Source organism: Mesorhizobium sp. P2_E6, from assembly GCF_056403835.1.
The window spans coordinates 393,678-451,348 of the sequence record NZ_JBFUEQ010000005.1 but is presented as its reverse complement, the minus strand read 5'-3'; the positions used below and the strand labels follow the sequence as shown (position 1 = coordinate 451,348).

Genomic DNA, 57,671 nt, shown 5'->3' with positions numbered 1-57,671 from the left:
GCCATGCTGGTTGAGGTCGCCGAAGGAGGACGCCTTCCAGCCGCCGAAGGTGTAGTAGGCGATCGGCACCGGGATCGGCACGTTGACGCCGACCATGCCGACCTGGACCCGCGAGGCGAAGTCGCGCGCCGCATCACCGTCACGGGTGAAGATGGCGACGCCATTGCCCATCTCGTGGTCGTTGGCGAGCTTGATCGCGCTCTCATAGGTCGGCGCCCGCACCACCGAGAGCACCGGTCCAAAGATCTCTTCCTTGTAGATGCGCATGTCCGCGGTGACGTTGTCGAACAGGCAGCCGCCCATGTAGTAGCCATCCTCGTAGCCCTGCATCGAGAAGCCGCGGCCGTCGACGACCAGCTTGGCGCCTTCCTTGACGCCGGTATCGACGTAGCCCTTGACGCGCTCGAGCGCCTGCGCTGTCACCAGCGGGCCGAAATCGGCCGAAGAGTCGGTCGAAGGTCCGACCTTCAGGCTTTCGACACGCGGAACGAGCTTTTCCATCAGCCGGTTGGCGGTGTCGTTGCCGACCGGGACAGCCACCGAGATCGCCATGCAGCGCTCGCCGGCCGAGCCGTAGCCGGCGCCGATCAGCGCGTCGACGGTCTGGTCCATGTCGGCATCGGGCATGATGATCATGTGGTTCTTGGCGCCACCGAAGCACTGCACGCGCTTGCCCGCGGCGGTGCCGCGCGAATAGATGTAGTGGGCGATCGGCGTCGAGCCGACAAAGCCGATGGCCTTGATGTCGGGATCGTCGAGGATGGCATCGACCACATCCTTGTCGCCATTGACGACGTTGAGGATGCCCGCCGGCAGGCCGGCTTCGATGAACAGTTCGGCGATGCGCATCGGCACGCCCGGGTCGCGCTCCGACGGCTTCAGGATGAAGGCATTGCCGCAGGCGATGGCCGGCGCGATCTTCCACAGCGGGATCATCGCCGGGAAGTTGAACGGCGTGATGCCGGCGACGACGCCGAGCGGCTGGCGCATCGAATAGACGTCGATGCCGGGGCCGGCGCCGTCAGTGAATTCGCCCTTCATCATATGCGGTGCGCCGATGCAGACCTCGACCACTTCGAGGCCGCGCTGGATGTCGCCCTTGGCGTCGGCGATCGTCTTGCCATGCTCGCGCGCCAGGATATCGGCCAGTTCGTCATAGTCGCGGGCGACGAGTTCGAGGAACTTCATCAGCACGCGCACGCGGCGCTGCGGGTTGGTTGCCGCCCATTTTGGCTGTGCCGCCTTGGCATTCTCGACCGCCGCGCGCAGTTCAGCCTGCGAAGCCAGCGCCACCGTGCCACGCACGGAACCGTCCATCGGCTGCATGACATCTTGCTTGCGGCCGCTGGTCCCGGCGACATGCTTGCCGCCGATGAAATGACCGTAGTCGATCATGATTTCTCTCCCTGGGTTTGTGATGGCGCATTGTCCGCCTTTGCCCGGCGGATGGCAACGCGAGCCAGAACGCAACCGTTGTGCATGAAATAGACAACGAAGGCCGACTGTGCATTAATTGCCGCAAATATCCGGCACTTCGATCGTTCCAAGGATTGAAAGATTGCATTTCTTCCCACCCCCCTCTGTCCTACCGGACATCTCCCCCGCAAGGGGGGAGATCGGATGTTGCTTTCGTCTTCGGAAACCTTCGACGCCGCAAAGATGCCGCCGGCGGAGCTGCCACTCTCCCCCCTTGCGGGGGAGATGTCCGGCAGGACAGAGGGGGGTGGGCGGGAACGCGGCGTTCACGATTAGATCGGACCATCCCCATGAACTGGGATGACGTCCGCATCTTCCTGGCCGTGGCGCGGGCCGGCCAGATCCTTGGCGCAGCCAGGCGGCTGGAGCTCAACCATGCCACCGTCTCGCGCCGCATCGCCGCACTCGAGGATGCGCTGCGGACGAAGCTGTTTCGCCGGCTGACCACCGGCAGCGAACTGACGCCGGCCGGCGAGCGCTTTCTCGACATTGCCGAGCGCATGGAAGGCGACATGATCGCCGCGCGTTCGACCGTCGCCGGCGAGGGCGACGACGTCTCCGGCACGGTCCGCATCGGCGCGCCGGACGGGTTTGGCGTCGCTTTCCTGGCCAAGCGTCTTGGCGCACTGACGGGCCTGCACCGCGAACTGACGATCCAGCTTGTGCCGGTGCCGCGCTCCTTCTCCCTGTCGCGACGCGAGGCGGACATCGCCATCACCGTCGAGCGGCCGACGGAGGGGCGGCTGGTGGCGGGAAAGCTGGTCGACTATTCGCTCGGCCTGTTTGCCTCGCGCGCCTATGCCGAGGCGCATGGCTTGCCCAAGACAGCCGCCGAGCTTGATCAGCACACGCTCATAGGCTACGTGCCGGACCTGATCGTCAGCCCGTCGCTCGACTATGCGGCCGAGTTCAGCCCGGACTGGCGCACCAGCTTCGCCATCTCCTCGGCGCTCGGCCAGGCCGAAGCGGTGCGCTCGGGCGCCGGCATCGGCATCCTGCACACTTTCGTCGCCCGATCGATGCCGGAACTGGTGTCCGTCGACGTGGTCGCACCCATCCGCCGCGCCTATTGGCTGGTCTATCACGAATCGGTCCGGCCGCTGCGCCGCGTCCAGATCGTCGCCAGCTTCATCACCAAGGCGGTGGAGCAGGAGAGAAGCCTGTTCGTTTAGACACGCCGCCTTTTCCTTGCCACAAAACCGGCCAGTGTGGCATCAGGCGCGCAGTCGCCGCCACGGGCAGATCGCCAGGTGGGAAATCTTTCAGAAAGCTGGCGCGGATAGACATGCGAGCCGTTCTTGCCATCCTGCCGCTGGTCTCCCTTTCCGCATGCGCCAATCCATGGACCAAAGTGCCGGAGGCCGACCTGCCCAAGCCGATCCGCTACGCCATGGCCCGCCCTTCGCCTTTCGTCTTCGGCAATTATTGCGGCCCCGGCACCCGCACCGGCGATCTGTCGGCGCGGCCGGTCGACCGCCTCGACGCAGCCTGCCGGATCCATGATGCCTGCTACATCGCCCGCCACAATCATTGCGACTGCGATGGTGCCCTTGTCGCCTCGGCGAAAACGATACGCGACGATAAGACAGCACCCCGCAAGATGCGCGGCAAGGCGGAGCTGCTGATCGCCACTTTCGCCATCCCCGTCTGCAAGGTGTTCCCGCAGGGCTTCATGCCGCCGCGCGACCCGGCACAACTGAGCGTCCTGAAGGCCGGGGCGACCGGGTGAATCGCCACGCAGCCATTATCGTGGCCCTGTCCGGGCTGGCGTTCGTTGTCCTTGCCGGCTGTGTCGGCTCGCCCGGCCGCAATGCCTGTGACCTGCTGCAGGGCCAAGAGGCCTGCGCTCGCCCCGCGCTATCGGCCAGCACACCCGGGCCGCAGGTCGCCGCCGCTCAATTTTTTGGAGACGCCGGCACAAGCGACTATGAAAAGCGGTTCCTGGCACTGCTCGCCGACCACCAGCTCGGCGCCATGGACCGGGCCAACGGCGCCGGCCCTTTCGGCCACGACCGCCATGAGATCCGCAACAGCGATTTCCAGGCGACCTACCGGACGCTGCAGCACCTGGCCGGACCGGTTGCCGAAACGCATCTGCCGCCGGCCGGCGGTGGCAGCGGCGATGGCCATTTCGACGGACGCTGGCGGGTGTCGCGGCAGACGCTCTACATCGACGCGGCGGCACGGCCTTCGCCGCCCAAGACATTCGATTTTTCCGGCCTGCAGGCGCGCAGCGTCGAGATCGTGCTGCGCCAGGCGGGCAAGCAACCGGCCGAGATCGACGGCTCATGCGATGGCGCGTTGGCGCTGCGCGACGGTGCCGGTTCGCGAACCATTGCCGCGGGCATGGCATTCCGCTTTCGCCTGTCTGGCGAGGACGACACGGTCAGCCTGTTCCCAAGTGACAGCCTGAACCGCTGCACCGCAAGAATCCGCTCCAGCCTTGTCCCGGCCGGCGCGCCCCTCACCATCCGGCGCGAAGAGACCGCCGACCCGGCGCTCGCCGCTTTCGACAGCCGCTACGAGCGTTGCCCGACGCCTGACCCCAAGGGCCTCGACCCGCTCAGCCGCGCCTTCTACGCCAGCCGCTGGCTGTCGCAGACCTGCGCCTTGCCGATCGGAGAGCCGCGCCTGCTGCGCAAGTCGCGCGACGGCTTCAACGCCAAGGTCGAGGCGCTGATGGGAACGCCGCTGCCCGACAGCGCCATCGACAGGGGCGACCCGGAGCTGCCGCTCGACTTCTCGAAGGCGCCAAGGCTGAAGCTGATCTATCTGTCCTCGCTCGAATTCAAGGCGGATTTTTCCGGCCGCATCATCGAACGGCTGATCCGCCACCATGCCGCGCTCGGCACCAAGGTGCGCATCATGGTCACAGACGTGCTGGAGCGCGACAAGGACGACGCGCTGCTGCACCGGCTGGCGGCCGAGTTCCCCAATGTCGAGTTGCAGGAGTACCGCTGGCGGGCCGATCGGGGCGCACCGATCGACGAGCAGATCTCACAATTTCACAAGACCCACCACATCAAGATGCTGGCGACGCTGGCTGAGGATCCCGGGCGCTCGCGCGTCATCATCGGCGGCCGCAACATCCATGACGGCTTCCTGTTCCACCAGCCGATCGATCTGTCCCGCTATCCGGATCTGGAGCAATATGGCAGGACCGACGGCTTTTCGTTGAACTACTATTCGAACTGGAGCGACTTCGACATCGAGTTCACCGACCGGACCACGGTCGAGGCGCTCGCCGCGCATCTCTCGACAGTGTGGCTTCGCGACGCCGACACCAACATCGCGCGGCCTTTCTCCATTCCGGTTCGGTCCGACGGCCACCGCCCGTCAGGCACGGCGCGGCACTTCATCTCCGTGCCCTACGCGGATGGCCATGCGCTGGAGGATTATTTCGTCGAGCTGGTCGACGCCGCCCAGCACCATATCCAGATCGTCAATCCCTATCTCAACCTGACGCCGAAACTTAACCACGCGTTCGACCGGGCGCTCGCCCGCGGCGTCAAGATCGACATTGTCGGCCGTATCGATCTCAAAGGCGACATTGGCGGCAGGTTCCTCACCGCGCTCAACAAGCTGTTCGTCGAGAAGTATGGCGACCGCATCGACATTCGCGAGTTCAAGGCGCCCGATGTCGTGCTGCATTCCAAGATCATGATGATCGATGAAAGGTTGGTCGCCATCTCCTCGGTCAATCTCAACAACCGCAGCTTCTTCCATGATTCGGAGAACGGCATGATGGTGCTGGACCCCGCCTTCTACACCAGGATGAAGGCGATCTATGACGACTATCTCGCCCACTCCAACCCGGTTCCCACCAACGTCACGATCCCGTGGGCCTATCGGCTGCTGTTCGACGAAGACTGGGTCAGGCAGGCGTTTTGACGAATTTGGGCGACGTCGCGGCGCCCTATCGCAGATAGCGTTCCTGTGCGAGATCTCGGACATCGATGTCCGGCACCCGGCTGGAGATGATATCGGACAGCACCTTGGCCGAGCCGCACGCCATGGTCCAGCCGAGCGTGCCGTGGCCGGTGTTGAGATAGAGGTTGGAAAGCTCGGTGCGGCCGATCAGCGGCGGACCATCCGGCGTCATCGGCCGCAGCCCACACCAGAACGTCGCGTCCCGCATCGCGCCGGCGCCCGGAAAGAGATCGCCGACCGAGTGTTCGAGCGTGCGCCGTCGTGATTCGTGCAGCCTGAGGTCGAAGCCGGAAATCTCGGCCGTGCCGCCGACCCGGATGCGATTCCCCAGCCGGGTGATCGCCACCTTGTAGGTCTCGTCCATCACCGTCGACACCGGCGCCACGGCGGCATCCTGGATCGGCACGGTGATCGAATAGCCCTTGACCGGATAGACCGGGATCGGCCGCTTCACCCGACGCATGAAATCCGCCGAATAGCTGCCCATGGCCATGACATAGGCGTCGGCGGTCAGCCAGCCCTTGCTGGTGCTGAGATTGGCGATGCGGTTGCGGCTGCGGATAACGCGCCAAACCGTCAGACCATATTCGAATTTGACCCCGCGAGCCACGCACAGCTCGGCCAGCCGGTCGGTGAACATCTTGCAGTCGCCGGTCTCGTCGCGCGGCAGCCTGAGGCCGCCGACGAACTTTTCGCGCACTCCGGCCAGGCCTGGCTCCGCCGCGGTGCAGCCGTCCTGGTCGAGGATCTCATAGGGCACGCCATACTTCTTCAGCACCTCGACATCGCCACCGGTGCCGTCGAGCTGCTTCTGCGTGCGAAATAACTGCAGCGTGCCCTGGGCACGCTCGTCATAGGCGATGCCGGTCGCCTCGCGCAGCGCCTTCAGCGTGTCGCGGCTGTATTCGGCCAGCGGCACCATGCGCGCCTTGTTGATCGCATAGCGCTCGGCCGTGCAATTGCGCAGCATCTTGAGCAGCCATGTCCACATATGCGGGTCGAAGGCCGGCCGCACGACCAGCGGGCCATGCTTCATCAGCAGCCACTTGATCGCCTTCAGCGGGATACCGGGCCCGGCCCAGGGCGAGGCATAGCCGGGCGAAATCTCGCCGGCATTGGCGAAGCTGGTTTCCAGCGCCGGGCCTTTCTGGCGATCGACCACCGTCACCTCGTGGCCGGCCTCGGCGAGATAGTACGCCGTGGTCACCCCGATGACGCCACCGCCCAGCACCATGATTTTCATCGTTCACTCCTTGCCGTGCCGCGTCCTTCCGGACGACCATAGACGCGGCCGCATTTTCCGATTTGCGCATGATCCTTTCCGAAAATCGATTCCGATTTTCGAGACCATGCACTGTTGCCCGTTCACGCCGCCGAGGGACCGGGGTCGTCGTCCTCTGTCTGCCGCATTCCAGCCGTCTCGCCAAGAGGCCGCCTGTCGGCCGCGGCGCTGTAGACCAGGGTGAGCCCATATGGTCGCCTCACCTCGGCCGGGGATTTCTCCTTGACTGCGCGTCGCGCAGCCTCGGGCTGGTAGAGCACCGCCTTGATCAGGATCGACTCGTTCCTGCCGTCGGCCTGTTCGATCATGGCCGTCTGGCCTTGGGCCATGCCAAGCATGCAAAGCCCGCGCCTCGTGGCGATCGACAGACTGGAGCCGACCGGTCCGCGCACTTCGTTTTGCACCAGGGTCCGCGTCTCGGCAGGGCCGACGTCGATGCAAAACACCACTCTGCTGTTCAGCGTCACGATATCGGGTTCGACCACATCGATCGAGACGAGATCGGCGTTTGCAAGCTTGTGTTCAAGCATATCCACCATCGGGTCCGCGAATGCCCGTCGACGCTCCAGCATGACTTCGAGGACGGCAAAGTCCTTGGTCGTCAAGCAACAGTTCGTGCCTGCCATCATCATCTCCACGATCAGGACCGCTGCGGGCCGGAGGCGGGCGTTTCGACGGCTTCGACGGTCACCGACAGTTCCCTGCCGCCACGGCTGCTCCAGCACACCGCCTGCCCGACGGTTGCGCCGATGAGCGCCGTCCCCATCGGCGTCAGCACCGAGATCCTGTTTTCAGTGATATCGGCATCGCCGGGGTAGACCAGCGTGATGCGCTGGGTGTCCCCGTTTTCGCCACGGATTGTCACTGTCGAGCCCATTTGCACCACGCCGGCAGGCATCGCCGCCGCTTCCGTGACGACGGCCCGGTCCATTTCCGAAAGCAGCTCTTCGGCCGTCTCAGGCGTGCGGTCGAGCGACGCTCTCGCCAGGCCTGTCAGCCTGTCATGGTCGGCATCGCTGACTGTGAGCTGGTTCTGTGGGTGCAGTCCTGTTGCATGTTGCATGGCAAACCTCTTGGATTGGCGCATCGAATAGATGCGCGCTTGCCGCCGTACTGACGGCAGCCTGATGAAAAGCCGGCAGCCGCGAGGGCTGTCAGGCTTGATGGCGGTGTTGGATGTATGGATGCCCCGGTTCGGACGGACGCCAAGAAGGCGGCCGCGCCGGGGCTACGATCCCGCGATCGGGCAGACCCTGAACAAGGTTCTGATAAGGGCGAGGTTGCTCATGCACCGACCCTTGCCGACAGGCGCATGCTTGTCAAGCGCGGCCAAACCGCTCAGCCGTCGACGTAACGCCGATGAAAGCGGTGGCCGAGGCTGGTCAGGATTTCGTAGCCGATGGTGCCGGCATGGCCGGCCGCGTCGTCGACGCTTTGCGAGGGGCCGAGCAGTTCGACGAGATCGCCCTCGCCCAGCCTGCCGGGTGGCAAAGCGGAAATGTCGAGAATGATCGAATCCATCGACACCCGCCCAAGGAAGGGCAGCCGCACGCCCTCGAACCAGGCCGCGGACGCCGCGCGGCGATGCCAGCCATCGGCATAGCCGAGCGAAATCGTCGCGGCCGTGAGCGGAGCCGTGGTGCGGAAGGTGTGGCCATAGCCGACACCAACTCCGGCCTCCAGCATGCGTGTCTGCACCACCTTGGCCTGCAGCCGCACCACCGGCAGCATCGGGTTTGGTCGGGCCGGTGTCGGATTGATGCCATAGAGCGCGGCACCCGGCCGGGCGAGATCATAGTGAAAGCGCTGCCCAAGAAAGATGCCGGATGAATTGGTGAACGAGGCCGGCGCCTCGGGCAACAGTGCGCGCAGCCGCTCGAACGCCAGTCGCTGCCGCTCGTTGGCCGGATGTTCCGGCTCGTCGGCGCAGGCCAGATGGCTCATCACAAAACGGACATCGATGCCGTCGAAGGCACCGGGATCGGCGGCAACGCGCTCGACATCCCTGGGCGCCATGCCGAGCCGCGACATGCCGCTGTCGACCTGGATCGCCGCCGGCAGCTTTCGGCCGGCGCGGCCGGCCGCCGCACGCCAGGCCGCCAGTTGTTCCGGACTGTTGACAACGGCTGCAAGGTCTGCCGCCACGGCGTCCGGCTCGGCACCGGGCGGAATGCCGTTCAGCACAAAAATAGCGGAACCCGGCCCGAGCGAGCGGCGCAAGGCGATGCCTTCGCCCAGAAGCGCGACGAAGAAGATATCGCAACCTTCGCCGGCGAGTGCCGCCGCCACCCGGCTCGCGCCGAGGCCGTAGCCGTCGGCCTTGACCACGCCGGCACAGCGCACGCTGCCCAGGTGCGCTTTCAACCGCCGGTAGTTTTCACGGATCGCGCCAAAGTCGATGGTCAAGATGGCGCCCGCCACCGCTTCGCCTGTGGCAGCGATGTCCTCGGGCAGCGACCTCTTGGGGGCGTCGTTCATGGCGACCCTTCTCGTGGCGGATAGTGCATGTCGCCCAAAAGTGGTCCCGGTTTCGGGAGAACGACATGCATAAAACAACGGCCTGAAGCGCATCGCTTGAATCCGTTCAAACGCGACGCGCTTTAGACATCAATAGGACCGCCAGGCCGGCGCGGCAACTGCGGTCGTTTCGTGTCGAGGCTATTGCGCCAGATGCCGGAACGCCGCCACTACTTCCTCGTAGACATGGCGCTTGAACGGCACGATCAGGTCGGGCAGGTCCTGCATCGGTCGCCATGCCCATTTGTCGAATTCGGCGGTGTGTCCGCCCGGCGGCGGATTGATCTGGATCTCACCGACATCGCCGTGAAAGCGGAAGGCGAACCATTTCTGCGTCTGGCCGCGATACCTGCCCTTGAAGGCGATGCCGACGAGGTGGTCCGGCAAATCGTAATTGATCCAGTCCGGCGCCTCGGCGAGCAGCGAGACGCCACGCATGCCGGTCTCTTCATAGAGCTCGCGCTCGGCCGCCTGCAACGGCTCTTCGCCCTTGTCGATGCCGCCCTGTGGCATCTGCCAGAGCTGTGTCGTGCCGGCGAATTCGCTGTCTGGTTCGGCAATGCGATGCCCGACCCAGACCAGGCCGTCGGCGTTGAGGATCATCAGCCCGACACAGGGACGATAAGGCAGCGTTTCGCGATCAACAGTCTTCTTAGCCATCTTGCCCTCGTTCCGGCCGTTGCTGGAAATTCGATGCTTGGGAGGATCGCTAGCCTTTTTGCGGATCGATGGCCACCGCCGAAATCGGCACGATCTCTATGCCGCGCTTCTTGGCCTCGGTGACCCAGGTCGACACCGTGTCGACCGTCAGGTCGAAGGCCGAGCCGATGCCGACGGCAAAGCCTTTGGCGCGCGCGGTGGCTTCCAGCCCGTCGAGTTTCTTCAGGATGGCGCCGCGATCCTGCACGGCATCGATCGCCGTGTCGCCGGAAACAAAGGGCACGCCGTCCTTCAACGCCAGGTCCGGCGCCAGGCTGCGTGCCGACGAGCCATCGTCGATATAGGCCAGGCCCCGCTTGCCGAGTTCGGCCATGAACGGCTCCATCACCGTAGCGTCAGCGGAAAAGCGCGCGCCCATGTAGTTCATGACGCCGGTGTAGTTTGTCGTCCGCGACAGCGCCCAGTGCAGGTTCTTCAAATTCTCATCCGCGCTCGCCGCCACCGTCAGCGTGTTGCGGCCGGGGTTGATATTCGGATAGTCGAACGGTTCGAGCGGCACCTGCATGACGATCTCGTGGCCGCCCTGCCGAGCCGCCTGCATCCAGCGGCCGATGCTGTTGCCTTGCGGGGCGAAGGCCAGCGTCACCTCCGCCGGCAGCTTGGCGATGGCCGCCTGGGTGCCTGTCTGCGAAACCGCAAGCCCGCCGATGACGATCGCCACCCGTGCACCACGCGCGCCCGACCACGGCCGCGCATAGACGTCGAACGGGCGCCGGCCATCGGCTGCCCGGACGGGCAATGGCCCGGTCTCGCTGGCTTCGATCAGCGCCTTGTCGGGAATATGGGCGATCTTCAGGTTCTGGCCCATGGTTGACGGGTCGCGAATGACGATCCCCGCCTTGGGCGGGCCGTCGCCCTCCTCCGTCTGCACATGGATGATCTGCGGCCCGTCGGTTTTGGCGGGCGCTGCCGGCTTGGCTGCGGCCACCGGGGCCAATGCGGTCGGCGCGGCAGCAGGCTCGGCCGCCGCCGTCACTTTCGGCGTCGAAACGGCGACCTCTTGCGGCTTGCGGAACGGCTTTTCCCTGAGCGCGATCGCACCGGAGACGCCTACCACCGCCAGAACGACCACGGTTGCCGCGATCGCGCCGGCGCTGACCTTGCCGGCCGCGCGCGGCGATCGGACGGTCTGTCCAAGCGGGCGTTCGATGTCCTTGCCTATGTCAGCCAAGCTGCATCCCCGGGCGCATGCCCCGAAGACGAAATCGCTTCGAAAAGACATGCGCGAATTCATCAATCCTGGCGCACCGCTGGCGCCCGCAACCCAGGGCCTCGCCTTGCCCCGAATCAAACTGCCGGAACCTTTCGGTCCCGGCAGCATCGCATTGCTTCCATCAGGCGGCCAGACCCGTCGGCCGCTACCCTTATTGGTTGAGAACGGCCTTTTCCGGATTGGGCGGGAAAGCCGGATCGGTCTTCTGGCCGCGCAGCAGCTGCTCGGCATAGATGAGCTGCAGGTCGTCCTTCGGATCCGGAGGCACATAGGCTGCCGAGCCTGAACCGGTCGAGCTCTCGTCGGCGCCCTTGATATGGCCCTTGAGGTCGGATTCGCCGCGCGTCAGGTCCCTGCCCTGCAGTTCCGGCGGCAGCGGCTGGTCGACCTTGATGTCGGGCGTGATGCCCTTGCCCTGGATCGACTTGCCGGACGGCGTGTAATAGAGCGCCGTCGTCAGCCGCAGCGCACCATTTTCGCCAAGCGGAATGATGGTCTGCACCGAACCCTTGCCGAAGGACTGCGTGCCGACCACCGTGACGCGGCGCAGGTCCTGCAACGCGCCGGCGACGATTTCCGACGCACTGGCCGAGCCACCATTGACCAGCACGATCATCGGCTTGCCGTTGATGTCGTCGACCTGCTTGGGCTTGGCGTCGAACCGGGTGACGTCCTTCGGATCGCGACCGCGCGTCGAGACGATCTCGCCGCGGTTGAGGAACGCATCGGAGACGCTCACTGCCTGGTCGAGCAGGCCGCCCGGATTGAGGCGCAGGTCGAGCACATAGCCCTTGAGCTTGTCGTTCGGCACCTGCTTCTTGATGGTGTCGATGGCGTTCTCGAGGTCGTCATAGGTCTTTTCGGTGAACGAGGTGATCTTCATGTAGCCGATGTCGTTTTCGACCCGGAACTTGACCGCCTTGACCTTGATGATGTCGCGCACGACCGTCAGTTCGATCGGCTTGTCGGCGCCCTGACGCAGGATGGTGAGCTTGATCGGCGTGTTTACCAGACCGCGCATCTTCTCGACCGCGTCATTGAGGGTCAGGCCGCGAACCTCCTCGCCGTCGATCTTCGCGATATAGTCGCCGGCAAGCACGCCTGCCTTGGCGGCCGGCGTGTCGTCGATCGGCGTGATCACCTTGACCAGGTCGTTTTCCATGGTGACCTCGATGCCGAGGCCGCCGAACTCACCCTTGGTCTGCACGCGCATGTCCTGCGCCTGCTCGGCGTTCATGTAGGAGGAGTGCGGGTCAAGCGAGGCAAGCATGCCGTTGATGGCGTTCTCGACCAGCGACTTGTCGTCGGGCGGCGTCACATATTGCGCCCGCACCCGCTCGAAGATATCGCCGAAGATGGCCAGTTGCTTGTAGGTCTCCGACCCTGCAGCGTTCGCCGCCGAGCCGGGTGTGCCATAAACAAGGCTCATGGCGGACGCGCCCATCAGCGCACCGGCAAACAGAAGCGACAGTTTCCGCATCATTTCACGTCCTTCCAGAAAAACGGTCCGCCCACCATGGGGCCGGATCGACGGGTTTTCCATCCTTGCGGAACTCGACATAGAGTTCCGGTGTGGCATTTACATTCTTCGAAACCGAGGTGCTCGCCACCCGGGCCTCTCCCATCGCGCCGACCGGCTCTCCTGCGAGCACTGATTGGCCAGTCGCGACGCTGATTCTGCTCATCCCCGCCAAAACGACATGATAACCGTCGCCTGCGTTCAGGATCAAGAGTTGACCATACGAGCGAAACGGCCCCGCATAAAGCACATTCCCATCCGCCGGCGCGGTGACGATGGCTCCCGATTGTGTCGCAACCATGTCGCCAAGCATCACCGCCCCGTTACCGTCCTCGGCACCGAATCGCCGTTTGATGCGGCCGGTCACCGGCAATGCGATCTGCCCCTGCAGTGCCGAAAAGGGTGCCGCCGCGGCAAGTCGATTGCCTTCCGGTACAGGCAGGGACGCCAATTCCGCTGGGGTCTCCGCCGGCGCTGACGTCTTGTCGCCGTCCGCCGTCTTCTGCTGGGCGGCCTTGGCCGCATCGGCCGCCTTGCGGCTCTTGTCGGCTTCGAGCGAGGCGATCAAGTCCTTCAGGCTTCCGGCCTTGGCCGCCAGCGCTTCCGACCGCTGCTTTTCCGCGGCCATTTGCGTTTGCGTGTCGGCTTCGAGCTTCTGCTTGGCCTCCAGCAGCATGCCGAGCCGCTTCTTTTCCGCTGTCTGGTCGCCAACCGCCGCCGTCAACCGCGCCCGCTCGGCCTCGATCGAAGCCGTCACGCGCGACTGCTCCTTGAGATCGGCCAGCAGGCTATCGGTCTGCTGGCGCAGTTCCGGCACCACGGCGCCGAGCAGGATGGCGCTACGCACCGACGACAGCGCGTCCTCGGGCTTGACCAGGATCGCCGGCGGCGGGTTGAGCCCCATGCGCTGCAGGGCGCCCAGCACTTCGGCCAGCACGTCGCGCCGTGCCGCAAGCGATGTGCGGATCTTCTGTTCCTGGCCCTTCAGTCCTTCCAGCTTGGCGCCGATATCCTCGATGTCCTGGCCGAGCTTCTGCTCGGTCATGGCCGACTGGATCAAAGCGGCGGTAATCGAGGCATGGTCCTTCTTGATCGTCGCGATGTCGGCGGCGAGCTTGGCCAGGCGCTCGGACGACAGCGTGATCTCCTTCGAGACCTGTTCGTATTCGGCGCGGCTCTGGTCCGGATCGGGGGCAAGGTCGAGCGTGTTCTCAGCCCGCACCGCATGCAACGACAGCACGAGCACCGCCGCCGCGATGCCGCAGCGCGCGCGCCATGAGGCCGTCCCTGATGATTTCCCGTCTTCAGACATTGAAGCCCGACTCTATGCGTGGCTTCGTTAACGAACAATCAACCATGTTCGAAAGCCCCCCTAAACCATGTGCGAGAGCCCCAATTGGCGCAGTTTGATGGCGCATTGGGGCGGAAATCCGTATGGTCGCGCCAAACCACTCGGTTACGAACGATGATAGGGATGGCCGGAAAGGATGGTCGCCGCCCGATACAGCTGCTCCCCCAGCATCACGCGGACCAGTTGGTGCGGCCAGGTCAGCAATCCGAACGACATCACCAATTCTGCTTGATCGCGGAGCGGCTGATCGTGCCCGTCGGCGCCGCCGATGGCGATGACCAGCGCCTTGCGGCCGCCATCACGCAGCTGGCCGATGCGCCCCGCAAAGTCTTCGGAGGAAAAATTCTTGCCGCGTTCGTCGAGCAAGATCAGTGCGGTGCCGGGCTGCAACTGCCCCTGCAGCTTCTGGCCTTCGTCGCGCCGGCGCTCGTTGGCGGTCTGCGCGCGCCCCTCGGCGATTTCGGCCACGCCGGCAAATTCTAACCCCACCGCCGGGCCGCTTTTGGCAAAGCGCTCGAAATAGCGGTCGGCGAGCTGCTTCTCGGGGCCGGCTTTCATCCGGCCCACGGCATGAACTGATACCTTCATCCTCGCCCCTATAAGCCGCCAATGCATGCCGTGACATGCATCAAAACAAAGGCGGCTTAGTGGATTGTCTCTTCCTCGAGGTCCGGCGCCTGCCACATCTTTTCGAGATTGTAGAATTCGCGGACTTCGGGACGGAAGACATGGACGATGATGTCGCCTGAATCGATCAGGACCCAGTCGGCGCCTGCCAGCCCCTCGACGCGCGCCGTGCCGAGACCGGCATCCTTGAGCGCCTTGAGCAGGTGATCGGCGACAGCCGAGACATGACGGTGCGATCGGCCCGACGCGACGACCATGTAGTCGCCGAGGCTCGATTTCCCCTGAATGTCGATTGAGACGATATTTTCGGCCTTGGAGTCTTCCAGACTGGCAAGGACTGTCTTGATGGCGCGGGACACGGCGTCGTTTACGCTGATCCCGGCCGGCGAAGGCATGATATCGGCCTTCTTCCGCAGTGCTGTTCTCAGTGTATTTCCTTTCGCAGCAAGAACAACCAAATCACCCCCAAAAGCAGGTGACACCGCTTAAATAGGCAGAGTTCCGTTGCAGTTTCAAGACGGCGCCCTGTCGCGCACGAACGTATTGTCGGTCCCGCGGTTCCACCGCATGCCGAAAAAGATCGGAACCCATGGCGCCTGCGTGGGTTATCGGGTCGCCCACCAACCGGATTTTCCCCATGCCTATCGACCCGCAGAACACCCTTCTCACTGTCCAGGCCGGCCTTGCGCAACTCAGCACGCTGATCGTTTCCTACGCCTTCTCGGCCATCGGCGCCGTCATCCTCCTGGTTGTCGGCTATGTCGTTGCCGGCCTTGCCGAGCGTTCCATCTCCTCTGGTCTCGGCCACATCCACGGTTTCGACGCAACGTTGCGGCATTTCTTCTCCAAGATCGTCCGCTATGCCATCCTGATCCTCGTCACGATTATGGTGCTCGGCCAGTTCGGCGTGCAGACAGCATCGATCATTGCCGCCATCGGCGCCATCGGTCTTGCCATCGGCCTGGCGCTGCAAGGCACGCTGCAGAATATCGCGGCCGGCATCATGCTCCTGGCGCTGCGGCCGTTCCGTATCGGCGAATCCGTCGAGGTCGGTTCGATTGCCGGCTCGATCGAGGAGATTGGCCTCTTCGCGACGAGGCTCAGGACCGCCGACGGCGTCTACATCCTGGCGCCCAATTCGACGCTGTGGAACCAGCCGGTGCGCAACTACACGCGCAACGGCGTCCGCCGCGGCGACATCACGCTCTCGATCGGCTCCTGGAACGACATCGACCGCGCCCAGAAGACGCTGCTTGCCATCGCCACCACCGAGCGCCGGGTCAAGCGCGAGCCGGCGCCGATCGCTTTCGTCGCGACATTGGGTGAAAGCACGGTCTCCATCGCCTTGCGCTACTGGACATCGGCCGCGGATTTCTTTGCCACCCAGGCCGATCTCACCAAGCGCGCCAAGCAGGAATTCGACGCGGAAGGCATATCGATCCCGCTCCCGCCACCCGAAGCGCCGGCGCCGGAAGCCCGCCGGCAATAAAGCATGATCCCGAAGGCGGCTTTCGGTTTTCGGAAAAGATCATGCTCTAGCCAATCAGTTGCCCCGGTTCCGGGGCTGCTCGTCCGGTCCGAAGGCGAGTTCGACCGGCAACGGCGCCTGCGCTGTCATCGGCGCGAAACTGCCGGTTTCGGCTGCGGGAACAGCCCGCGTCGTCACAACGCGCAAAAGCACGAACAGGCAGAAGGCGCAGGCGATGACGATCGCCACATAGATGAAGGCCTGCGTCCCGAAGACGGCCGACAGCGCGGTCACGATGCCGGGCACGATGAAGCCCGAAAGCGACCAGGCAAACAACAGCGAGCTGGACAGCGCCACCAGGTCGTCCTTGCCGGCGCGGTCGGCGGCATGCGCACTGGCCAGCGAATAGATCGATTCCGAGGCACCATCCCAGACGATGTAGATCACCACCAGAGCCGCCAGCGCGCCGCCATCGAACCCGAGCGCGAGCAGGCCGGCGACCATGGCGAGCGCGGCCGCGGCGATCAGCACATAGCGGCGGTCGGTTCGGTCGGAAATCCAGCCGAGCGGGATCTGCAGGATCAGGGTGCCGACCGGCATTGCCGAAAGCAGCAGGGCGACGTCGGCCTGGCTGTAGCCCTTGGCGGTGGCATGGATCGGCGCGAAGCCGGCGATCGACATCGACAGGCCGCCGACGGCAAGCATGCCGGCGACGCCGACAGGCGAAATCCGCCAGGCCCGGCCGAGCGCCACCGAGGCCGCTTGCGGTGGCGGCGGCTGGGCAAGCCTGGTCAACCCCACGGGCAGGATCGACAGTGCCGTGAAGACGATGCCGATCAGCGGCGCGTCCGCGGTTCTGATGTCGACAAAAGCCAGCGTCGCATAGCCGACGCCGAGCCCGGCGACATAGGCAACGTAGAAGAACGCCATCACGCGGCCACGGATGGCATTGGCAACGGCATCGTTCAGCCAGCTTTGCGCGACGATGAACAGGCCGCATATGGCAAAGCCGTAGAGCGCGCGGGCGGCGATCCAGAGCAACGGATGCGGGCCGGCGCCGACAGCGGCATTGGCCAGCGCGATCAGCGCCGACAGCACCATGAAGGCGCGAGCATGGCCGACCCTTCGCACCAGCGGTCCGGTCAGGATACAGCCGGCGAGGCCGCCTGCCGAAAGTCCGGTGATGATCAGGCCGGCCCAGGTCGGATCGAAGCCCTCGGCGCCAAGCCGGACCGGGATATAGGCAAACATCAGCCCATTGCCGACGGCGATCAGCGCCATCGACGCGATCACGCTGGCAATCGCGATCAGCGGCGTGGGTTCATCGCCTTGCCCGGCTTCGGCGCGGTGTTTCCTGGGGATCGACATGCCTGCTCAGGATTGCCCATGAAACGGGCAAAGGAAGCGATAAAAGCGACATCGCCGGGTGAGCGGGCTCAACCCCTGGCCAGCTTGCGGATCGCGCTCGACGACAGCGACGAGCGCGGGCCGTGGATGAAGGTCCAGGCCGGCGCCTTCATGCGGGCGAGCCTTGGCGCATCCCCTTCGTCGACGCGGGCATAGTCGAAGGTCTTGGCGACGACCGACGACAGAAACGACAGCGTCGCGCCCGGACGGTCGATGACGGCGATCGGGAAGGTCATGACGATCTCGCGCCAGCGCTGCCAGCGATGGAAATCGCGCAAGCTATCGGCGCCCATGATCCAGACGAAGTCGACGCCAGGATTGCGCGCCTTGACCAGCGCCAGCGCGTCGGCGGTGAAGCGAACGTGATGCGCCGCCTCGAACGCGGTGACCTTGATCTTCGGGTTCTTGGCGATCTGGTCCGAGAGCTGCAGCCGCTCGCCGAGCGGCGCCAGTTCACGCGTGCTCTTCAGCGGATTGCCAGGCGTCACCATCCACCACAACTGGTCGAGCGCCAGGCGTCTGAGCGCGATTTCGGCGACAAGGGCATGGCCGGCGTGAGGCGGATTGAACGAGCCGCCGAACAGGCCGATAGCGAGCCCCTTTTCGGCATGCGGCATCTTGAGGTAGCGGGAAGAAATAATGGGCTGGGGCAATGACAGCATGGCGCTAGTCGCCCCCCTCTGCCCTGCCGGGCATCTCCCCCTCAAGGGGGGATCCTGCGAGGCCGGCAATTGGCGAAATCATACGTGACAGCCAATCTCTCCCCTTGAGGGGGAGATGCCCGGCAGGACAGAAGGGGGTGGCTGGGCGCAAGGGCCTCAGGCTCTAACGACGAAAAGCTTCAAGGCCTCACCTGTCCCGACCCGCGCACGCGGTATTTGAAGGAGGTCAGTTGCTCGACGCCGACCGGCCCGCGCGCATGCATCTTGCCGGTGGCAATGCCGATCTCGGCGCCCATGCCGAACTCGCCGCCATCGGCGAACTGCGTCGAGGCGTTGTGCAGCAGGATCGCGGAATCGATCTCGTTGAAGAACTTTTCCACCGCCTGCGGGTCCTCGGCGACGATCGCCTCGGTGTGATGCGAGGAGAAGGTCTCGATGTGGTCGATCGCACCTGCGACGCCATCGACCAGCTTCACCGCGATGATGGCATCGAGATACTCGGTCACCCAGTCGAGATCAGTGGCCGGCCTGGCGTCGGAAAATGCCTTCAGCACCTCGGCATCGGCATGGATTTCGCAGCCGGCGACGCGCAGGGCGTCGAGGATCGGCACCAGATGCGTGGCGGCGGCAGCGCGGTCGACCAGCAGCGTCTCGGCAGCACCGCAGACGCCGGTGCGCCGCATCTTGGCGTTGACGGCGATCCGCACCGCCATGTCGAGCTTTGCCGAGCGGTCGATGTAGAGATGGCAGATACCTTCGAGATGGGCGAACACCGGCACCCGCGCCTCGGTCTGCACTCGCCCGACAAGGCTTTTTCCCCCGCGCGGAATGATGACGTCGAGCGTGCCGTCGAGCCCTTTGAGCATCTCGCCGACAGCGGCGCGATCGGTGGTCGGCACCAGCTGGATGGCGTCTTGCGGCAGGCTGGCTGCCTTCAGCCCCTCGACCAGGCAGGCATGGATGGCCGCCGACGAATTGAGCGAATCCGAGCCGCCGCGCAGGATCACTGGATTGCCGGCCTTGAGGCAAAGCGCGCCGGCATCCGCCGTGACGTTGGGCCGGCTCTCATAGATGACGCCGACGACGCCGAGCGGCGTGCGCACGCGTTCGATATTGAGGCCGTTCGGCCTGTCCCACGCGGCGATGACGTCACCGACCGGGTCGCGCAGTTCGGCGATTTCCCTGATACCGTCGGCCATGGCGCGGATGCGCGCCGGATTGAGCTTCAGCCGGTCCATGAACGAAGCGGAAAGCCCGGACTCCTCGCCATTCGAGACATCGATGGCGTTGGCGTCGAGAATATCCTGCTCGCCGGCGACGATCGCCTCGGCCATGGCGACAAGTGCAGCGTTCTTGGCGGCGGTGGCGGCGATGGCCAGCGGTCGGGCGGCAGCGCGGGCGCGGCGGCCGATATCGGCCATCAGCGCCACCGTGTCGTCCCCGGATTTTTCATGCAGCTTCAGCATGGCTCATCCTCCGCTCGATACTTCGTCACCGGCTCGTAGTTCGTCACTGGCCCGTATTTGGTCGCCAGCCCGTACTTGGTCGCCAGCCCGTACTTGGTCGCCAGGATGGCTCACCACGAGGTCGTCGCGGTGGATCATCGCCGAACGCGCCTCGTAGCCGAGCACGGTTTCGATCTCGGCCGTCTTCAGCCCTGCGATCCTTACGGCATCGGCGGCATCGTAGGCAACCAGCCCGCGCGCGATCTCGCGGCCCTCGGGCGACAGGATCGCCACGGTGTCGCCGCGCGAGAAATTGCCGCTGACCAGCTTGACGCCGGCCGGCAGCAGCGACTTGCCCGACAGCAGCGCGCCGATGGCACCGGCATCGACCGTCAACCGGCCAGCCGGTTCGAGTTGGCCGGCGATCCAGGTCTTGTAGCCCTTGACCGGATTGCTGCTCGGCCGGAAGAAGGTGGCGCGCTCGCCGCGTTCGATCGCCATCAGCGGCGACAATCGCGTGCCCGACGTGATGATCATGGCGGTGCCGGCGGCGGTGGCGATCTTGCCGGCATCGAGCTTTGTCCGCATGCCGCCGCGCGACAATTCGGACGCCGCGGCGCCCGCCATCGCCTCGATGTCGGGCGTTATGCGATCGACCACCGGAATGAACTTTGCACCGGGGTCCCGCGCCGGCGGCGCGGTGTAGAGCCCGTCGATATCGGAAAGCAGCACCAAAAGGTCGGCGCCCATCATGGTGGCGACGCGCGCGGCCAGCCGGTCATTGTCGCCATAGCGGATTTCGGAGGTCGCCACCGTGTCGTTCTCGTTGATGACCGGCACCGCCTTCATCTTGAGCAGCGTCGAGATCGTCGCCCGCGCATTGAGGTAGCGGCGGCGCTCCTCGGTGTCGCCGAGCGTCAGCAGGATCTGCCCTGATTTCAGGCTTCCCTTGCCGAGCGCATCCGACCAGGCGCCGGCCAGCGCGATCTGTCCGACGGCGGCTGCGGCCTGGCTCTCCTCGAGCTTCAAGGCCCGCTTGCCCAGTCCAAGGATGGTGCGGCCAAGCGCGATGGCGCCGGAGGAGACGACAAGGATTTCGGCACCACCTTGCGCAAGCACGGCAATGTCGTCGGCCAGCGAGGCCAGCCAGTCGCGCTTCAAGCCCGTCGCGCGGTCGACGAGCAGCGCCGAGCCGATCTTCACGGTGATGCGCCGGTATCTCTTCAGCGACTGCATGGTCCTACTTTTCCCAGCGCGTCTCGACCGGGGCCGAGATTTGCGCCCGCGCCTCGCCCACCACCGCCATCAGCGCCCGCAGCACCGCCTCGACGCCTTCGCCGGTGACAGCCGACAACAGCATCGGCGCCCGGCCGGCCGCACGCTTCAGCGAGGCGACCTTCTTCTTGCGCGCATCGGCGTCGAGCGTGTCGACCTGGGAAAGCGCGACGATCTCGACCTTGTCGGTCAGGCCGTTGCCATAGGCATCGAGTTCGGCACGCACGGTCTTGTAGGCCTTGCCCGGGCTTTCCTCCTGAGCCGAGACCAGGTGCAGCAGCACGCGCGTGCGCTCGACATGGCCAAGGAAGCGGTCGCCGATGCCGACGCCCTCATGCGCGCCTTCGATCAGGCCGGGAATGTCGGCGATGACGAATTCGCGCGCATCGATGCGGGCAACGCCAAGACCGGGATGCAGCGTCGTAAAGGGATAGTCGGCGATCTTCGGCTTGGCCCCGGTGACGGCGGCGAGAAATGTCGACTTGCCGGCATTGGGCAGCCCGACCAGCCCGGCATCGGCGATCAGCTTCAGCCGCAGCCAGATGTTGAGCTCCTCGCCCGGAAGGCCGGGATTGGCGCGGCGCGGCGCCTGGTTGGTCGAGGTCTTGAAATGCTGGTTGCCAAAGCCGCCATTGCCACCCTTGGCGAGCAGAAAGCGCTGGCCGACCACGGTCAGGTCGCAGATCAGCGTCTCGTTGTCTTCCTCGAACACCTGCGTTCCGGCCGGCACTTTCAGCGTGACATCGGCGCCCTTGGCGCCGGTCATGTTGCGGCCCATGCCATGGACGCCGGTCTTGGCCTTGAAATGCTGCTGATAGCGATAATCGATCAGCGTGTTCAGTCCGTTGACCGCCTCCAGCCAGACATCACCGCCACGGCCGCCATCGCCGCCGTCCGGTCCGCCGAATTCGATGAATTTTTCGCGCCGGAACGACACCGAGCCGGCGCCGCCGTCACCGGAGCGTATGTAGACTTTGGCTTGATCGAGAAATTTCATGGGCTGTGCAGTTTCTGCTAGTGGCTTTGCGGCATTGCTCTAAATCTAGCGCCTTGCTCTAAACCAAGGCGCGGCGAAGGGCGAGGCCGTTTTATGACAATGGCCGCTTGGGACCGGCTGGAGAGATGTCGGAATGAAGCTTGTAACCTACAACGTCCAGTACGGCATCGGTCTCGATGGGCAGTACGATGTCGGTCGCATCACTGACGCCGTGCGCGGCGCCGACGTGATCGCCCTGCAGGAGGTCACCCGCAACAATCCCCGGAATGGCGGCCGCGACATGGTCGCCGAGATCGGCGAGGCGCTGCCCGACTATTTCGCCGTCTATGGCAGCAATTTCGAGGCCAACATCGGCTCGCGCATCGACAACGGCCGCGCCATCACCACGACCTTCCAACTCGGCAATATGGTGCTGTCGAAAACGCCCATTCATCTTTCGCGCAACCTGCTTTTGCCGCGCAGCCGCAGCTTCGAGATGATGAATTTCCAGCGCGGCGCGCTGGAAGCGCTGATCGAGACGCCGTTGGGTTTCATCCGCTTCTATTCCATCCATCTCGATCACCGCAGCCCCGTCGAACGCGCCCGCCAGATTCAGTTCCTGCGCCGACGCCTGCTGAACTATGCGCTCGAAGGCGGCGCGCTATCCGGCGTCGCCGAGATCGGCCTGCCGGAATTGCCGCATCCCGAAGCCTTCGTCGGCATGGGCGATTTCAACATGCTGGCGGGCTCACCCGAATATGTCGAACTCGCCGGCAGGCCGGACCATGAATTCGGCATGCCGCTGACCGCCGACTTTGCCGTCGATGCCGCAATGCGCCTCAATGTCACCGGCGACGAGCTGGTCAGCTGGGTCGACCCCAAACAGCCCGCGAACGCCAGCCGCCATAAGCGCATCGACTACGTCTTCACCAGCGCTTCTCTGGCCAAATCGCTGAAGCGTCTGTGGGTCGACCGGCAGGCCGTCGGTTCGGACCACCTGCCGGTATGGGTCGAACTGGGCTGACTTTTTCAAACCTATGATTTCTATGCGACGCGAGACGCGTCGAGATTCAGGTCAGGCCGAGTCGAGAATGGTGGCTTCCGAGAACCGGAGCGGAGCGTACTTAAAGTACGTGAGCACCGGAAGCGCAGGAAACCGCCATTCGCAGGCCGGCCTCACCTGAATATCGACGCATCTCAAAAATGCACCCAGTTCCTGAGGCTCGTCCAGGTCTTCCTGTCGAGCCGGTAGCGCTCGACCGGCACCTGGCCGGCGACGATCGAGTTCAACATGCCCTGGCCGGCATACTGGAAGCCGCACTTGTGGATGACGCGGCGCGAGGCCGGATTGATGACCCGCGTCGAGGCATGCAGCACCTGGATCGACGTCTTCTGGAAGGCGAGGTCGACCAGCGCGTGGGCCGCTTCGGTCGCATAGCCCTTCTTCCAGTGAGGCTCGCCGATCCAGTAGCCGAGTTCCAGCCCGCGATCGGTGGTGTTGAGACCGGCGCAGCCGACGAAGGTGTCGGTGCCGGCCAGCGTCAAGGCATAGGCGATGCCGGCGCGGCGCGACTTGGTCATGGCAAGGAAGGCGCGTCCCTCGGCCTCACCATAGGGGTGCGGCATCCGGGCCAGCATTTCGGCGACATGACGGTTGTCGGCAAGTTCGACCAGTTGCGGGATGTCGCCTTCGCGGGGCGCCCGCATCACCAGCCGCTCGGTGACCAGGACCGGGCAGTCTATCGCGTAACTTTCGTCTTCGGTGTCTTCCGCTTCGGCAACCATGTGAAAGTCCTCCAGGCCAAGAAAAAGGGGAGATGGAAACCCATCTCCCCTGATCCTTTTCCTGGCTTTGCCAGACACCGGTTCCCGAGATGGGCGCCGGTGTTCTAGTGCGGAACCGGCTACTCCGCGGCTTTGGCAATCGGGTTGACCGATACGTAGGTTCGGCCGTTGGCTTTTTTGTTGAACGTCACGGCGCCGGTTTCGAGCGCGAAAAGGGTATGGTCCGTGCCCATGCCGACATTGACGCCGGGATGCCAGGTCGTGCCGCGTTGACGAATGATGATGTTGCCCGGGATGACGGCTTCGCCGCCGAACTTCTTCACGCCCAGACGCTTGGAATGCGAGTCGCGACCGTTGCGCGACGAGCCGCCAGCTTTCTTGTGTGCCATCTAACTAACTCCGTTGCGCCGCAAGGCGCCTAAAAGGCCTTATGAACGCGTTCGCGTTCCGTTTCAAGTCCGATTCCGGCGACCCAGTCGCCAGAAAATTACTTCGCCGCCAATTCCTTGGCCTGCTCGCGCCAGTCCTTGATCTGGTCGGCGCTGAAGGGCATGTGCTCGTCGATCTTGGCGACATCCTTGTCGGTCAGCTTGGCGAGCTGGGCGAAGGTGATGATGCCCTGCTCGCCGAGGTCCTTGGCAGCGACCGGGCCGATGCCCTTGATCACGGTCAGGTCGTCCGGTTCGCCCTTCGGCGCCTTGAACAGCGGCGCTGCCGCGGTCTCGGCTGCCTTGGCCTTGGGCTCCTTCTTCGGCGCGGCTTCCGCCTTCGCTTCGGTGGCGGCCTCTGCCTTGGCTTCCTTCTTCGGCGCCTTGACGGCTGCCGTCTTCGTCGGCTTGGCGCCACCCAGCAGGATCTCCGAGATCCGCACGGTGGTCAAAAGCTGGCGATGGCCGATCTTGCGGCGCGAATTCTGCCGGCGACGCTTCTTGAAAGCGATGACGGTGCGGTTCTTGCCCTGCTCGACGACTTCGGCGGTGACCACCGCGCCATCGACGAACGGCGCGCCGAACGTGACATTCTCGCCCTCGCCATGCGCGAGAACGTGGCCGATTTCGACGATATCGCCGACACTGGCTTCGACTTTTTCGATCTTCAGGAGATCGTTGGCGGCAACGCGATACTGCTTGCCACCCGTTTTAATGACTGCGAACATTTTTTGCCTTTCGCTGTTCGGTCGGCCTTGATGAACCGCCTCTGGCGGTCCGGCCGTCTTTTTGTCAGTCTGCGGGTTCAAAAAACAAGCGGCGCGGAAGAACCCTCCACGCCGATTGCGCGCTGTCCCTAACCGAAGGTTGGGTGCAAGTCAAGGCGAAGCCGTTGCCGGGACGGTTATTAGCTCGGCAAGCATCTGGCCATGTCGACACGACCGCACGGCGTTGCCGTCGTCGGCACGCGAGGATCTGTCGGGCGGCCGGAAATCCGCGTGGGCTTGACCGCAGGTACCAATGCAAATCCGCCGCTTGTCCAGGAAGCCAAATAACTCGCGGATTGGCCTTGTAACCTGCCCGTTCAGCCGTTATCTAGTGCGCCGCGCCGGCAACGGCCGACCATGACCGCGGAGAGGTGGCAGAGTGGTCGAATGCACCGCACTCGAAATGCGGCATGGGTGCAAGCCCATCGGGGGTTCGAATCCCTCCCTCTCCGCCAGCAATGTCCTAAGTCTCTGGTTTATCTACGCTTTTAGGCACTTACTTTAGGCAGTTCTCCGACCTGGTACAGAAACCTGGACCAGAATGGAGGATGGCGTGCCACGATCCACGCTGCGTGTCGTGAGACGAGCACATACGTACTATTTCCGGATGGCCGTACCCCATCACTTGACGCATCGGCTGCGAGTGCATGAGATCAAGGTCTCGCTGCGGACAGCCGACCCTCTTGTAGCAAGATTGCGGGGGACCCACTTAAGCAGTGCACTGGATACGTTTCTGCTTAGGCTGCCCCATATGCCTGACCTGACCTCGGAAGACATTCACGGTCTCATCAAGGGCTACTTTAAGTCCGCTCTTAGCCAGTCAATCGAGCTCGCCCATATTCTCCCGAGGGATCATCAATACGATCAGGCCGGCGAAGTTGGCTACCTGATAAAGCGTATGCAGGAGTTGGAAGCCCAGTTGGCCCTTTGGTCATGGCCGATGTCGGTCCAGTCAGAGGCTCACGCGCTTCTAGCCACCATCCTCCCGGAAAAGCTTGCACCCGCGTCAGAGAGGTTCCAGCAGCTCTGCCAGGGCATTTTGCGAGCGGACCACGAAACCGCTCGCATTCTCGCTGCGATGCTGGCTGGCAAATATTATGAGGCCGCGCCCAAGGACCCCATGTTCGCCGGGATCTTCGTAAACGATCCACCGCCCGTTGCGGGGGAAGAGACGACGGCACCTCCCGAACAAACGCTCGCGTCCATTGCCGCGTCATTCCATGCTCATAAGGCAAAGCACGATTGGGTGAAGAAGACGGCAGCCGACGCCAGCCGGGTGCTGTCGCTTGCGAAGTCGATTATCGGCGAGGGTAAGCTAGTCAAAAAGCTTGATATTGAGGACGTGAAGGCGATGCGTGACGCCCTTGCCTCCCTTCCGCCCAATTACGTGAAGTTGGCCGCCAATAAGGGCATCAGTCCTAAAGACGCCATCGCGGCCAATAAAGGCGGGCCGTCGCTGTCGCTCAAGACTCAAGATAAGTACTTCACCATGTTCCGACAGTTCTTGATCTGGGCCCACCAAGAAGGCTATCTCGACAAGATCCCGGGTCAGGGAGTGAAAATTGCGGGGGCGGCTAAGGTCGATGCTGGCGAGGGGCGGAAGCCATATTCAAACGACCAGTTGCAGGCGATATTCGCGTCCTCCCTCTTCACCGGACATCAATCCGAGAAGACACGTCACAAACCCGGTTCGCTGCTGATCCGCGACGGAAAATTCTGGGTGCCCCTAATAGCCCTCTACAGTGGCCTGCGAATGGGGGAGATCATCCAGTTACTGATCTCCGACATTAAGGCGTCGCAGGACGAAATCGCCTATTTTGATGTGTCGAAGGGCGAGGACAAGTCGGTAAAAACACAGTCCAGCGTGCGCCGAGTGCCCATACATCAGGTCCTTATCGACCTCGGCCTTCTTGACCAATCCAAAGGATCGGGGCGGCTTTTCCCGGACATAGAGAAGGGAAAGGACGGCTACTACAGCCATAACTTCTCCAAATGGTGGGGTCGTTACGCGCGACAGATCGGGGTGAACACCAAGGATACTGCGTTCCATTCATTTCGTCATAACTTCAAGGACGCGCTGCAAGCGTCAGAAACCCCTGAGTACGTTTCAAAGGCATTGATGGGGCATGCCAACAACGATGTTCATGCAGGCTACGGAACTGGGCCGACGTTGTCGGTGATGAAGAAGGCGATTGATCGGATCGGCTATCCGTCCCAGCCGTCGCCGGCGAAGCAAGACCCGAATTTGTAGCCAAACGCTCTATTTTGTCATGTCTTTTCGCCAGACGCTGACGACGGCATCGCGGCTGTCAGTTGGTTGTGACCACACTGCACCGACAAGATAGGAATGAATGTTGGCGATGTCCCGGCCCCAAACTTGCTCTTCAGCTTCGTCGTTCTGCGGATAGCAGATATCCCAGACAGGATCGTGAAACGGCTCAAGCCGGTAGCGAGCACGCAACCTCTGGAGGTCGAAGACAAACACAGCACCATCTTGCTCGTCATCATCGCGTTCGAGCAAGGCCCAGTACGCGGCCACGCGAGGGTCTCTTGTGAATGATACGGCGCGATATCCAGTACGGCTACAGAGAAGCATGTCGTCCATGAGGACCCTGCGCGGGAACCTCGTACCGTGAAAGATAACTTCCATCCGTCGAGAGACGTTCCGCAATTGTTGTGCAAGGACAGCTACCCGAGGGTCGGCGCACTCACAAAAGGCCATTGTCTCCCCCGTCTGGTAGAAAGTCTTGGTCAAGGTCGTCGATGTGCCAGTTGCCGATCCCGTTGGTGAGTTCATCGAAAATGAATCGGTTCACGCACCAATGGACCTCAGCCATGACATAGTCCCAACTCTCGGGGGATTTATCCCACGCCGGATTCCCAGCGAACCAAGGCCTTGCGTAATCCACCGCAACTGCCACGAGGTCATGTTTTTCATCCGCGATGCTGTTGCCGAGCCGAGAAAGCAGGCGCGTGCGGAAACGATCAAACCGCTGAAGGGCGGGACGGGTATAGAGGGTACCGTCTTTTCGACGGCTTACGCGATTGCCGAGGAAGAAAACGTGGTCGTTGATGTGCCTAATCTCGTGTTCATGAAGCTCAAGGGGTCCGGCAGGTAGGCTCTTAAGCCGATGGGCTAGGGCCTGAATTGACGCCTTTGCTTCCGACTTTACACGCGCACCAATTAGGATGTTGTCGAGGTGGGTACCGTAAACAACATCCCGTTTCACCGTCGAACGACGGAGTTCCCGTCCCAGGACCATACGCGCGAATTGCGGTGCGCAGACGTCGCCCTGTACTAATCCCTGCCGGACCATATTGAGCTTCGACCCAATGCTATCCATGGAGTATGGATAGCCTTGAGGCAGATCAGCATCGTCGCCTTTAAGTATGGCCTGCTCGGAAAGCTCAATGCCATACTTTGGATCGATGAACCTGATCGGGGTTTCTGGCGGGAGAAACGCAAGACTTTGGATCATCCACTTCGAGAGTGGAAGTCCCGCCAGATGACCGGGTCGCAGGGACGGAAAGTAATCGCGAACATCGAGGCTGGCCCACCACTGATAGCCGTTTTCGATTTCCGCATGAAGTGCTTTGAACAATGCCCGTTCCCCGCCCGCGCCTTTGACGGTACTGTCGTTGGGGCTGTCGCCGACGGTCGCTGACAGGACATCGCGCAAGATGAGCTGTTGCGCCCTGCGACGGCGTCCCGACATCCCGATGGGCCGCCATTCTCCCTTCTTGCCTTCCTTGGGGCGCGGCATGATGGTGAGCGGCTCGTGAAACGCTTTGCTCATTGACAGTTCGGTAGCCCATGTTTCCATCTGGGCAAACGGGATCGACTGGTTACTGCCTTCTAGGGCCCGCAGAGTGGCGATTAAGCGACCTGAGAAGCCTTCGAATATTCTCTCCTTTGCGGCAGTGACTTTCGACCTAGCTTCGGTAGCGGTGGCTTGTTGCAGCGAGCGCAGGTGCCGCGAATAGACCCGGACCGCCGACTGCAACGCTTTCAACTCCGCCTCCGTGAACCCGGTCTCTTTCTTTTCCCCCTTGCCTTTCGTATTCGTGGCAATCTGATGCCGCACTGCCTTACGGCAATGCCTCCGGATCAGCTCAATTGCCGGATGGAATTTTGCAGTCGACATATCATTCGCCACTTTGTGAAGTTAACTTCATTTCTGCGGCAGACACCTGAGACGTCGAGTAGCGACGCCTCCCAGCGAGCCAAGCGTCGAGGTCGCTCATGTTATAAAGCACGATGCGATGGCCAGCCTTCATGTAAACGGGTCCGTTCCCCTGCATGCGCAGCTTTGCGAGCATGGAACACGAAACGCCGAGATAGCCGGCTGCTACCTTGCACCGAACGAATGTTGTAGGCGAATGCATGGGATTTATCCGGGTCCTTGATGAAAGCACGGGGACGGTAAGACTGTTTGACCGGCCCATGCAAGCATCGAGCGTCGACCTGGGCGCAAAGTAAGACCGGCTGTAGACGGCAGCGTTTCAGCGAAGGAGACCTAGTGCGCTGATCTACTAAGAGAAATTGTTCACCCGGCACAAATTTGATCGTGACCGAAACCACGCGCGAGACGCTCCATAAGTCAACTAACAGGCGGATTTAACGCCGTAGCGAGGACGCAAATGCATCAGAGCGACCGGATGAAGGAGGCACTTAGGTTATCGGCAACGGAGCCCGATCACTCAATCGAACTTGCCCGGTGTCTCGCCGAATTGAAGGGTGCCAAGCTACTGCCTGAGTTTATCGCTGCATCGGGATCGAGTCGTCGGAAATCCTATTACTTGGCGCAGATTGGAAGGGAATTGGAGAAGTTGGCGGGGATTCCCGATGACCGACTGACCGCGATAGGGTGGACGAAACTCCAGATCGTCCTCCGGCATATTGACGACAGGAATGCCTTGGACCTGGTCGAACTCGCGGAGAAGCACAATGCGCATGAACTGAAGCGGATGCTTCCGAAGGACCCTTTGACGGAGCATTCAAGATGCGTGGTTTTGTATTTCAGCCCCGATCAATATGCCGATTTCGAAAAAGCCATCCTTGCGAACGGCGGCAGGCGTAGCCGTCGGGGACTAAGCCACAAAGAAGAAGCGATCATCGCTGTAATCGGCAGATTGAATTCGAGCCACTCAATATGAGGCCCGGAAATAGGGACATTCCGTTGTCCCGGGGACACAAATAGGGACAACCGACCTCGAATGGATCCTAGGGGGTGCAGAGAACTGGATAACGTCACAATTTCAATAGCTTAATTGATCTGCCGAAAAACGCTCCGATGGAGACACTTTCTTGTCTCTGTCCTGTCTTCCACAGTGGAAGCAATTTTACACGTAGAGTAGCGTGGGCTAGGCTGCGAAGAAAATCTCCGGGGGGAGGGGCGGCAGTGGCGATAGAACTTGTTCCATGTCCGGCCTGCGATAAACCTCTTTCACCCAAGGCAGTGTCCTGTCCAAACTGCGGCCATCCGCTGTTGGCAGCTAGGGACGACGAGCGTTTTTCAATGCAAATTGAAAATGAGTTGGCTCGCCAGTTCGCAACAGAGATCGGACCCCTTGCCCGCAGCGGCGACAAGCCTTCATTTTTCTTATCGTTCAGTTGGCCGGCACTAGCCAAAATTTCCCTGCTGGTGCTGTGCTTTGTAGCCATTTTTCTTGCCGCAGCCGCCGCGCCGCGCCTATTGATCATTTGGTGGCAACACGGAGCCATAAGCAGTCGAACTCGTGAAATAGCTAAGTCGGACGGGGTTCCAACGCCGCCTTCAAAACCCGTGCAGGAAATGTCGGCACCGGGAATTGATGCCGCTGATCCCGAACCCACTCGACCGGCGGTGCCTCCCCGAAAGGTATCGACGACGAAAATTGAGCCTTCCGCTCCCGGACAGACGCCGGTCGCAAGGCAAGAGAAATCAGATGCCAATCCTCCCAGCACGAAAGCTTCTTCGACGGCTGGTTGGCAATGGGCACGGTGGGGTATGACGATAGACGACGTCCTTAGTGCATCACCTCAGGCCCTGCGCACAGCCACTCCTACCGAAGTTGCTGACCTGAAGTTCTCTGATGGTAGTGCCACCCCCGGTCTCACGGGGCCTTATCAGACGGAGGATTACAGGTTCCGGGCCTGGTTTTACTTCGACAAGGCAGGGAAGCTGAGTTGTGTCCGGCTCAACCTACTCGATGCGGGCCGATCCAACGCGCTTTACCATGAACTGCTCTCGACGCACGGTCCCGGGAGGGACAACGGAGCGGGGCTTATTTTTTCAAGGGAGTGGTTTGAAGAGAATTACATATCGTATACGGGCAGTATCGGAGACATCGTTCCAAGCGTAGTCTACTGTTCTCGGAAGTCGCCCTCCGATCTGTGACTACCAAAATAAATTCTTAGCCAGACCGCGCGATTAAACTGCGCTAGATGAAGCCCTTCTCGCGTAACATCGCCGCGATCTCATGCTGCCCGGCCTTATGCTTGGCCTGCAACCGTTCGTCCTCAACAGGATCGTCACAGATGGGCTGCACATTCGAGAGAGCGGGGAGAGGTTCCGAGCTGCCGTCTGCGTATATGCGCACGTGCTCGGCACCCCACATCATCTTATGCTCGCCATGGTAGTCGAGAAACTCGCCTCTTTCGTCCTCATCGAAACGGTATTGGATCCACCAACTCTGAAACGCGATCTTACCTGCCCGCCGTTCCTCAAGGTCCCGCCAAGGTAGCTTGATTGACCATTGTGAAAACCGCTCTGCAAAGAGCTTCGCCATGAGGTTTCCACTCTCTTCAGCGCGAGTTGCTTCCCCCTCGGGCCCGTCCCACAGGACGCGGGCCATCCCACGGCCTAACTCACGCGCATCGTCAACGGCCATTCTCCAGATCGGGCCAGGCCTACCGAATAAAGTGAACCTGTGCCCGCACCACTCGGCACGCTGAGGGGTCTGTTGGAAATCCTGACAACCAGTCGCGTGTCTGAAGAATTCAATCGGGTCGTTGCTGTGTGCGAAGACAAGTTCGGGCCTGATCGCCTCGAACAGGAATTGGAATATGGCCGTCCGCCTGTCGCCTGGGGCCAACTCGGAAGCTCTCTTGGTAGGTATTGAGCAGATATTGGTCTCAAGGCTCCAATTCGCCGGAAGCTGCTCAACGATGGCCTCGATCCGGGGACGCGCACCACTAAGTTTCCGGACGCGTCGATAGTCACGCATGAAATCGTGTTTGTCGAACCCGGTTTCGTCAGACCAATATTGCCAGAAGTCGCGACCTACGGTGGTAGCAGGGTTAAACCCCACCACGAAAAATCGACAGTCCAAAGGATTTCCATCACAAACGAACGGCCTGGACGTATCCCCGCTTATGAGCGGCTGAAGCCGTTCCCGAAACTCAATTAATTCCTGCATCGCTCCTCCCGATCTTTCGCGACTATAGGCTCTCTCGGCACAATTACTCTTCCCTGCTTACGCTCAAGTGCTAATCTAATAGTGGGTCAGATGTCACCTGCCTCCCCTTGAACCCAAGGAGGAAGGCAATGAACGGTTCCGATATCCTCGCCAGCCTACGCGCTGATCTGGCGCAACAAGTACAACACTACACTCCCCCTATTTCCGCCCCCCTGAATGCCTCACCCTGGCTGGCGATGGCCTTGCTGCAGAAGGCGATCCGGCGAGGGCATCGGCGATTCGCATTGCAAGCTGCCGCAACGCTGCTCCAGCAGTCCCCGGATAAATTGTGGCGACGGGTCGGTTCGATAGTGTTCGAGGATATCGGGGTCGCGGACCTCGAAACTATCAGCCTCGTGACAGCATCACTTGCTGGCAAGACGTTCCGGACAAAAATCGGCGGGGATTGGAAGATCGCGAGCTACCTCGTCGAGCGCATGTGTCTTGCACCGAAATGCCGCGCTGCTGACGATCTCCTCATGGTCGCTGAGCGTCACCCTGCATACGAGCATTGCAGGCTCGGCCTCACCTACAACACGCTGCCCGAACTGCTGCGGATCGCGGACAGCAGCGCCCCGCTGCCGAAGCGTGCCTTGGCACTTTGGTACGCCGTGGGGACTGACCGTTGCCCGTCGCCACATCTGCGGACAAGAAAGGGCGATCCACAGACGGTCTTCGATGCGATGTGCGAGACCTCTTATCCACATACTCTGATCGAGGTCGCGCGGGAGGGGTTCCGCCGCACCGGCCAAGTCCTCTGCCCGCTCGTCCTCTTGATCTCGACGCTGAAGGCGAGCGACCCAATGGCGGTCGAAGACGACGACTTTCCGCCGGCGACGATGTGTGGCCCCGTACCGAGTTGGGCATTGGATCGATATTCGCGGGAAGGACGATATGCGCTGCAAAGGTTGCTCGGTCGCGATTGTCAGACGGCCCGCTGGGTCCGTAGGCACATTCCATCGTCGCAGCAGGTCAACTTCCTCGGGGATATCCTGTTTGCAGTCGAAGGCGAGCGTTTGCGGAACCACTATCGGTGGCCCGTGGGGGACGAACTGCGGCGATCCTGGGAAATCGAATGCCAAGGGCCACACTGCTCCAACGCCAGCGAAATCATCTCAATGCTTCGCGCCGACATCTCGATCCTGAACGAGGAGCGCCAACATGTTTTATAGCCGTCTAACTCGTGATAATCCCCTCTTATCACGATCTAAAACTGACGAACCTGATCTGATGGAAAGCCAACAAGTGGGGGAGGTCAAAGGCGCAGATGGAAGTGAAATTAACTTCACAACCGTCCTGTCGGATAAAGTGTCCGCTTACGTCGAGCAGGGATTGGCAGAGAACACCAAGCGCGCCTATGCAGCCGATCTGGCACATTTCGAGAGCTGGGGCGGCAGCATCCCAGCAACCGACACTGTGGTTGCCAGCTACCTGGCAGAACACGCCGAAACGTTGGCCCTGGCCACACTTTGTCGGCGTCTGGCAACTCTATCGAAGGCTCACACTGCGAAGGGTCTCGCCAGCCCAACATCGTCCGAACTCGTCAAAGCGACGATCAAGGGGATTAAACGCAGTCTGGGAACCGTCCAAGCTGAAGCAAAGCCTCTCCTGCGTGATGACTTGTTCGCCGTGTTGGAGCGTACAGGCAATGACGTAAAAAGCGTTCGTGACCGAGCCTTGCTCCTGATCGGGTTTGCGGGCGGGTTCCGTCGTTCTGAACTGGTTGGGCTCGACGTTGAGGACATCGATCACGTTCGGCAGGGGATCATCGTCCATCTGCGCCGCTCAAAGACCGACCAGAACGGCGCGGGCCGGAAGATCGGCATTCCGTTCGGTCGAACTCAGTGGTGCCCGGTCACCGCTCTCGATCAATGGCTGTCTAAGTCCGCAATAGATGCCGGACCGATATTTCTGGGGGTCAATCGCCACGGCCATATCAGCGAACAGCGGCTTTCCGCAGAAGCCGTCTTGCTCGTGGTGAAGGAGCGCGTGGCCGACGCGAACATCGACCCCTCCCGCTTTTCCGGCCATTCGCTTCGAGCTGGGTTCGTTACCAGCGCCGCAATGGCCGGGGCAAAAACCTATAAGATCAGGGCACAGACCGGTCACGCCAGCGATGCCATGCTGGCGCGTTATATCCGGGATGGGGAGATGTTCACGGACAATGCGGCAACTTGGGTCTTATGAACGAGCGTTGTCTGGCACAACTGGCACAGCCCGACGAAAATGATGCCAGCTAGGCCCGGAAACTGTGCGATGGATCCTTGGCCGATTGCGCGGTCACCTGCCATTTGGCACAACGAGCCGAACGCAAAGTTCGGATTCGATAGACCGTCACCGAATATGAAGGCGGTCTCGAACGATAACGATGGGGCGGGACGTAAAATGCCGATAGCGACGGTCAAGCAACTCTGCACGACAAGTCCTCTCGTTTCGAGCGACAGCCTAGTCGAGCAGGTAGCCCAGCTTGAGGATTTTGCTTCGGGCAAGATCGATGGCCGAGATTTCTTTCGGCGCAATCACTTCACTGCGGGCCTGGAATTGCTCGTGCAACGCGGATTTCAACGTCTGGCAGGAAAGACTGACGATGGAGCCTTCTACCTTACCCAGGCAATGGGCGGCGGTAAGACACACAGCTTGATCGCTTTTGGCTTACTCGCGTCTGATCCCGATTTGCGGAAGGAAGTAGTCCCACGTATTGCCAGCGGCATCGAGTTTGGTGCCGCAAAAGTGGTGATCTTCAATGGCCACCAGAACCCCGATAGTCTGTTGTGGGGGTACGTTGCCGACAAGCTGGGCCACGGCGATGTCATGGCTCCCTTTTGGCAAAAGGGCGCACGATCGCCGGGGGTTGACGAGTGGGTAGCTGTTCTAGGCGATGACCCGGTGCTTATCCTCTTAGATGAGTTGCCAAGCTACCTCCAGATGGCGCAGGGCGAGCCCGTCGGAAACACGACGCTTGGCGATCTGACGATTGGTGCGCTTGAACGTTTGTTTAATGCCCTCCCTCGATGCCCGCGTGCATGTGTTGTCGTCACGAATTTGAAAGACGACGTTTATCTCGATGGTTCCGGCCAGCTGCGAACGCTCATTGAAAATCTGACCAAACACTACGACCGGAACGCACAAGCGATCACCCCGGTTCAGCAGAATACCGGCGAAGTTTTCGCGATCGTTCGAAAGCGTCTTTTCGACAGCTTACCGTCTGCCGACCGCATCGATGAAGTCGCTCAGGCCTATGTAGATGCGCTCCAAAAAGCGAAACGCGTCGACACTATCGCGACTACGCCAGAGACGTTCATCGAGCGTATCCGGGAAACCTATCCCTTCCATCCTTCGATCCGTGACATCGTCGCCCGTTTCTCGGAGAACCGCGGCTACCAGAAAACCCGTGCACTCATTCGATTGCTGCGCCTCGCCGTGCGCGGGGCGTTCAATGCGAACGACAACGCCTTTCTGATCGGACTTCATCACCTAGATTTTAATGACCAAGGGACGCTTGAGGAGATCCGAAAGATCAATCCGGCTTATTCGAACGCAATCTCGCGAGATGTGGCGGACCGAGGCAACGCTCTGGCTGAAAAGATCTCGGCCGCAGACGGTGTCCCGACGGCATCGGCAGTAGCCAAGGTATTGCTGATGTCATCATTGTCGACGGCAGAATCTCCGCTGCGTGGGCTAACGGACGGTGAATTGATCGAGACGCTCGTCGACCCACTTCTGGAGGTGTCTGAAATCAAGGCTGCCCTCGGCCGACTCCAAGGCCAAGCTTGGTATCTTTTCCTGGGTGTTGATCAGCGCGTCTTCTTCGGCCAAACCGCAAATGTGACAGCCGAAATCACCGAGATCGCCTCAAATATCGCCGAGGAGCAGGTCGATCAGACACTCCGGGGGAAGTTGCAGGAGGTGTTCAAACCTCGAACCGGCGCCCTCTATTCCGATCGCATGGCCATCTTGCCCGCACTCGACGAAATCCAGCTTGATGACGATCGTCCGACACTCGTTATCCTGGAACGGGCCGCAGATCAGCTACCTCAGGACTTCGTCGATTGGTGGAACAAACAAGACCTCCAAAACCGCGTACTAGTTCTAACCGCCGATCCGAACGCGGTTTCAACACTTCGCACAAGCGCACGGCGTATGCGCGCCATCGACAAGGTGGAAGAGCGGATCAAGGCGCAGCACGGCGCCTCGTCGTCGCAGATGCAGGAACTTCAGGGTGTTAAGGAACGGGAGGCCGCAGGCTTCACCAGCGCACTTCGGGAAACCTTCAAGACGATTGTTTTCCCAACTGGCAAGGCGCTCCGCAAGGTTGACGACTTCCGCATGGAATTCGACCGCAACGACTATTCCGGCGAGTTGCAGATTGTCGATACGCTGACGAAGCGCGGCAAGTTCATCTCCAGCGACAAGTTCGACGCAGCATTCGAAACCCTCCGCCTTGACGCCGAGGACATCCTGTTTGACGCCGACGCCGTTCAACAATCCTCGCTAAAGCGCAATGCCGCAGTGCGGTCAGGCTGGTTCTGGCTGCCGCGTGGCGGATTCGATCAGTTGGTGAAGGCGGCCGTTCAACGCGGCTTCTGGCGGGAACACGAGGGACTCGTCGCGAAGAAATGGGAGCGCAAGACGAAAGTGTCTGCGCGCCTGGACGACTTCGGGCCGAATCCGCTCGAAACGGGTCGGTTCCTGATCAACGTGACGCCTGAGGACGCCGATACGGTCTATGTGTCCGAGAACGGGCCGCCCGATCCGGCGACGGCAACGAAACTCAACGGGCGCGTCCATGAGACGGCGGCAGCAGCAGCATGGTTCGTAGCGGTCGATAGCAAGGGCGAAGCCAAGACCGGTGACGCCTTCGAATGGCGCGCGCCGATCCGCGTGAAACCGGATGTGAAGAGGGTTTCCGGCGGGCACAAGGTGACGTTCGTCGTCAGTCCGCGCTCGGCGACTGTTCGCGCCACGTTTGACGGCTCCGATCCGAAGAGCGGCCCGATCGTCGGTGCGGAAATCGATACGCCTGCCGACGCCACCCGTCTTCGGGCGGTCGCCGAGATCAACGGCCAGTTCAGCGAGGAAGAAAATGCGCCGCTGCAAAGCGGGATGAACGACCCCGGCGGCGGCGCCTACAACCCGGTCAAGCCCGCACTGAAGCTCGACCGTCCGGCGACCATGACCTCACGTTTCGAGCCGAAGGATACTGCTACCGCCTTCTCCGCGCTTGATCGGCTCGCAAAGACGCCCGATGTGCGCATCCTAGGCGGATCGATCGAGGTCAATGGCGCGCGCTCGGAGCATGATTTCCTCACACTGCGGCTTGGCCGCGATGTGCCTGTCCCGGCCGCTGATCTCGATGCGCTTGTGAAGACCCTCGTTGAGAAGGTGAATGCCTCGGCTCCGACCGTAAAATTGCGCCTCGACGGCATTGCATTCCCGTCGGGGCGCGAACTGACTACATTTTGCGACGACGTGGCAGGCGAGGATTTTGATCGTGTGATGTGGACCCAAGAATGAAAGGATCGCAAGGGTGTAGCCCATGAAATCAGTGAGCCAAGGTTCCAGCACCCCAAACTTTGATTGCGCCGATATTTATGAAGAGCACGGCTATCTCGTGCGTCTGACGAAGGGGCGCGAGGCGAAGGTGCAGATCTTCGAGGTCTTCGGGCGACCGCCGACAGAGCGAGAGGCGCAATGGGCGCCGGAAACGATCCTGCGCTGCGAAACCTCGCGCGATGTCTGGGATGTGATTTCCCCCGAACTGCGCTCTGAGTTCAATCGCCGCCTCAAGGCGGAAGGTAAGCCTGCTGGTCGTTGGGGTGCTGACGAAACTGCCGTGCAACGGCTTTTGGGCAAGGAACTGCTGGTCCTCCTTTGGGCGGTCGAACTGCCCGATGTGAAGCCAGAAGAAATTGCCGTCGCGATCCGCAACTGGGTCGGTCTGAAAGCCGAGGAACGCTGGTGGCTCTATACGATGACGGCAGCGGCAACCGGCCTCGCCCATCAATACGGGATGGGTTGGCGCGGCGCGTTGCGGCAGGCGCTTTGCTTCGGCACTCGGAACGACGCATTCCACCTCGGTGCAGTCGCCGGTCGGGGCACCCTCGCTCCGCGCGCGAATGAAGGCTATGCGCCAGCTGGTAGCAAGCCGAAGCGTGGCAAGACCAAGAAATCAACACCGGATGATCCGGGTTTCCTCTTCGCCCCGCTCCTGCCTGCCGAATAGCTTTGCAGCGTGAGCACCAACCATATCCGGAGCTTCGATGACCGCAACCGTCACCGCACGACAAGAGCCTGCCAAAGGCCTAGCGCCGTTCTCGTTGAAGGACGCGCCTTCGTTCATTGAGAGCCAGTTTCCGGTCGGGCGCATCTCGGCGGAGACGCACAAAGAGCGGAAAGCCAATCTCGGTCAAACACTTACGGGTCTTGGTTCCTACTGGAAGGGACGAAAGCCACTCATACTTGTTAGGGCAGTGGTGCTCGGTGCTTTGCTACCCTCTTCAGATAAGCCCGCTAAAGACCTTGAAGTCTTTCTCAAGCTCATGGGGATGGACGACGCAGCGATCATCAAACGGCTCAAGAACATCACCGCGAAGGACATTGGTCCAGAGTGGGAAAACTATGTCAGTCTCATCTCAGTTGATAACGGCAGACCCGCGTGGCGCGGAGACATTAGTCGTGGGAAGCGCGATGAACTCATCCTGGAATGGCTTATGGACCAGCCTTACGACGCGCGATTAAGGGTTTGTCTGCGTCCAGAGGAATGTGACGATTCACTGCTTGCAGAGATTTGGCCAACCGTTAATCGACATTTGGGAACGTTGGCCCGAAGCATCCCCGAACTGGTTGATCAGCTGGGCATCGCTCGCTTCGGCCATCGGCCGATGATGGCTGATACCTTCTGTGGCGGTGGTTCGATCCCGTTTGAAGCTGCCCGGATCGGATGTGATGTTTATGCTTCAGATCTAAATCCGATTGCATGCATGCTCACATGGGGCGCTTTCAACATCATCGGGGCCAGCCCCGAACGCAGGGCCGAGATCGAGGCCGCGCAAGCACGCGTGGCGGCGGAGGTCGACGCCGAGATCACCCGGCTAGGGATTGAGCACGACGACAAGGGCAACCGCGCCAAGGCCTATCTCTACTGTCTCGAAACGCGGTGCCCTAAGACCGGGTGGATGGTGCCGATGGCGCCAAGTTGGGTCATTTCAAAAACGCGCAACGTGGTGGCAAAGCTCGTGCCGGACCACGTAAACCAGCGATATGAGATCGAAATCCGTTCTGGCGTATCCAGCGCGGAGATGGCGGAGGCCGAGCATGGGACGGTGCAGGGCGGGCGGCTAGTGCACCCTATGAACCCGGAAAGGTCTGGCGTAGAAACCAAGGTAATACGGGGCGATTATCGGGCCGAAGACGGGACGAATAAAAACCGGCTGCGGCTATGGAAGAAGAGCGATTTCATCCCCCAACCCGACGACATTTTTCAGGAACGGCTCTATTGCATCCAGTGGATCGCAAAAGGGACTTTGAATAAAGGTCGGCAGGAGACTTACTTTGCCGCAGTGGCGGCGGAAGATTTGGCGCGCGACCGCAAGGTAGAGGCGATTGTGGCCGAAAACCTTTCCCGTTGGCAGGACGCGGGCCTAGTGCCGGATATGGCGATCGAACCAGGGGACAAGACCGACGAGCCAATCCGCACACGAGGCTGGACGCACTGGCATCATCTTTTCGGGGCTCGGCATTTGCTGAACATCGCTCTATTTAAAACAAGATTAATTGACCCTTACCAGTATCCTGTATTTGCTAGAACCCTTAACGTTCACTCTAAGCTTTCGAGATGGTCCCCGGCAGTAGGGCACGATTTAGCTCTAGATGTATTCTATAATCAGGCTCTTAACCCATTCATAAACTATGGCGGACGTGGATTTTTGTCCGGTTTTCGCGACTACTTCGAAAAATATGACGGTGAAGAACTTCCAGCTGCATCTCGCGTCGTCGAGACTACACCCGCAGCGAAAACAACCGTTAAAGCTGAGTTATTCATCACCGACCCGCCATACGCAGACGCTGTAAACTATCACGAAATCACCGAGTTCTTCATCGCCTGGTTGCGCAAAAATCCGCCGGCGCCCTTCGATCAGTGGAGTTGGGACAGCCGTCGTGACCTGGCTATCAAGGGCCGCGACGAGGCGTTCCGCCGCGATATGGTGGCAGCATATGCCGCAATGACCCGGAACATGCCCGACAATGGAATGCAGGTCGTGATGTTCACGCATCAGGACGCTGGTGTCTGGGCCGATCTCGGAGCCATCCTCTGGGCCGCCGGTCTGTCGATCACCGCCGCCTGGAACATCGTAACTGAAACCGAAAGCTCGCTGAAGGAAGGCAACTACGTCCAGGGTACCGTCTGTCTGGTGCTGCGCAAGCGCCTCAAGGAGGCCAACGCCCGGCGAATGGAGATCGAAGCTGAGATCGAGGATGCCGTGCGGGCACAGCTGGATCGCCTCAATGCCCTCGACGAAGCGTGGACCGCCGAGACGCTCTATACCGACGGCGACCTCACGCTTGCGGCTTACGCGGCTGCGCTTCAGGTGGTCACATCCTATTCCACGATCGATCGCCAACCGCTTGATCGCGACCTCTATCGCAAGCTCGCCAAGGGCGAGCGGACGATGATCCGCGATCTAGTTGATTATGCCGCTCAGGTTGCCAACGGCATGTTGGTTCCGACCGACTTCCCGCGCGACATGTGGCGCGATCTCGGCGCGCCCGAACGCTTTTATGTCCGAATGCTGGATATGGAAGCAAAGGGCTCGGCGAAGGTGGCGGATTTCCAGAATTTCGCCAAGAGCTTCGCGTTTGGCGACTATACCAGCGTCATGGCATCAATGACGGCCAATGCCGCGGCGCTTGCGGGCGCTGCCGATCTTAAGGGCGGCAAACTTGGCGGCGAAGGGTTCTTTGCTACCCAGCTTCGGCAGATTCTGTTCGCGGTCTGGAAAACGCTTGAAAAGGGCGATCCGAAGCTAGGCGTCACCACCCTTCGGACTGAATATTCCGCCGACTATTGGCAGCGGCGCCAGAAGCTGATCGCACTCGCCGCCTACGTCGCCGCAAAAACGAAGCACACCCGGCCCGAGGAAAGCGCCGCCGCGCATGAGCTTGCCGAAGCACTGAAGCTCGATCGGGTGTAGAGGCATGGGAATCGAGCGCTTCTCCTCGCGGCGCCAAGCGCTCGGCACCGTTCTGAGCGATCGGCTCGACGGCGCCACGCGCTATTTGCGGATCGCGGGTTACTTCCGCTCGTCGCTCCTAGAAGTTGTGGGCGAGGCGCTCGAGACTGTCGGTGAAATCCGGGTCGTTTGTAACGGCGATCTGGACCCGTTCGACGTGAAGGTCGCAAAAGCGGCGCGCGATGGACAGAACGCGCTTGCGCAAACACTGGTTTCGAGTTGGCAGTCAACAGAAGATGGTCTTGATCTCCTGTTGGCGCGCGAACGATACCGCCGCCTTCACGATCTACTGGTTTCCGGCCGCATGAAGGTCCGCGTCGTGCCTCGCGACGGCAACAACGTATTCGTTCACGGCAAAGCGGGCGTGATCGAACATGACGACGGTAAGGTTTATTCCTTCGTCGGCAGCGTGAATGATTCCGCCTCCGGCTTCCGCCACGCCTATGAAATCCTTTGGGGCGACGAAGACCCGGCGGCGGCTGATTGGGTGCGGGATGAGTTCGAGCACTTCTGGGCGCAGGGCGTCGATCTTCCTGATGCTGTCGTGAAGCACGTCGCGGCCATGGCGAACCGGACTGAATATCGCTCCATCGAAGACGCTCGTGCTGGGTCCGGCCAGATCTCACCTGATGCCGTCCTGGCCGAACGGCCGATATACAAGGGGGGGCAAATCCTTCGGCCTTGGCAAAAGCGCTTCGTTCAGACCTGTGTCGACGACCATCGGCTCTATGGTCAGGCGCGTTATCTCCTCGCTGACGATGTCGGCCTCGGCAAGACGCTTTCGATGGCGGCTGCTGCTTTAGTCCTTTCGATGCTAGACGACGCGCCTGTACTGATCCTCGCACCGGCCACGCTGATCTGGCAGTGGCAGGAAGAGCTTGAAGATAAGTTGGGCATTCCGGCCGCCGTCTGGTCGACGCAGAAGAAGTGCTGGCTCGACGCCGAGCGGCGCCCACTTACTCAGAAAGGCGATCCGGGCCTCGTCGCGAGATGCCCCTGGCGCATCGGCATCGTCTCTACAGGCCTGATCGTCAATGGCGATGACAACGGGGAGCGCGGAGCTCTCGCGAAGAAGTCATTCGGCGTGGTAATCCTTGATGAGGCACATAAGGCCCGGGCGTCACGGGAAACACGACGCGGGCAAACTACGGCGACGAAGAACAATCTTCTCGAATTTCTGCACAAGGTTGCCCGCAATGCAACAAACGTGATCCTTGGCACCGCTACGCCGATCCAGTTGGATGCCGTGGAACTGTGGGACATAATTGCGGCTCTCGGACAAGGCGCACCACAAGTACTGGGAACGCCTTTCGATGGCGGCGAATGGGTACGCGATGAGTCTATTCGCCTGCTGACTGGCGAGCGCCCATGGCCGCAGAATGAAACCTCCCGCTGGGGCTTGTTTCGAAATCCGCTACCGCCGGCGGCTGAACATTCAGTCTTCCGCGATGTGCGGAACGATGCGCGGCTGAACCCCAAGGATGTCCTTGGGCCACGCTTCGATGAACTCGGTCCCGATGTGCGCGGCGATTTCCTACAGGACTTCAACACGCTCGCTCAGCAGCACAACCCAATCGTCCGCCGCGTTGTAAGGCGAACTCGGCCTATGCTTGAAGAGCGCGGCCTGCTGAAGCGGATTGGGGTGATCACCCACCCGCGATCCGATGATGGAGTTCCCACGTCGTTCTTCAACGGACAAGGCCTCGTCATGGGTCTTGCCTTCACCTCTGCGTACGAAGCCGCCGAGAACTTCAGCCGGATGTATGCGGCGCGGCGGCCGGGCGCCGGGTTCCTGAAGACCATTCTGTTGCGCCGGATTGGGTCGTCCGCTCGCGCAGGTTTGGAGACTGCGCGCCACCTCCTTCGCCGGATAGACGCGGCGGTTATCCCTGAAGATGAAATTGGGGACGAAGGGGCGCCTACCGACGACACGCCTCCAGATTCCCAGGAAATCCAGTTCTTGCGCGTCGTCGAGCGCAACCTTGCGGCCGTCGTCGACGGGAGTGACGTCGATCCGAAGGTGCAGGTGGTCCTGCACTACCTTCGTGAACGCAACTGGCTGGAACTCAATGGCGCAATCATTTTCAGCCAATATCGGACGACAGCCGAATGGGTACTAGAAGCTCTGTGCGCTGCGTTTCCAGACGAACCGGTCGCACTCTATGCAGGCGGATCAGCATCGTTCGTTCAGCGAGGCGCTGACCGACGCACGGCGGCACGCGAACAGATCAAGGCTTCGATCCAGGCGGGTGATATCCGGCTTGTGTGCGCGACGGACGCCGCCTGTGAAGGCCTCAACCTGCAAAGGCTGGGTGCGCAAGTCAACGTCGATCTACCCTGGAACCCCTCACGCCTTGAGCAACGAAAGGGCCGCGTTCAACGCATCGGCCAGGTGCGGGACGACATCCATGTGCTTAACCTCCGCTACGCCGGAACGGTTGAGGACGATGTTTATGCCGCGCTGTCGGAGCGGTTCGGCGACATCTTTTCGGTCCTTGGTCAGCTTCCCGACGGATTCGAAGACCAATGGATCGACGCGGTTCTCAACGATCGGCAGGCGGTGCGCAACTTCTCGCAACGCGTCGAGAAAGCCCGCCCGCCGATGGAGCTTCGTTACCTCCGTGACATTGCAGATGATCGCGGCCTGGATTGGGAATATACCCAGCGGGTTTTGTCGTCGCGCGATCTCGACGCATGGATGCGGCAGGGCTGGTAGGCCGCAGCGTCAGCGTAACAGGGCTGCGAGCAACTTTTCCATCAAAGGCTAGTGAAGTTAATTTCACTTCGTCCGGCTGCCTCGTTTCCCATCGCTATTTTGTCGGGGCGTTATCAATCAGATTTTTCACAACCGAAAGAGCTTCTTCGACGAGGTTGCGATAGGCCGGGGACCTCGCACTACCCGCCTGATAGTCATGAAGCGCCTCATTTGCGTTCCGTCTAACTCGATCAATCTTTTCCCATGGAAGGGATGGGTATGCATCCCGCGCCATTTGAGTGACATTCTGTAGTTTTCGATTGCTTGCTTCGGGAAAGTAGATCTTTTTGAAAATCATTTCCATCGCTGCGCGACATGCGGCCAGCGCCGCAATGTGAGCACCTGCCACGTAGGACAGGCAGGCATCTCTCAGGACATCAGACGCCGATGCCAACTCGCCCGAGCGGGCGGTGGACAGCTCTGCCTCAAAAAAGAACGTGGGCAGTCGCTGCCAGCGGCGCAAGACATCGCCCAATGGCATCCCGATATCGACCTCGATTACCTCATGCAGCTGAGCAGCCCATCCGTCATTGACGCCTTGCGGCGAAAAATGCGTCTCCGCCAGCTCTGCGCGGTGCATTCGAGCCGCTGCGACTGCCTCATAGGCTGCACCAAGGTCGTGGTAGAAGGGAAAAAGAACCCGGCTGAGATCTGGGTCTGGCAGGACAAGCCCCGGTGCTTCGTGAGAAATCGGCCCGCTATCCTCCAACTCCTGACGGGAGAAGCAGTCGTAGCCGGCTGCGGAAAGTGGCAATTCCCACAGCGCCGTGAACTCCTTCCATAGTCGGCGAAAGTCCGTGGGTACGTGAGTATGCTGCCGGCCAGGCCTCTCCACGACTGCCGTTCCGAATTTGCTTTGAGACATGAAATCCCAGAGGCTCTCTGCAGCGTCGTCAACCGTGGTGTTCAGCGGCACTTGTGAAAGCGCGCGTGCTTCACCGCCGCAGCTCGCCTTCAGGTCTAGGAACAGCCTACAAAACTGATCGAAATCACTCTCTTCCGTTGCCAAAGTTGCCTCCCAATCAAGCCTCCGGTTGGATTAGTTGACACACTATGGCGACAACAGCTCCGAAGCAAAGGCTCGTCCGGGTATGAAACTCGTGAACACGGCATCGTCTCTAAGAACGACAGAGCCCTCTCGACCTGAGGTTTCAGAATTTCGGTGCCGCTTCGGAACCGGCAGCGAGCCAAGCCGTCATACCTGCTGAATATGGTGGAAAAATTGAGCGCGATTTGTCAGTTTGATCCATTCGTATTCGGGCCACAACTTCATGCTGAGTTTGTGCCAGGCACGGCCAAGCAAGGGCGTCGCGGTTCTGCTTTCAGATGCTTCCGCAGAAAGCATTCAGTTGCTACGCGGTAAATTGGGGGAAATATGAACAATATCGTCTGGACCAGCAGCACCGCCTACAACGCCAATTTGTTTGATGCGCTTCAGTCCGGCCTAACCGTAAATATGATCATGACGCCTCGTGCGGACATTCTAACGTGCAAGTCCACTGAACTCATATCAGACGTCTTGAGACGGAACCCTGACCGGTTCAGCTATATTCCAGTCGACGACAACGGCAGACTAATCGGCCTCTTTCATGCGGAGCGATGGTTTTCGAAACAAGCTCCAAATGAACAAGTCAGCGGCTATTTTGAAGCCCTTTCCGAGGCAACCCTAATTGGCGCGAACGCAGGTATCATCGAATTTGTGCGACGCGCAGACGAACAACCATGCCAATTGGTTGTCTCCGGCTCTAGGATTGACGGACTGGTCAGTCTTTCAGATATGCAGAAACTACCAGTGCGGGCTGCATTATTCGGCCTTGTGACCGGAATGGAACTCACGATGTCGGAACTTATTCGACGGCAGTTTCCCGATACCAAGGAATGGCTATCTGCCTTAAGCGGAGAGCGACAGAGCAAAATATCGGATGAGATCGGACTATCGAGGCAAGCTGAAGGTTATGTTGATGATATTTTGTTCACTCAGTTCTGTGACAAGGCCGATATTATTCGGAAGAGGATCATATTAGGAATTAGCAAAGGCTCACTTGACAAGAGATTCAAAGCCATACAGCAGCTTCGCAACGACTTGGCCCATTCGAACGACTATGCCGCGTCACCGAGCGCGGCGCACAATGTTGCGGAGGTAGTGAGAGGCATTTTCGATCTGCAATCCAGATTGTCTAACCTGATCCAGCCCGAGCTTCAGGTTAGCGTTTGACCACCCTGAGCCACGAGTCGGCAGCTGCGCGCTAATTGTGGCTCTACGTGCATCTCGGCCACTCATTTGTCCGAAACCAGAGGACCGTGCATGCACTATGCCGCGATAGATGTGGGTTCACCAGCAAAAGGGAACTTGGGCTGGTTTATCCACGGTCCGATTGTTGATGCGGGCGGAACTGACCCCGACACCCTTATCGATGCGCTTGTAGCAGCATCGCAGTTCGGCCCGCTAATTCTCGGGTTTGAAGCTCCGATGTACGTCCCCGCCGGTCGTCAAGCTGTATCTCTCTTGAAGGCTCGCCCAGGCGAGGGCTCTCGGGCATGGAGTGTAGCCGCTGGCGCGACGACTACTGCTATTGCTCTAGCCATTGTGCCATGGGTGCTCGACAGCCTTTCGAAGCGGCATAAAGGTATACGTGCCTGGCAAGACTGGAACAAAGTGCCGAGGTTGAAGGCAGAGCTGTTGGTGTTCGAGGCCTTTGTATCTGGCGGCGCGTCCGACGGCCATGTCGCTGATGCGCGGGCCGCTACAATTGCAGCAAAGGCCGCATTTGAAGGACATATCGTACCCATTGCCAGCGCGCTCGAGGATGAAGAATGCATAAGCATCCTTGGGGCCGCCTTGCTCCATGCAGGGCTCAGCGACGACATTTCTGAGTTGCGTCGACGCTGCCTCGTGGTCAAAGCGGCAAAACTGGTGTCGGCCGTTCCCGCTGGAAATGCGTCCCTTCCGAGAAATAGCTAATGGCGACCAACTCTGCGCCAATTGTCATTACGTCGTGCATTCATCATCTCGATGGCTGTCAGTTGCAGAGGTTCGAGCCTTGGGTCAAGATAACTGCCGGTCGCTATAAATCAACAGCCGGGGCAAAGGGCATCGAATATGCCGTTAGCGGATGACGTTCGCATAGCAGGAAAGCTGACGGTCAAGGATTGGAGAGATCGCAAGACTGAACTACAAAGTAACGGCACTACACAGGATTGGAAATCAGCCTACTCGGATTTCTATATGGGAAGGTTGAGCAGCCGATACTTTGGGCCAATCAAAAGCATCGAGACGAACAGGTCGGACGAGGGAGAAGGATTTGCGATTGTAGCGATCTACTGCACCCTTATCGAGTTTTTGGAAGCTACCTACCAAGGAAGGAAGTACGTCTACAGGGCTGCTGAGACCGACAAGATTTATTCACAAAGCGGCTCGGTGTTCAAACGCTTCCTTCGAGATCGGCCGCCCTTCGCTGCGCTCTTTGCGAACGATGACGAAACTGCCGATTTCTACGACAGCGTTCGAAACGGCCTCCTTCACGAAGCAAGAACCAGAAATGGATGGCTGATCAGGGTCGACAGCTCGGCGACTGAACCGATCTTGCCTAGCCGCAAGACCATTTTTCGAAACAGGCTACGTTCAGCTTTCCAAACCTATTTTGAATGGTACCAAGGCGAGCTTTCTACAAAATCTAAGGTCCAAGAAGCCTTCATCGACAAATTCGACAGCCTTTGCGAATAGTAACGCACGGAATTCGTTCGCGAATAAACTGATTGTCGGGGTTCTGCATGAAGGCAAGAACGAAGATTTATCTTCCAAGCCAGGGAGCGGAGGACTGGCGACGATTGCTTGCCGATCCCATCAACCACTGGCGTGCGGGCTACTCCGCTATGTGCCTTGCCAAATGTTGGGAGAATGCTAGCGGGCTTCCCCCCGAAATCGCGCGGCTATTGGCGTCGATAGGCCCGATGCCAGAGCTTCTGGTGGCGCTTCCAGAGCATAAGGTACCCCTGCCGGGTTCAAGCCGAGGCGATAGCCAGAATGACCTGTTCGCTTTGGTAAGAGTTGGCGATCAGACCGTTGCCGTCACCATAGAGGGCAAAGTTGATGAGCCATTCGATCAGCCACTCGGTATCTGGTTGGCGAATGCTTCTGACGGGAAGCAGAAGCGGCTCGCTTTCATCTGCGACCTATTGGGCCTGACACAGCCTTTGCCCGACAACCTTCGATATCAGCTACTTCACCGAACAGCCTCAGCGGTCATCGAGGCGCGACGCTTTAAGACTGACGCAGCTGCAATGATCGTCCACTCGTTCTCGCCCACGCGAAGGTGGTTCGACGAATATGCGGCTTTCGTCGCCTTGTTCGGGGCGACTGCGGGGCCTGACCAACTTGTGTGCGTCCACCCCGAAAGCATGCCACGACTGTATGTGGGCTGGGCGTCAGGCCAGATCCACCATCAATCCCAAAGCGGTCCTTTACCCGCCCTCTAGCCCGCCAGCGCCTTTCTCCACCTCGGGCTGGGAATGCCGTCCTAGGAAAGTCATGGTGCCAACCTCACGGCCCGCACCTTGGCAGGAGACCACTGCCGGCACCTTTGCTTCTCCGAGGTTCACATGCCCTGCCGTCAGCACAGGGCGGGAAAGCTCGGGTTGGTGCTACCTTCCTCGCATTCATCCCCACGCCAAAGGCCGCCAAAGGCACGCCAGCCGCCGATCTTCCCCAGCATCCAATCCATCAGCCTACCTTGACCAAGGCCGCCCAGATCGAAATCAACTCGGTGTAGTCGCCGTTTGGGACGTTGGCTCCATTAATCGGAAGCAAATCCCGGCGCGCCGTAGGTCCTTATGCTTTTTGCATCAGCTTGCTCTTGTACTACGCGCTGCCTGCGCAAACTCCTCCCGCATGCGGTCATAGAAATCGAGGGGGTCATCGGGTGCGCGATCGTGCTCCAAGCGCGCGTACCAAGCACAGTTGAGTCGAAACGCTTTCCGCGCCCGGTCGGACTCAAGAAGATATTGCTCCGTATTCTCCGGATCGACGATTGGGAGATAAAGGGTCAGAAGCGTAACGGGCATTATGTTCGGGACAACGTCGTGCACCAGTTGGCCCGCTTGCAGTGCTTCTGCCAACGCACCTGCGTCCGACGTTTGTGCAAGTTCGGCCAAGGCCCGCTCGATTTTCGCCTGATCAAGTCCGCTGCCTTCGACTGCTCTCGTCCAATACTCACGCCAGAAGGCTAAGGCCTCAGGTGCCAGTTCGCGGTGCCTCGTCAGCTGCTCGTAGCCGTCTTCTCCGGCCCGTCGCGCGGCAAGATAGAAGAGCCGTTTACGTTCGGTGTGCTCAAGACCTTCGATTTCCTGAAGCGTTCTCCCTGCTGTCCAGTTATATGGCGCGTGCGTTACTGTTGCCTCGATCGTTCGGGATAGCAACGAACCCATCCTTTCGAGATTGCTCCAAATGATCCGCTCCAGGTCACGAATTTTGAGAATACCAGGGTCATCGACAGGCCTGGTGACGGCGTCGCTAAGCCTAACGAGCTTCTGCGGCATTGTTGACACAAGAGGTGTGATAGGTATCGATTCAGAGAGATCTTTGTCGACGATGCTCACATGCCCAGTGAGAAAGATATAAAACATCATATTCTGCAGCACATATTCCATCTTATATAAATGAACGGTCGTCAATTTGCGCGCGTCCGTAGGAAAGCCGCGCTGGTCTATCCACTCCTTCTCATGATCATTCCACCTAGCGTGAATAATCGTATTGCGTAGATATTTTATTGCCAGGTAATCGCTGAAGACTTCTTCGTCCACCTCGATGCCAGCGTCCCTGAACGCCTGATATAGGTTTCGGACGCGGTCAACGTTTTTCACCCTTTGCTCAAAATACTTGTCGAGAATGCTCGCGTCACCGCGTCGCCGCTCTCGCCAATCCTCTAGCATGGCTTCGATGGCGCCCACCATGAAGACGGCCGTAATGCGGCAGAAGGAGGTGTCGTAGTACTCCAAGAAAGCATAGTGCCCGCTCAGCGGATGCGTGAGGAGCGCGTGCCGTGCCTCGTGCAGGTTGATCAGATCATCCGAGTAGGTGTCGATGAATTCGCTAACTTTCATTCCAAAACCTTTCGTACCGCTCTCGCTGCGGGGCGGGACAGAGCATATCGCCGACGCCAATGGGTCCTTCATAGCCGCGAGGCTAGGCGCGAGTGCGGGCCAGAGAGAGGAGTCATCACTCCCCAAAGACGGGCTCTGATTTGTGGACAAGTCGCTTCAGTCGCGGGCCAATTTCGTGGGCACGGCCAATATCGATGGTAGCTGTTTCGAGGCGATGATCACTCCGGGTGATCACATTGGTGGCCAGAACCCCGTCGTCTGGAGGTAAGTCGAGATGATGCGGATAGAGCAACGTTAGGTGGGCACATTGATATAGTCGCCCGTACGCCATCATCTGATAGACGTCGGCCTGCGAGACGCCCTGCTTGGGGTCGTCGATTCGGGCGGCTATTCGCTTCCATTTAGTGTCGATAACCTGAACGACAGTGTCGCCGCGTTTCAACAAGATATCTGGGCGCGTCTGGAAGAGACGGCGGCGATCCTCGGATTCGAGGCAGTAGAGCCTCCCTCCCTGACTCACGACACGAAGATCATCGTAGGCCAGAGTGCGCTTCAGCATCCGTGCGATATACTCCTCGAACAGCGTGTTCATCTCGAACAGCAGCGAGAAGCCATCCTGTCCACCGGCTGAAGTGGTCTGGAAGCGCTCACCCAGCAACAGGCGTGCGAGGTTCAGGAGTTCGCGCCAGCGCGCATTGGTCCGGTCGAGTTGGACCTGGCCCCATCGCAGTTCCGCAACTGGCACTTCGGCAATATCCGCATAGGCGAGGTTCAGTTCGCGCAGTCGACGCTGGTTGTCGCCGGTTTGTGCGACCCGCGCTAACCGACCAATGGCAGCTTTCATAATGCGATTGAGTGCGATGTCCGGCGTCAACGCATCGTAGCGGCACGCCAGCCGTGATGGATCGGCTGCCAGCGTTGTAAACTGCCGCATCACATCGAGACGACCGCGTAGTACAAACAGATCGTTCGCTTGTTCGACGTAAAGCCGAGGCATTCCCTGGCGGACTGCGTCCACCAGCTTTTCGGAGAACAGGCGGATCAGGATTTCGAGTAGAGTCTCGCGCTGCCAGCCGAGCGCGGTGACCTGGCCTGCGTCGATCTTTATATCGAGCGCGACGGCCAGCATGTGAACGAGGCGGCGGCGGATACTACCTTTCGCTTGATCTCCCTGTTGGCCAGCGAAATCAATCTTTGGCAGGATTTCGAGCGCGCAGCCGTTAGCTGCTATTACGCCGACAACGCCCCGTGCACGCAGGGCGTTGCGCCCATGCTCAATGACACCGCCGCCGCCGTGTCCAGCGAGCGGAGACACGGCAGCTATTCCGGCGATCCGGTCGGCAGCACTGACCGGGATGGCGCCTGGCCCGTCGCCATAAGGCAGTCTCTCCCACTCGAGGATTGTGCGCCGGATCATCCCCCCACGAGCCGATCATACTTGAAGCTGTCGCGAACCCTCCAACGGTAGCGAGGAGCTGTGTCGTCCTCGCCGCCCATGCCTGCTGGTCGCTTGAGCTGCCGGCGGTCCACGAAGCCTCCTTCTCTATCGCCTTCGCTGTCATCCCCGTCCCCGAGTACCGCGGCGATCTTCCCCCAGTCGTCGTAGAAATATTCCCCAAGCAGCGGGATCACCTTGTGGCGCATGACATTGTCGATGTCAGCACGGCTTCGGCAGCGAATGAAGTATGCATGGCCGATCTGATGCTCGCGGTCGAAGAGGTATTCGATCCGCTCGTTGATTTGCGACAGCAACGAGAAGAGGTCTATCCCATCGACCATGCCGAGCAAGGAAGCGTCCGGCATCAACTCGCGGAATTCGAACCGGCGACGGAGCGCGGTATCGAGCAGCGCAATAGATCGATCGGCCGTATTCATGGTTCCAACGATGTGAAGGTTGGCGGGAATGCCAAAGCGGGCGCCGCTATAGGGAAGCGTTAGCCGCAACCCCTCCTCCATGCCGAGTCGCTTGTCCGGCTCAATCAAAGTGATGAGCTCGCCGAAGACTTTCGAAATATTGGCTCGATTGATTTCGTCAATGACCAGCACATGTTCCTCCGCGCTAGCCTCGGCAGCTTCCGCAATGCGACGCAGGATCCCGGGTTCGGCCACTAGTGTGAAGCCAACACCATCGGCTAGCGGCTTGGGGCGTAGCCCTTCAACGAAGTCCTCATACGCGTAGTTCTGGTGAAAGGTAACGAAGCCGATCTGCCCTTGCCCGCGCAGTTCGTCATAGGCTTGCCGCAGTTCCTGTCGCCGCTCCGTAGCGGTGAGCAGCGGATCGTTGTCTGCTAGCCCACGACATAAACGCACAGCGTCAGCCATCGTACGATAGGTTTTGCCAGTGCCTGGTGGGCCGTAAAGGATCAGGTTAATTGGAGATCGTTTGACCGGATCCGGTGCCGGTGCCGCCTCTTCAGAGGAACCGCCCCACCTCGACAGATTTTGGTGGAACCATTCGTGATCTTGGGGCTCATCTTCGAAGGTAAAACGGATCAGGCGTCTTGCCATCTCCTTATTCGAATAGACCTCCCAAATCGTGGGCTGGTAAGTGTAGTGGTACCATTCCCGTGGAGTGTAATCGGGCTCCCAAGCCACCTTCACCCGCTCTCCATCGCCCGGGTTGGCTGTGATCGTACCGATGGCCTTGATCTGCATGACAGAAACTGGTCGGCCACGGCTATCGAAAGGTAGTTCATGCTTTCGGACATAGGTCGCCTTGATCGCGATCCTCTCACCGGGCTGCATCCGACCCACCTGCTCGCGTTGACGATCGCTAGGGTTTCTGATGTCCCAGATACCATCGGCGAGAAAACGTCCCACCTGATCTTCAACACCACCGTAGGCCGCGCCGACAAACCAGAAGGGTCCAGTTGAGACGAGGGGGGCATTGTCAATGGTAACAACCGTTTCTGTGCTCTGCTCTTTTTCCTTGCCCGGTTTTTCTTCGAGGGAGACCCAGACGAAACCTTGTACGTCGAACAAGTCGACAGGATTCCATTCTATTTCTGTGGCGAACAGCGCAAATAGCTCTCGCATGAGTTGAAGAAATTCATCGAGATCAGTCGGGTCGAACAGCGAATGCGCGAAAAGCTTGCGGCCGAACAAGCGCATGCCCATAGCTTCAATGCGGCTGACCTTAAGCCAGCTAGCGGCTTCTGGGCGGACCGTGCCGACTACGCTGATCGCGATTGCCAGAACCTCTCCCCGACGCAGGACGCTAATACCCTCAGCCTTCAACTGCTCCAGCGCTCTTGCACCGCTTGCGATCGTCGTAAGCGGATCGTCGTTGCTACGCGCAAGCATGGCAACCACCTTGTAGAACCTCTCGCCCAAGCTGGGGTCTGCTCTCTGCACTTCTGCCAGCGTGCGCCAGCTCAGCGGCAACCCCTCATTGGTTTCAACACTAAGTGCCCTATAGATTTGCTCACCGGCTGTGGGATCGTCGGCTGAAGATTCCGCGATCCTTCGTACCTTTTCGATCGCCTGGTTTTTGTAACCGCGCTCTAGCCTCCAGTAGTCACCATCCTGTCGTCGGAAGTCTTCGAAGTCGACCATCCGGGTTAGAAAGGTCTGCTGCAGGGACTGGAACTCCGGCCAATCGATAACGACGAATCCCAACGCATCCAGCGCCGCCTTGCACTCGCCACCGCCGGGCTTCGCGTCACTCTTGTTGTAGCTCAAGGCGTCGCGGACGATCGCTTTGCTCGGATAGCGCTTTCCGCGATGCAGTAGCCAGTATTTAGATGGAAGTCCTAGTCCCTCGTGTCTGGCGATAAACGCCTCCACAGAGCCTGCGGAGTCGCAGCGACCGATGGCATCAATAATATCCAGCTGAGTGAGGCCAAATATGGGGCCGGCGAGCAGCGTCGATTGGGCATTCAGAAACCGCTGGTAGAAGTTCAGAGCAGCACGATAGTGCGCAAGATTGGCATACAAATTGCCATCGATTTCAAACTTGCAAGGGTTGGGCGTTCCGGCGCGCTCGTCGGCCTTTGAATAGGCAAGGGATTCGCGAATGCTCGTAAGCGTCTGACCATCGGGGAGATCATCTAGATTGCCATATGCCTGATCAAGGCGGCGCACGTCGGTCATTTGTGTAGTGACTGTGGCTTTCGAATAGCCTTCAGCCTCCATCCAAGCCTTGAATTCAGGTTCTCTCAAACACCCCCCCCGATCAATAATTGTGCACGACTCTGACGCCCTAACGCTACCGCAAGTTGATCACACTTTGTAGGGTCCGTCGGCTGAGTGATTTTCAGAATTTCGAGCCAATATCGCAACCGGCGGCGACTTAGGCCGTCTTATCGGCTGAAAATTGGTGGAAAATTCTGATGGCAAATAATTCCATCAGCGCACATTCCACTGGCTCTGGTACAGACTTCTGGTACATTTTCGTGAGGTTCCAGGTCTGTGATCTCGCCTAAGTCTTTGAAAGCGTTTACGAGAGGATTTTCGGGTTCTTCTCCCTCCCTCTCCGCCAGTTTTACAATAGGCCCTCTAACCATCTGAAAAGCCTTCACTTCCTAGGCTCCCGCCAAATGGCGGTGCCGCACGGAAGTTCGACGCGAACCCAACAGAGAGTTCGCCGGCTGTTCAGGGCTGCTCTACGCGCTCATCCCGCGGACAAGCGGGCGCGACGATCACTCCGGCACACCGGAGATGCCCAAGGCCTCGACGTAGCGCTCGGCGAACACCTTGTCCAGCCACGGGTTGATCTGTCTCTGCAGGGTGAGCGTGAAGGTCGGAAACGCCTCCATCAGCCGCCGCGCCGCTGCCTGTGCCTCGTCCAGCCGGTTGAGTTTGACCAGCGCCATGATCACCACCCGGTGCGAGGAGCCGTAGTTCGGCATCTCGTGCAGCGCGCGTTCTCCCCATGCCAGCGCTTCCTCGTAGCGCTCGAGCATCAGGTAGCTCATTCCGATGCCGGAGAGTGCGATGCCCTTCTCGGGGTCGACCGGGCTCAGCCGCATTGCCCTGTGAAAGTGCTCGATCGCGACGAGCGGGCGGCTGGCATGTGCGTTCACCCAGCCGCTGCCGGTATGGCCCTGCGCCGAATTGGGGTTGAGCAGCAGGGATCGTTCGATCGCGCCCAGCGCCATCTCGTAGTCCTTCGCGCTGTAGGCGATCACCTGCGCGGCGAAGCGCAGGCTCGTGGGGTCGTCGCGCGCTTCCGCCAGGACCTCGCGCGCCATGCGCACGGCGACTCGGACATCATCGGGCTCGTGCCAGCACTGGCTCACGGACAGGCTGCGGATATAGGCGCCGAGTCCCTTTGCCAAGTTGAAGCCAGGGTCGATGCTGAGCGCCTCGTTGATGAGCCGGCGCACGTCGGCAAAGCCTTCGCGCGTCATGCTGTAGAAGCGCGGCAGCCCGCGTAGGTAGAGGTCGTAGGCGCTGATGTAGTCGGTCGGCTTCATGCGCGCCTGCTTGATCTCCTGCAGCCGGATGCTCGGCTCGACAGCGCCGACGACGCTCTCGGTCACCTTGTCCTGAAGGTCGAAGATGTCGCTCAAGTCGCCCTCGAAGCGGTCGGCCCAGACATGGTGTCCGCTGATAGCGTCCACCAACTGCCCGCTGATGCGCACCCGCGATCCTGCTCTGCGGATGCTGCCTTCGAGCACGTAGCGGACGCCCAGTTCGCGCCCGACCTGGCGCAGGTCCACCGCCCGGCCCTTGTAGGTGAAGGACGAGTTGCGGGCGATCACGAAGAAGGAGTTCACCCGGCTCAATCCCGTGATGATGTCCTCCACCAGCCCGTCGGCGAAGTACTCCTGGTCGGGGTCGCCGCTCATGTTGGTGAAAGGCAGAACCGCGATCGAGGGTTTCTCGGGCAGGGCAGGCGGTGCAGCCACCGAGACGCTGGCGTCTGTCTCGACGCGGTAGGCGCGCACAGGCCGCTCGATGTTCTTGAGGCGCAGCTCGCCGAGCGGCGTGAAGCCGCAGTCGAGCTTGCCCTCAAGGTGGTCGTAGGCGGTGCCCGAGACGACCACGGTGCCGGGATCGGCGACGCTTTCGAGGCGAGCGGCGATGTTGACACCGTCCCCGTAGAGGTCGCCGTCCTCCTCGCAGACCACGTCGCCGAGATTGATGCCGATGCGCAAGCGTATCCGCTCTTCCTCGGGCGCCTCCGCCTCGTGTTCTGCCAAGGCCTGCTGGATCGCCATCGCCGAGGTCACCGCGTTAACGACGCTCGCGAACTCGCACAGCATGCCGTCGCCGGTGAGCTTGACGATCCGACCCTGGTGCTCGGAGACCAGCGGTTCGAGGAGGTCCTTACGGTAGATCTTCAGCCGCTCGAGCGTGCCGCGCTCGTCGCGCTCCGTCAGCCGCGAATAGCCGACCACGTCGCAAGCCAGGATCGCCGCGAGATGGCGCTGCGTGGTCATTTCACTGCTCAGCCAGGCGCCTGCACGCGGGCCGCCCCGCATCCATGCCCTGCCGACTTCCAGACGCCTCCCGTGCATGGTATCCATCTCTCCCAGTCTCCGACCGTCGCCGATACAGAACGGAGAACGCAGCTTGACCTTGCCTTCACAAGATTTCGCTATTCCGCTTGCGAGGCGTGGAGCGTTCCAGTCGCCGCGCTACAGCCAACCGACGACACGCCCACGCAGCCTCTGGGTACGCTGAAACGCCGCTCCTCCCAGAAGGTCGGAGATATTTCCTGCCCTGTGTAACCGGTTGACGCCACCGTGACGGTGCTTTTGTATCGGGCAGGCATCACAACAGACCTTCGCGCTTAGAATGGCCTGATGACCAGGGCACGGCTTCCGACAGGTGCCGGCGTACGAATTCGCAAGGTCTGCAAAGTTGTCAGGTGCGGCGCAATGGCTTGATCGCCTCGCCCACGCGGCGGGCGATCTCCAGCTCGAGATGCTGGCGCCTGCGTAGCTGTGCCCGCTTGTTCGGTTTGTATTCAGCCGAACATCGTCAGGTGGACCCGGCTGCCCCCGGATTCGGCCCAGAAGCTGTCGTAGTCTGCGGAAATGCGGTGGCGCAGGGCAAAGTCGTTTGCAAAGACATGGCCCGCGTTCGACGCGGCAACAAGACCCGAAATGTCGAGGGAGCGTGCGAGCGCCTGGGCCACCAGCAGCAACAGTGTTTTGGGTCGCAGTCCTTCCATGGCCTTCGTCAGCGTGCGCGCATCATCAAGACCTTGCACTCCAACCGATGCGGACTTGAGCGCACCGATCCAAAGCACGTGTCCCTGCCCGCTGAGCCGCAGGAGCGGTCTATCCACAATCGCAAGGCCCATCTCGGTGATTGGTCGCCCGGCCAGGCGCAGGAGCAGGCGACATT

The 57,671-nt window shown here is 60.7% G+C and carries 46 protein-coding genes, 1 tRNA gene and 1 pseudogene (2 of these 48 cut by a window edge); 20 read left to right on the top strand and 28 right to left on the bottom strand.

The window, feature by feature from the left end:
- Window positions 1-1,395, bottom strand: the 5' portion of a protein-coding gene (locus tag AC1D08_RS15560) for a CoA-acylating methylmalonate-semialdehyde dehydrogenase (RefSeq protein ID WP_457153499.1). It extends 102 nt beyond the left edge of the window; 1,395 of the gene's 1,497 nt are visible here — the first part of the coding sequence; its start codon is at window positions 1,393-1,395; its stop codon lies off the left edge, out of view.
- Between the two features lie 371 nt (window positions 1,396-1,766).
- On the opposite strand from AC1D08_RS15560, the gene AC1D08_RS15555 reads away from it, so the two are divergent.
- From AC1D08_RS15555 to AC1D08_RS15545, 3 genes are all read left to right on the top strand, one after another.
- Window positions 1,767-2,648, top strand: a complete 882-nt coding sequence (locus AC1D08_RS15555; RefSeq protein ID WP_457151031.1) for a LysR family transcriptional regulator — start codon at window positions 1,767-1,769, stop codon at window positions 2,646-2,648.
- A gap of 113 nt (window positions 2,649-2,761) precedes the next feature.
- Complete coding sequence (locus tag AC1D08_RS15550; protein WP_457151030.1) at window positions 2,762-3,205, top strand: hypothetical protein; 444 nt, start codon at window positions 2,762-2,764, stop codon at window positions 3,203-3,205.
- The gene (locus AC1D08_RS15545; RefSeq protein WP_477423519.1) at window positions 3,202-5,367 is read left to right on the top strand and encodes a phospholipase D-like domain-containing protein; all 2,166 of its coding nucleotides are present in this window, start codon (window positions 3,202-3,204) and stop codon (window positions 5,365-5,367) included. The genes AC1D08_RS15550 and AC1D08_RS15545 overlap by 4 nt, the downstream gene beginning before the upstream one ends.
- Before the next feature lie 25 nt (window positions 5,368-5,392).
- Here the strand turns inward: AC1D08_RS15545 and AC1D08_RS15540 are convergent, their stop codons facing one another.
- The 10 genes from AC1D08_RS15540 to rsfS form a co-directional block, all read right to left on the bottom strand.
- Window positions 5,393-6,649, bottom strand: a complete 1,257-nt coding sequence (locus tag AC1D08_RS15540; RefSeq protein ID WP_457151028.1) for a D-amino acid dehydrogenase — start codon at window positions 6,647-6,649, stop codon at window positions 5,393-5,395.
- Between the two features lie 122 nt (window positions 6,650-6,771).
- Window positions 6,772-7,293: a GreA/GreB family elongation factor gene (locus AC1D08_RS15535; RefSeq protein WP_477423517.1), complete on the bottom strand. Its 522-nt coding sequence runs from the start codon at window positions 7,291-7,293 to the stop codon at window positions 6,772-6,774.
- 35 nt (window positions 7,294-7,328) lie between these two features.
- Window positions 7,329-7,751 carry a nucleoside diphosphate kinase regulator gene (rnk, locus tag AC1D08_RS15530; RefSeq protein WP_457151026.1) on the bottom strand — a complete coding sequence of 141 codons (423 nt, stop codon included), beginning with the start codon at window positions 7,749-7,751 and terminating at the stop codon, window positions 7,329-7,331.
- A 275-nt stretch (window positions 7,752-8,026) separates the two neighbouring features.
- Window positions 8,027-9,166 (bottom strand): alanine racemase, encoded by a 1,140-nt coding sequence (gene alr / locus AC1D08_RS15525; RefSeq protein WP_457151025.1) that lies wholly within the window; start codon window positions 9,164-9,166, stop codon window positions 8,027-8,029.
- 180 nt (window positions 9,167-9,346) lie between these two features.
- Entirely contained in the window at window positions 9,347-9,865 is a 519-nt protein-coding gene (locus tag AC1D08_RS15520) for an RNA pyrophosphohydrolase (RefSeq protein ID WP_095084199.1), read from the bottom strand.
- Between the two features lie 49 nt (window positions 9,866-9,914).
- Window positions 9,915-11,096, bottom strand: coding sequence for a divergent polysaccharide deacetylase family protein (locus tag AC1D08_RS15515; protein ID WP_457151023.1), 1,182 nt, complete (start codon window positions 11,094-11,096; stop codon window positions 9,915-9,917).
- 193 nt (window positions 11,097-11,289) lie between these two features.
- Complete coding sequence (locus AC1D08_RS15510) at window positions 11,290-12,621, bottom strand: S41 family peptidase (RefSeq protein WP_167365099.1); 1,332 nt, start codon at window positions 12,619-12,621, stop codon at window positions 11,290-11,292.
- A gap of 1 nt (window position 12,622) precedes the next feature.
- Complete coding sequence (locus AC1D08_RS15505) at window positions 12,623-13,969, bottom strand: murein hydrolase activator EnvC family protein (RefSeq protein ID WP_457151022.1); 1,347 nt, start codon at window positions 13,967-13,969, stop codon at window positions 12,623-12,625.
- A gap of 144 nt (window positions 13,970-14,113) precedes the next feature.
- The gene (gene rlmH, locus AC1D08_RS15500) at window positions 14,114-14,596 is read right to left on the bottom strand and encodes a 23S rRNA (pseudouridine(1915)-N(3))-methyltransferase RlmH (protein WP_457151021.1); all 483 of its coding nucleotides are present in this window, start codon (window positions 14,594-14,596) and stop codon (window positions 14,114-14,116) included.
- A 56-nt stretch (window positions 14,597-14,652) separates the two neighbouring features.
- Window positions 14,653-15,030: a ribosome silencing factor gene (gene rsfS / locus AC1D08_RS15495; RefSeq protein ID WP_457151020.1), complete on the bottom strand. Its 378-nt coding sequence runs from the start codon at window positions 15,028-15,030 to the stop codon at window positions 14,653-14,655.
- 242 nt (window positions 15,031-15,272) lie between these two features.
- Between rsfS and AC1D08_RS15490 the strand changes: the two genes are divergently transcribed.
- Window positions 15,273-16,124: a mechanosensitive ion channel family protein gene (locus AC1D08_RS15490; protein ID WP_457151019.1), complete on the top strand. Its 852-nt coding sequence runs from the start codon at window positions 15,273-15,275 to the stop codon at window positions 16,122-16,124.
- A gap of 54 nt (window positions 16,125-16,178) precedes the next feature.
- On the opposite strand, the gene AC1D08_RS15485 is transcribed toward AC1D08_RS15490, so the two are convergent.
- The 5 genes from AC1D08_RS15485 to obgE form a co-directional block, all read right to left on the bottom strand.
- Window positions 16,179-17,471, bottom strand: coding sequence for an MFS transporter (locus AC1D08_RS15485; RefSeq protein WP_477423515.1), 1,293 nt, complete (start codon window positions 17,469-17,471; stop codon window positions 16,179-16,181).
- A 68-nt stretch (window positions 17,472-17,539) separates the two neighbouring features.
- Complete coding sequence (locus AC1D08_RS15480; protein WP_457151032.1) at window positions 17,540-18,127, bottom strand: nicotinate-nucleotide adenylyltransferase; 588 nt, start codon at window positions 18,125-18,127, stop codon at window positions 17,540-17,542.
- Between the two features lie 224 nt (window positions 18,128-18,351).
- A complete protein-coding gene (locus tag AC1D08_RS15475) occupies window positions 18,352-19,638 on the bottom strand; it encodes a glutamate-5-semialdehyde dehydrogenase (protein WP_457151017.1) in 1,287 nt (428 codons plus the stop codon).
- 3 nt (window positions 19,639-19,641) lie between these two features.
- A complete protein-coding gene (proB, locus tag AC1D08_RS15470; protein ID WP_457151016.1) occupies window positions 19,642-20,853 on the bottom strand; it encodes a glutamate 5-kinase in 1,212 nt (403 codons plus the stop codon).
- 4 nt (window positions 20,854-20,857) lie between these two features.
- Entirely contained in the window at window positions 20,858-21,889 is a 1,032-nt protein-coding gene (gene obgE / locus AC1D08_RS15465; protein ID WP_457151015.1) for a GTPase ObgE, read from the bottom strand.
- A gap of 133 nt (window positions 21,890-22,022) precedes the next feature.
- Here obgE and AC1D08_RS15460 point away from each other — a divergent pair, with 133 nt between their 5' ends.
- Window positions 22,023-22,892 (top strand): endonuclease/exonuclease/phosphatase family protein, encoded by an 870-nt coding sequence (locus AC1D08_RS15460; protein ID WP_457151014.1) that lies wholly within the window; start codon window positions 22,023-22,025, stop codon window positions 22,890-22,892.
- Window positions 22,893-23,065: 173 nt separating this feature from the next.
- Here the strand turns inward: AC1D08_RS15460 and AC1D08_RS15455 are convergent, their stop codons facing one another.
- The 3 genes from AC1D08_RS15455 to AC1D08_RS15445 form a co-directional block, all read right to left on the bottom strand.
- Complete coding sequence (locus AC1D08_RS15455) at window positions 23,066-23,653, bottom strand: GNAT family N-acetyltransferase (protein WP_457151829.1); 588 nt, start codon at window positions 23,651-23,653, stop codon at window positions 23,066-23,068.
- 119 nt (window positions 23,654-23,772) lie between these two features.
- Window positions 23,773-24,042, bottom strand: a complete 270-nt coding sequence (rpmA, locus tag AC1D08_RS15450; RefSeq protein WP_013529063.1) for a 50S ribosomal protein L27 — start codon at window positions 24,040-24,042, stop codon at window positions 23,773-23,775.
- Window positions 24,043-24,140: 98 nt separating this feature from the next.
- Complete coding sequence (locus AC1D08_RS15445; RefSeq protein ID WP_457151830.1) at window positions 24,141-24,809, bottom strand: 50S ribosomal protein L21; 669 nt, start codon at window positions 24,807-24,809, stop codon at window positions 24,141-24,143.
- 404 nt (window positions 24,810-25,213) lie between these two features.
- Between AC1D08_RS15445 and AC1D08_RS15440 the strand changes: the two genes are divergently transcribed.
- The 3 genes and pseudogenes from AC1D08_RS15440 to AC1D08_RS15430 all read left to right on the top strand — a co-directional run bounded on the left by AC1D08_RS15440 (window position 25,214) and on the right by AC1D08_RS15430 (window position 27,099).
- Window positions 25,214-25,303, top strand: a tRNA-Ser gene (locus tag AC1D08_RS15440).
- An 86-nt stretch (window positions 25,304-25,389) separates the two neighbouring features.
- Window positions 25,390-25,569: pseudogene (locus tag AC1D08_RS15435) on the top strand (DUF6538 domain-containing protein); the annotation flags it as partial.
- Window positions 25,570-25,599: 30 nt separating this feature from the next.
- Window positions 25,600-27,099 carry a site-specific integrase gene (locus AC1D08_RS15430; protein ID WP_477423540.1) on the top strand — a complete coding sequence of 500 codons (1,500 nt, stop codon included), beginning with the start codon at window positions 25,600-25,602 and terminating at the stop codon, window positions 27,097-27,099.
- A 9-nt stretch (window positions 27,100-27,108) separates the two neighbouring features.
- Here AC1D08_RS15430 and AC1D08_RS15425 read toward each other — a convergent pair whose 3' ends face one another.
- Complete coding sequence (locus AC1D08_RS15425) at window positions 27,109-27,387, bottom strand: hypothetical protein (protein ID WP_477423512.1); 279 nt, start codon at window positions 27,385-27,387, stop codon at window positions 27,109-27,111.
- 169 nt (window positions 27,388-27,556) lie between these two features.
- Window positions 27,557-28,993: a hypothetical protein gene (locus tag AC1D08_RS15420; RefSeq protein WP_477423510.1), complete on the bottom strand. Its 1,437-nt coding sequence runs from the start codon at window positions 28,991-28,993 to the stop codon at window positions 27,557-27,559.
- 496 nt (window positions 28,994-29,489) lie between these two features.
- Between AC1D08_RS15420 and AC1D08_RS15415 the strand changes: the two genes are divergently transcribed.
- Together AC1D08_RS15415 and AC1D08_RS15410 are read left to right on the top strand one after the other, a co-directional pair.
- Entirely contained in the window at window positions 29,490-30,005 is a 516-nt protein-coding gene (locus AC1D08_RS15415; RefSeq protein WP_477423509.1) for a hypothetical protein, read from the top strand.
- A gap of 245 nt (window positions 30,006-30,250) precedes the next feature.
- On the top strand, window positions 30,251-31,228 hold the full coding sequence (locus AC1D08_RS15410; protein WP_477423507.1) for a zinc ribbon domain-containing protein: 978 nt from the start codon (window positions 30,251-30,253) through the stop codon (window positions 31,226-31,228).
- 43 nt (window positions 31,229-31,271) lie between these two features.
- Here AC1D08_RS15410 and AC1D08_RS15405 read toward each other — a convergent pair whose 3' ends face one another.
- Window positions 31,272-32,249, bottom strand: a complete 978-nt coding sequence (locus AC1D08_RS15405) for a hypothetical protein (RefSeq protein ID WP_477423505.1) — start codon at window positions 32,247-32,249, stop codon at window positions 31,272-31,274.
- Between the two features lie 128 nt (window positions 32,250-32,377).
- Between AC1D08_RS15405 and AC1D08_RS15400 the strand changes: the two genes are divergently transcribed.
- From AC1D08_RS15400 to AC1D08_RS15375, 6 genes are all read left to right on the top strand, one after another.
- The gene (locus tag AC1D08_RS15400; RefSeq protein ID WP_477423503.1) at window positions 32,378-33,460 is read left to right on the top strand and encodes a hypothetical protein; all 1,083 of its coding nucleotides are present in this window, start codon (window positions 32,378-32,380) and stop codon (window positions 33,458-33,460) included.
- Window positions 33,450-34,475 (top strand): site-specific integrase, encoded by a 1,026-nt coding sequence (locus tag AC1D08_RS15395; RefSeq protein ID WP_477423501.1) that lies wholly within the window; start codon window positions 33,450-33,452, stop codon window positions 34,473-34,475. The genes AC1D08_RS15400 and AC1D08_RS15395 overlap by 11 nt, the downstream gene beginning before the upstream one ends.
- 69 nt (window positions 34,476-34,544) lie before the next feature.
- Window positions 34,545-37,802 (top strand): DUF499 domain-containing protein, encoded by a 3,258-nt coding sequence (locus AC1D08_RS15390; protein ID WP_477423499.1) that lies wholly within the window; start codon window positions 34,545-34,547, stop codon window positions 37,800-37,802.
- A 22-nt stretch (window positions 37,803-37,824) separates the two neighbouring features.
- Window positions 37,825-38,511: a DUF3780 domain-containing protein gene (locus AC1D08_RS15385; protein ID WP_477423497.1), complete on the top strand. Its 687-nt coding sequence runs from the start codon at window positions 37,825-37,827 to the stop codon at window positions 38,509-38,511.
- A gap of 37 nt (window positions 38,512-38,548) precedes the next feature.
- Window positions 38,549-41,479 carry an anti-phage-associated DUF1156 domain-containing protein gene (locus AC1D08_RS15380; protein WP_477423496.1) on the top strand — a complete coding sequence of 977 codons (2,931 nt, stop codon included), beginning with the start codon at window positions 38,549-38,551 and terminating at the stop codon, window positions 41,477-41,479.
- A gap of 4 nt (window positions 41,480-41,483) precedes the next feature.
- A complete protein-coding gene (locus AC1D08_RS15375) occupies window positions 41,484-44,234 on the top strand; it encodes a helicase-related protein (protein WP_477423494.1) in 2,751 nt (916 codons plus the stop codon).
- Window positions 44,235-44,328: 94 nt separating this feature from the next.
- Here the strand turns inward: AC1D08_RS15375 and AC1D08_RS15370 are convergent, their stop codons facing one another.
- Entirely contained in the window at window positions 44,329-45,282 is a 954-nt protein-coding gene (locus AC1D08_RS15370; protein ID WP_477423492.1) for a hypothetical protein, read from the bottom strand.
- A 366-nt stretch (window positions 45,283-45,648) separates the two neighbouring features.
- On the opposite strand from AC1D08_RS15370, the gene AC1D08_RS15365 reads away from it, so the two are divergent.
- From AC1D08_RS15365 to AC1D08_RS15350, 4 genes are all read left to right on the top strand, one after another.
- Window positions 45,649-46,488, top strand: coding sequence for a DUF294 nucleotidyltransferase-like/CBS domain-containing protein (locus tag AC1D08_RS15365; protein WP_477423491.1), 840 nt, complete (start codon window positions 45,649-45,651; stop codon window positions 46,486-46,488).
- 90 nt (window positions 46,489-46,578) lie between these two features.
- Complete coding sequence (locus tag AC1D08_RS15360; protein ID WP_477423489.1) at window positions 46,579-47,235, top strand: hypothetical protein; 657 nt, start codon at window positions 46,579-46,581, stop codon at window positions 47,233-47,235.
- A gap of 138 nt (window positions 47,236-47,373) precedes the next feature.
- A complete protein-coding gene (locus tag AC1D08_RS15355) occupies window positions 47,374-47,997 on the top strand; it encodes a hypothetical protein (RefSeq protein WP_477423487.1) in 624 nt (207 codons plus the stop codon).
- Window positions 47,998-48,044: 47 nt separating this feature from the next.
- The gene (locus AC1D08_RS15350) at window positions 48,045-48,749 is read left to right on the top strand and encodes a DUF6946 family protein (protein ID WP_477423486.1); all 705 of its coding nucleotides are present in this window, start codon (window positions 48,045-48,047) and stop codon (window positions 48,747-48,749) included.
- A gap of 366 nt (window positions 48,750-49,115) precedes the next feature.
- Here AC1D08_RS15350 and AC1D08_RS15345 read toward each other — a convergent pair whose 3' ends face one another.
- The 5 genes from AC1D08_RS15345 to AC1D08_RS15325 form a co-directional block, all read right to left on the bottom strand.
- On the bottom strand, window positions 49,116-50,372 hold the full coding sequence (locus AC1D08_RS15345; RefSeq protein WP_477423484.1) for a hypothetical protein: 1,257 nt from the start codon (window positions 50,370-50,372) through the stop codon (window positions 49,116-49,118).
- A gap of 115 nt (window positions 50,373-50,487) precedes the next feature.
- Entirely contained in the window at window positions 50,488-51,789 is a 1,302-nt protein-coding gene (locus AC1D08_RS15340) for an McrC family protein (RefSeq protein ID WP_477423482.1), read from the bottom strand.
- Window positions 51,786-54,533, bottom strand: coding sequence for an McrB family protein (locus AC1D08_RS15335; protein WP_477423480.1), 2,748 nt, complete (start codon window positions 54,531-54,533; stop codon window positions 51,786-51,788). The genes AC1D08_RS15340 and AC1D08_RS15335 overlap by 4 nt, the downstream gene beginning before the upstream one ends.
- A 479-nt stretch (window positions 54,534-55,012) precedes the next feature.
- A complete protein-coding gene (locus AC1D08_RS15330; RefSeq protein ID WP_477423478.1) occupies window positions 55,013-56,845 on the bottom strand; it encodes an adenylate/guanylate cyclase domain-containing protein in 1,833 nt (610 codons plus the stop codon).
- 443 nt (window positions 56,846-57,288) lie between these two features.
- A protein-coding gene (locus tag AC1D08_RS15325; RefSeq protein WP_457151832.1) for a DUF535 family protein crosses the window boundary here: on the bottom strand, window positions 57,289-57,671 show its 3' portion. The gene runs 406 nt beyond the window's last position; only the last 383 of its 789 coding nucleotides appear in the window; the start codon falls outside the window, past its right edge — the gene reads right to left on this strand; the stop codon is at window positions 57,289-57,291.

What these genes read in the sequence shown, in the direction of transcription:
- AC1D08_RS15555 (WP_457151031.1), top strand. Translation starts at nt 1,767, where the DNA reads ATGAACTGGGATGACGTCCGCATCTTCCTGGCCGTGGCGCGGGCCGGC.
- AC1D08_RS15550 (WP_457151030.1), top strand. Translation starts at nt 2,762, where the DNA reads ATGCGAGCCGTTCTTGCCATCCTGCCGCTGGTCTCCCTTTCCGCATGC.
- AC1D08_RS15540 (WP_457151028.1), bottom strand. Translation starts at nt 6,649, where the DNA reads ATGAAAATCATGGTGCTGGGCGGTGGCGTCATCGGGGTGACCACGGCG.
- rnk (WP_457151026.1), bottom strand. Translation starts at nt 7,751, where the DNA reads ATGCAACATGCAACAGGACTGCACCCACAGAACCAGCTCACAGTCAGC.
- alr (WP_457151025.1), bottom strand. Translation starts at nt 9,166, where the DNA reads ATGAACGACGCCCCCAAGAGGTCGCTGCCCGAGGACATCGCTGCCACA.
- AC1D08_RS15520 (WP_095084199.1), bottom strand. Translation starts at nt 9,865, where the DNA reads ATGGCTAAGAAGACTGTTGATCGCGAAACGCTGCCTTATCGTCCCTGT.
- AC1D08_RS15510 (WP_167365099.1), bottom strand. Translation starts at nt 12,621, where the DNA reads ATGATGCGGAAACTGTCGCTTCTGTTTGCCGGTGCGCTGATGGGCGCG.
- AC1D08_RS15505 (WP_457151022.1), bottom strand. Translation starts at nt 13,969, where the DNA reads ATGTCTGAAGACGGGAAATCATCAGGGACGGCCTCATGGCGCGCGCGC.
- rlmH (WP_457151021.1), bottom strand. Translation starts at nt 14,596, where the DNA reads ATGAAGGTATCAGTTCATGCCGTGGGCCGGATGAAAGCCGGCCCCGAG.
- rsfS (WP_457151020.1), bottom strand. Translation starts at nt 15,030, where the DNA reads ATGCCTTCGCCGGCCGGGATCAGCGTAAACGACGCCGTGTCCCGCGCC.
- AC1D08_RS15490 (WP_457151019.1), top strand. Translation starts at nt 15,273, where the DNA reads ATGCCTATCGACCCGCAGAACACCCTTCTCACTGTCCAGGCCGGCCTT.
- AC1D08_RS15485 (WP_477423515.1), bottom strand. Translation starts at nt 17,471, where the DNA reads ATGTCGATCCCCAGGAAACACCGCGCCGAAGCCGGGCAAGGCGATGAA.
- AC1D08_RS15480 (WP_457151032.1), bottom strand. Translation starts at nt 18,127, where the DNA reads ATGCCGCATGCCGAAAAGGGGCTCGCTATCGGCCTGTTCGGCGGCTCG.
- AC1D08_RS15475 (WP_457151017.1), bottom strand. Translation starts at nt 19,638, where the DNA reads ATGCTGAAGCTGCATGAAAAATCCGGGGACGACACGGTGGCGCTGATG.
- proB (WP_457151016.1), bottom strand. Translation starts at nt 20,853, where the DNA reads ATGCAGTCGCTGAAGAGATACCGGCGCATCACCGTGAAGATCGGCTCG.
- obgE (WP_457151015.1), bottom strand. Translation starts at nt 21,889, where the DNA reads ATGAAATTTCTCGATCAAGCCAAAGTCTACATACGCTCCGGTGACGGC.
- AC1D08_RS15460 (WP_457151014.1), top strand. Translation starts at nt 22,023, where the DNA reads ATGAAGCTTGTAACCTACAACGTCCAGTACGGCATCGGTCTCGATGGG.
- AC1D08_RS15455 (WP_457151829.1), bottom strand. Translation starts at nt 23,653, where the DNA reads ATGGTTGCCGAAGCGGAAGACACCGAAGACGAAAGTTACGCGATAGAC.
- rpmA (WP_013529063.1), bottom strand. Translation starts at nt 24,042, where the DNA reads ATGGCACACAAGAAAGCTGGCGGCTCGTCGCGCAACGGTCGCGACTCG.
- AC1D08_RS15445 (WP_457151830.1), bottom strand. Translation starts at nt 24,809, where the DNA reads ATGTTCGCAGTCATTAAAACGGGTGGCAAGCAGTATCGCGTTGCCGCC.
- AC1D08_RS15430 (WP_477423540.1), top strand. Translation starts at nt 25,600, where the DNA reads ATGCCTGACCTGACCTCGGAAGACATTCACGGTCTCATCAAGGGCTAC.
- AC1D08_RS15420 (WP_477423510.1), bottom strand. Translation starts at nt 28,993, where the DNA reads ATGTCGACTGCAAAATTCCATCCGGCAATTGAGCTGATCCGGAGGCAT.
- AC1D08_RS15415 (WP_477423509.1), top strand. Translation starts at nt 29,490, where the DNA reads ATGCATCAGAGCGACCGGATGAAGGAGGCACTTAGGTTATCGGCAACG.
- AC1D08_RS15405 (WP_477423505.1), bottom strand. Translation starts at nt 32,249, where the DNA reads ATGCAGGAATTAATTGAGTTTCGGGAACGGCTTCAGCCGCTCATAAGC.
- AC1D08_RS15400 (WP_477423503.1), top strand. Translation starts at nt 32,378, where the DNA reads ATGAACGGTTCCGATATCCTCGCCAGCCTACGCGCTGATCTGGCGCAA.
- AC1D08_RS15395 (WP_477423501.1), top strand. Translation starts at nt 33,450, where the DNA reads ATGTTTTATAGCCGTCTAACTCGTGATAATCCCCTCTTATCACGATCT.
- AC1D08_RS15390 (WP_477423499.1), top strand. Translation starts at nt 34,545, where the DNA reads ATGGATCCTTGGCCGATTGCGCGGTCACCTGCCATTTGGCACAACGAG.
- AC1D08_RS15385 (WP_477423497.1), top strand. Translation starts at nt 37,825, where the DNA reads ATGAAATCAGTGAGCCAAGGTTCCAGCACCCCAAACTTTGATTGCGCC.
- AC1D08_RS15380 (WP_477423496.1), top strand. Translation starts at nt 38,549, where the DNA reads ATGACCGCAACCGTCACCGCACGACAAGAGCCTGCCAAAGGCCTAGCG.
- AC1D08_RS15375 (WP_477423494.1), top strand. Translation starts at nt 41,484, where the DNA reads ATGGGAATCGAGCGCTTCTCCTCGCGGCGCCAAGCGCTCGGCACCGTT.
- AC1D08_RS15365 (WP_477423491.1), top strand. Translation starts at nt 45,649, where the DNA reads ATGAACAATATCGTCTGGACCAGCAGCACCGCCTACAACGCCAATTTG.
- AC1D08_RS15360 (WP_477423489.1), top strand. Translation starts at nt 46,579, where the DNA reads ATGCACTATGCCGCGATAGATGTGGGTTCACCAGCAAAAGGGAACTTG.
- AC1D08_RS15355 (WP_477423487.1), top strand. Translation starts at nt 47,374, where the DNA reads ATGCCGTTAGCGGATGACGTTCGCATAGCAGGAAAGCTGACGGTCAAG.
- AC1D08_RS15350 (WP_477423486.1), top strand. Translation starts at nt 48,045, where the DNA reads ATGAAGGCAAGAACGAAGATTTATCTTCCAAGCCAGGGAGCGGAGGAC.
- AC1D08_RS15345 (WP_477423484.1), bottom strand. Translation starts at nt 50,372, where the DNA reads ATGAAAGTTAGCGAATTCATCGACACCTACTCGGATGATCTGATCAAC.
- AC1D08_RS15340 (WP_477423482.1), bottom strand. Translation starts at nt 51,789, where the DNA reads ATGATCCGGCGCACAATCCTCGAGTGGGAGAGACTGCCTTATGGCGAC.
- AC1D08_RS15330 (WP_477423478.1), bottom strand. Translation starts at nt 56,845, where the DNA reads ATGGATACCATGCACGGGAGGCGTCTGGAAGTCGGCAGGGCATGGATG.